This window comes from Desulfosporosinus sp. BICA1-9 (assembly GCF_000802135.1).
In genome coordinates, this window is sequence record NZ_JUEE01000233.1 from 1 (window position 1) to 44,300 (window position 44,300).

At 46.2% G+C, this 44,300-nt stretch carries 39 protein-coding genes and 1 riboswitch; of the genes, 3 read left to right on the plus strand and 36 right to left on the minus strand.

What is annotated here, in order from left to right:
- The 16 genes from JL57_RS28670 to JL57_RS28745 form a co-directional block, all read right to left on the minus strand.
- The coding region (locus JL57_RS28670; protein ID WP_034145300.1) for a transposase zinc-binding domain-containing protein at positions 1-399 on the minus strand (399 nt) is incomplete at its 3' end.
- 324 nt (positions 400-723) lie between these two features.
- Positions 724-1,881, minus strand: a complete 1,158-nt coding sequence (locus JL57_RS28675; protein WP_291300710.1) for a mandelate racemase/muconate lactonizing enzyme family protein — start codon at positions 1,879-1,881, stop codon at positions 724-726.
- Positions 1,882-1,944: 63 nt separating this feature from the next.
- Positions 1,945-2,712 carry an IclR family transcriptional regulator gene (locus JL57_RS28680; RefSeq protein WP_291300711.1) on the minus strand — a complete coding sequence of 256 codons (768 nt, stop codon included), beginning with the start codon at positions 2,710-2,712 and terminating at the stop codon, positions 1,945-1,947.
- A gap of 326 nt (positions 2,713-3,038) precedes the next feature.
- Entirely contained in the window at positions 3,039-4,502 is a 1,464-nt protein-coding gene (locus tag JL57_RS28685) for an SLC13 family permease (RefSeq protein ID WP_034145301.1), read from the minus strand.
- A 6-nt stretch (positions 4,503-4,508) separates the two neighbouring features.
- A complete protein-coding gene (locus tag JL57_RS28690; protein WP_034145328.1) occupies positions 4,509-5,585 on the minus strand; it encodes an Ldh family oxidoreductase in 1,077 nt (358 codons plus the stop codon).
- 59 nt (positions 5,586-5,644) lie between these two features.
- Positions 5,645-6,790 (minus strand): UxaA family hydrolase, encoded by a 1,146-nt coding sequence (locus JL57_RS28695; protein WP_034145329.1) that lies wholly within the window; start codon positions 6,788-6,790, stop codon positions 5,645-5,647.
- A 23-nt stretch (positions 6,791-6,813) separates the two neighbouring features.
- Positions 6,814-7,119, minus strand: coding sequence for a UxaA family hydrolase (locus JL57_RS28700; RefSeq protein ID WP_291300712.1), 306 nt, complete (start codon positions 7,117-7,119; stop codon positions 6,814-6,816).
- A 62-nt stretch (positions 7,120-7,181) separates the two neighbouring features.
- Positions 7,182-8,672, minus strand: a complete 1,491-nt coding sequence (locus JL57_RS28705; protein WP_034145302.1) for a tripartite tricarboxylate transporter permease — start codon at positions 8,670-8,672, stop codon at positions 7,182-7,184.
- Between the two features lie 37 nt (positions 8,673-8,709).
- On the minus strand, positions 8,710-9,153 hold the full coding sequence (locus JL57_RS35885) for a tripartite tricarboxylate transporter TctB family protein (protein ID WP_291300713.1): 444 nt from the start codon (positions 9,151-9,153) through the stop codon (positions 8,710-8,712).
- 71 nt (positions 9,154-9,224) lie between these two features.
- Positions 9,225-10,235: a tripartite tricarboxylate transporter substrate binding protein gene (locus JL57_RS28715; RefSeq protein ID WP_034145303.1), complete on the minus strand. Its 1,011-nt coding sequence runs from the start codon at positions 10,233-10,235 to the stop codon at positions 9,225-9,227.
- An 89-nt stretch (positions 10,236-10,324) separates the two neighbouring features.
- The gene (locus tag JL57_RS28720; protein ID WP_291300714.1) at positions 10,325-12,442 is read right to left on the minus strand and encodes an acetate--CoA ligase family protein; all 2,118 of its coding nucleotides are present in this window, start codon (positions 12,440-12,442) and stop codon (positions 10,325-10,327) included.
- Between the two features lie 103 nt (positions 12,443-12,545).
- The gene (locus JL57_RS28725) at positions 12,546-13,904 is read right to left on the minus strand and encodes an acetyl/propionyl/methylcrotonyl-CoA carboxylase subunit alpha (RefSeq protein WP_034145305.1); all 1,359 of its coding nucleotides are present in this window, start codon (positions 13,902-13,904) and stop codon (positions 12,546-12,548) included.
- Between the two features lie 38 nt (positions 13,905-13,942).
- Positions 13,943-14,164, minus strand: a complete 222-nt coding sequence (locus JL57_RS28730; protein ID WP_291300715.1) for an acetyl-CoA carboxylase biotin carboxyl carrier protein subunit — start codon at positions 14,162-14,164, stop codon at positions 13,943-13,945.
- A gap of 45 nt (positions 14,165-14,209) precedes the next feature.
- On the minus strand, positions 14,210-15,745 hold the full coding sequence (locus tag JL57_RS28735) for an acyl-CoA carboxylase subunit beta (protein ID WP_034145306.1): 1,536 nt from the start codon (positions 15,743-15,745) through the stop codon (positions 14,210-14,212).
- 516 nt (positions 15,746-16,261) lie between these two features.
- Entirely contained in the window at positions 16,262-16,579 is a 318-nt protein-coding gene (locus JL57_RS28740) for a DUF2680 domain-containing protein (protein WP_291300716.1), read from the minus strand.
- A gap of 99 nt (positions 16,580-16,678) precedes the next feature.
- The gene (locus tag JL57_RS28745; protein ID WP_034145307.1) at positions 16,679-17,035 is read right to left on the minus strand and encodes a helix-turn-helix domain-containing protein; all 357 of its coding nucleotides are present in this window, start codon (positions 17,033-17,035) and stop codon (positions 16,679-16,681) included.
- Positions 17,036-17,270: 235 nt separating this feature from the next.
- Between JL57_RS28745 and JL57_RS28750 the strand changes: the two genes are divergently transcribed.
- Positions 17,271-17,846, plus strand: coding sequence for a flavodoxin family protein (locus tag JL57_RS28750; protein ID WP_034145308.1), 576 nt, complete (start codon positions 17,271-17,273; stop codon positions 17,844-17,846).
- Between the two features lie 303 nt (positions 17,847-18,149).
- Here the strand turns inward: JL57_RS28750 and JL57_RS28755 are convergent, their stop codons facing one another.
- Complete coding sequence (locus JL57_RS28755) at positions 18,150-18,551, minus strand: pyridoxamine 5'-phosphate oxidase family protein (protein WP_034145309.1); 402 nt, start codon at positions 18,549-18,551, stop codon at positions 18,150-18,152.
- 134 nt (positions 18,552-18,685) lie between these two features.
- On the opposite strand from JL57_RS28755, the gene JL57_RS28760 reads away from it, so the two are divergent.
- Positions 18,686-19,033 (plus strand): helix-turn-helix domain-containing protein, encoded by a 348-nt coding sequence (locus JL57_RS28760; RefSeq protein ID WP_034145310.1) that lies wholly within the window; start codon positions 18,686-18,688, stop codon positions 19,031-19,033.
- Here the strand turns inward: JL57_RS28760 and JL57_RS28765 are convergent.
- Positions 19,030-19,791 carry an MgtC/SapB family protein gene (locus tag JL57_RS28765; RefSeq protein ID WP_291300717.1) on the minus strand — a complete coding sequence of 254 codons (762 nt, stop codon included), beginning with the start codon at positions 19,789-19,791 and terminating at the stop codon, positions 19,030-19,032. The genes JL57_RS28760 and JL57_RS28765 overlap by 4 nt on opposite strands.
- Before the next feature lie 304 nt (positions 19,792-20,095).
- Here JL57_RS28765 and JL57_RS28770 point away from each other — a divergent pair, with 304 nt between their 5' ends.
- On the plus strand, positions 20,096-21,832 hold the full coding sequence (locus JL57_RS28770) for an ABC transporter ATP-binding protein (protein ID WP_034145311.1): 1,737 nt from the start codon (positions 20,096-20,098) through the stop codon (positions 21,830-21,832).
- 211 nt (positions 21,833-22,043) lie between these two features.
- Here JL57_RS28770 and ribB read toward each other — a convergent pair whose 3' ends face one another.
- The 18 genes from ribB to JL57_RS28860 form a co-directional block, all read right to left on the minus strand.
- The gene (gene ribB / locus JL57_RS28775) at positions 22,044-22,697 is read right to left on the minus strand and encodes a 3,4-dihydroxy-2-butanone-4-phosphate synthase (protein WP_034145312.1); all 654 of its coding nucleotides are present in this window, start codon (positions 22,695-22,697) and stop codon (positions 22,044-22,046) included.
- Positions 22,698-22,818: 121 nt separating this feature from the next.
- A riboswitch (FMN riboswitch) is annotated at positions 22,819-22,965 on the minus strand.
- 177 nt (positions 22,966-23,142) lie between these two features.
- Positions 23,143-24,351 (minus strand): NADP-dependent isocitrate dehydrogenase, encoded by a 1,209-nt coding sequence (locus JL57_RS28780; protein WP_034145313.1) that lies wholly within the window; start codon positions 24,349-24,351, stop codon positions 23,143-23,145.
- A gap of 65 nt (positions 24,352-24,416) precedes the next feature.
- A complete protein-coding gene (locus tag JL57_RS28785; protein WP_034145314.1) occupies positions 24,417-26,345 on the minus strand; it encodes an aconitate hydratase in 1,929 nt (642 codons plus the stop codon).
- 33 nt (positions 26,346-26,378) lie between these two features.
- Positions 26,379-27,356 carry a cytochrome b/b6 domain-containing protein gene (locus JL57_RS28790; RefSeq protein ID WP_034145315.1) on the minus strand — a complete coding sequence of 326 codons (978 nt, stop codon included), beginning with the start codon at positions 27,354-27,356 and terminating at the stop codon, positions 26,379-26,381.
- Between the two features lie 13 nt (positions 27,357-27,369).
- Positions 27,370-28,995, minus strand: a complete 1,626-nt coding sequence (locus tag JL57_RS28795; protein WP_291300718.1) for an FAD-binding protein — start codon at positions 28,993-28,995, stop codon at positions 27,370-27,372.
- A gap of 11 nt (positions 28,996-29,006) precedes the next feature.
- Entirely contained in the window at positions 29,007-29,687 is a 681-nt protein-coding gene (locus JL57_RS28800) for a 4Fe-4S dicluster domain-containing protein (RefSeq protein ID WP_034145317.1), read from the minus strand.
- A 25-nt stretch (positions 29,688-29,712) separates the two neighbouring features.
- A complete protein-coding gene (locus tag JL57_RS28805; protein ID WP_034145318.1) occupies positions 29,713-30,879 on the minus strand; it encodes a 2-methylaconitate cis-trans isomerase PrpF family protein in 1,167 nt (388 codons plus the stop codon).
- A gap of 226 nt (positions 30,880-31,105) precedes the next feature.
- Positions 31,106-32,386, minus strand: coding sequence for a TRAP transporter large permease (locus JL57_RS28810; RefSeq protein ID WP_034145319.1), 1,281 nt, complete (start codon positions 32,384-32,386; stop codon positions 31,106-31,108).
- The gene (locus JL57_RS28815; protein WP_034145320.1) at positions 32,383-32,913 is read right to left on the minus strand and encodes a TRAP transporter small permease; all 531 of its coding nucleotides are present in this window, start codon (positions 32,911-32,913) and stop codon (positions 32,383-32,385) included. Before JL57_RS28815 ends, JL57_RS28810 begins: the two co-directional genes overlap by 4 nt.
- A gap of 57 nt (positions 32,914-32,970) precedes the next feature.
- Positions 32,971-34,002, minus strand: coding sequence for a DctP family TRAP transporter solute-binding subunit (locus JL57_RS28820; RefSeq protein WP_034145321.1), 1,032 nt, complete (start codon positions 34,000-34,002; stop codon positions 32,971-32,973).
- 401 nt (positions 34,003-34,403) lie between these two features.
- Entirely contained in the window at positions 34,404-34,721 is a 318-nt protein-coding gene (locus JL57_RS28825) for a DUF3870 domain-containing protein (RefSeq protein WP_034145322.1), read from the minus strand.
- 147 nt (positions 34,722-34,868) lie between these two features.
- Positions 34,869-36,188 (minus strand): DUF401 family protein, encoded by a 1,320-nt coding sequence (locus JL57_RS28830; protein ID WP_291300719.1) that lies wholly within the window; start codon positions 36,186-36,188, stop codon positions 34,869-34,871.
- 43 nt (positions 36,189-36,231) lie between these two features.
- Positions 36,232-38,163 carry an aconitate hydratase gene (locus JL57_RS28835; RefSeq protein WP_034145323.1) on the minus strand — a complete coding sequence of 644 codons (1,932 nt, stop codon included), beginning with the start codon at positions 38,161-38,163 and terminating at the stop codon, positions 36,232-36,234.
- Between the two features lie 289 nt (positions 38,164-38,452).
- Positions 38,453-39,583 carry a PrpF domain-containing protein gene (locus JL57_RS28840; RefSeq protein ID WP_034145324.1) on the minus strand — a complete coding sequence of 377 codons (1,131 nt, stop codon included), beginning with the start codon at positions 39,581-39,583 and terminating at the stop codon, positions 38,453-38,455.
- A 177-nt stretch (positions 39,584-39,760) separates the two neighbouring features.
- A complete protein-coding gene (gene prpB / locus JL57_RS28845; RefSeq protein ID WP_034145325.1) occupies positions 39,761-40,693 on the minus strand; it encodes a methylisocitrate lyase in 933 nt (310 codons plus the stop codon).
- Between the two features lie 119 nt (positions 40,694-40,812).
- Positions 40,813-42,312: a tripartite tricarboxylate transporter permease gene (locus tag JL57_RS28850; protein WP_291300720.1), complete on the minus strand. Its 1,500-nt coding sequence runs from the start codon at positions 42,310-42,312 to the stop codon at positions 40,813-40,815.
- Between the two features lie 12 nt (positions 42,313-42,324).
- Positions 42,325-42,798, minus strand: coding sequence for a tripartite tricarboxylate transporter TctB family protein (locus JL57_RS28855; RefSeq protein ID WP_291300721.1), 474 nt, complete (start codon positions 42,796-42,798; stop codon positions 42,325-42,327).
- Positions 42,799-42,876: 78 nt separating this feature from the next.
- The gene (locus JL57_RS28860; RefSeq protein ID WP_291300722.1) at positions 42,877-43,911 is read right to left on the minus strand and encodes a tripartite tricarboxylate transporter substrate binding protein; all 1,035 of its coding nucleotides are present in this window, start codon (positions 43,909-43,911) and stop codon (positions 42,877-42,879) included.
- Between the last annotated feature and the right edge of the window lie 389 nt (positions 43,912-44,300).

Here is a 44,300-nt window from a genome sequence, read left to right on the forward strand (position 1 = left end):
AAACCAGTCTTGAACAATCTTTACGGATTCATCCATGAGATCTTTTAGGAGTTCTCGATGCATTTGGAAGATGACTCTTAGTCCTTCGTCTATGGTAAATATGACATGACGATGATTGACTTGTACGACCTCTTCCACGATCATTCGGCTCCATTCCTCGGTCTCGCCACTCGAACAAGTTGTGCAAAACCGTCCTTTACAGCGATACGGCACGATCCTTACATCATGGCAACCTTCACATACCAGAAGCTTGAAACCATTTTTTGGATCCCCGCATCTGTGAAATTTCTCCACCTCTTTTATAACGATGGCTCGTAAACGTTCTTTATGCTTTTCTGAGAACGTTTCCCAATGCTTATGTTTATCGAAAAATATTTCTCTTAAAATGTTCTCTTTCATACTTCTATAATACCAAATTCGCAAGTAAAGGGGGGACCCTAAACTTATACTTTCTGATACGTTAAGAAAACTTGGCTGGCGCCAAGCCTTAGCGAAGGCGGCTGCCTTAGTTGCACTTATGCTTAGAAAGTATATAATGTAAGTTTATACTTTCTGATAGTACTGAAAAAAGGAACTTTGGGTAAGCTGGTAAACTAAGGATAAAGAAGGGAACAACAAACTTGGGCCAAGAGGTGTTTGGCCTTTAAAATTAATGAGCTCAAATAGTTCAATACGACAGTCCCTCGCGGGAATGTCGCTTGATTACGAATCCCTTTAGGATTCTTATGATAATCGGTGTTTTTGAATTACATCTTCATTAATTTCCAAACCTAAACCAGGCTTATCTTCTAATTCTATGAAACCTTCTTTAAAGGATTTAATTGGGAGCGATGTTAAGTCCCAACGCAAGGGATTTTTTTGGTCTTTAGACCAATCGCTTTGCATGTCCTCAAAGATAAAGCAATCTGGTAAAGCAGCAGCTAGGTGTAATGAAGCAGCAATACATACCGCAGATGAACTTCCAGTATGAGTTAAGTACGGTACATTAAAGGAACTACTCAAACCATGAATTTTTAAGCATTCTGTAAATCCACCCGCTCTACAGACATTGGGTTGAATTATGTCAACTTTGCCTTTTACAATCAAATCCTTGAGACCATATCTTAGGAAGTGGGCCTCTCCGGCAGCGATGGGAATATTCAGGGATTCCGACAATCTTCTGTATCCCTCATAGTCATCAGGAGAAATTGGTTCTTCATACCATCTAATATTGTATTTTTCTAATTCTTTACCAACTTGGAGCGCAGTTTTAACATCATACCCGCAGTTTGCATCAACCATTAAGGTGATATCTTTGCCAACGTGTTCGCGAACTGCAGCCACAGCCATAACGTCAGTCTCACTACCTTGACCGATTTTCATTTTCATGGCAGTAAAACCTTGATCCACAAAATTTTGTGCTGTTGCTAACATGGTTTCCATACCCCTGAAACGAATAGAGGATGCATAAGCCCAAATTTTGGGGTGACTATTGCCACCAAGGAGTTTATAGACGGGTACATTTAAAGCCTTCCCTTTAATATCCCAGAGCGCTACATCAATACCGCTAATTGCTTCAATATAAAATCCCTGGTAATGCCCCCTGTTCATCATGGCCCCAAAAAGAAGTTCCCAGATATATTCAGTATCTGTAGGGTCTTTACCAATAAGTATCGGTTTCATATAATTGACAATATCCCTGGTTGCTGTCGGAGCTAGACGGACCATACATTCACCATAGCCCGTTATTCCTTCGTCTGTTTCAATTTTCACTAAAGTAGTACGGTATTCCTGAAAAACAACTTTTTCCAATTCGCTTGCGTGGGGAATGCTGATAGGTGCTTTAATCGCGTTTTTAATAGGTACAGCTAGGCTGATTCCTTCTACATTTGTGATTTTCAAGGTAAACCTCCTTCAAATAACTATGAAATAATTAGAAACAGATTATTGAATAAACTGAATATCCTACGGTTTTGACCAGGCTACATTCCTAGATATCTCCTCAGCCGCCCTGCAAAGTATTATTCCCCACTCCCTGGCCATATCCATGGTAAAGCGACTGGCTGGCCCGTGAAGGCCAATAGAACCTATTAGCTCTCCGTCCCTTGAAAAGAGAGGGGCTGCGACAGTCATCGCTTCTTGCACACGTTCCCCAGCACTGATGGCGAAGCCTTCCTCCTTTATTTTTTTGAGCTGATCCAGGAGTTTCTCGCGGTTTGTAATGGTAGAAGGTGTGATGCTGTACAGGCCGATTTCGGAAATGGTCTGCTCAATCTCGTTCGGTGACATATGGGCCAGGATGACCTTGCCGTTTGCCCCGGCATGAAGTGGAAGCATCTTCCCCAACTCTACCGACATCCGGACCTCGCTGGAGCTTTCAAACATAAATACGTAAGTACGCATTAGCCCCACACGCATCGAAAGGGTGGCTGTTTCGCCGGACTGGTTCCTGAACGACTCTAGGAACGGGTGGGCAATGTCATCAAGGCGCAGGCGATGAAACATGGTGGCGCTCCACCCTCGGAAGGTCTTACCAAGGGTATACTGCTGCCTTTCCTTGTCGTGCAACAGAACATCCTTGTGGGTCAGCGAGACAAGTATCCTGTGAAGCGAGCTTTTAGGTATGTCCAGCATGGAGTCTAACTCAGTCAGACTCAGGGTTGACTTCAAGCCGGTGAAACAATTCACTACGTTTATGGCCTGCTCCAGGACCATTATTCTCTTGGTGACCATTTAATAAAAGCCTCCTGTCCCCATGTTTTAACCCCTGTCGGGAAAAGTGAATCCGTTTTCTCTTGCCTGGGTCTGAAAAGGATTCACACTTTTTCATAAACTTCAGATGGGCGACACTCTTCTAAATTCTATGAAATCCACTCTAGGCTCTGTAATTATTTCCTTGAACACTACGATAGAGCAAACCTCATCTTTTAAAGTTTGATAAGCTTATTTTAAATAAAGGAATGTGTCAATCCTATAATTTACCAAGTTTGATAAAGCAGACAGGCAACAATTTGTGCTTCAGCACTGGAAACATATATATAACATATCACATTATAACATCACGATAGCCAAACTGGATACCCCTTGTTGGGCCAGTATAAAATCGAGATCAAGATCATCACTGCCAGCATCACCCAAAAAACCCTGATCCCGACTCGCCCCACATCATAAAGCCTAAGGTCGGTTTTCTGAAATGCGTATACCAGGGACGGGGACTGGTTCGGAAAGATTATCAACAAGCTTCCCGCTTGAAATGCAAGCATTCCAAACCAGACAGGATTTAGCCCGATGCTTTTGGCGACGGTGAAGGCCATGGGCAAAAGTATCCCGACAAACAAGGTGGCAGCGGGCAGAGGGATGCGCAGAAATATTATAAATACCAACATCAAAACCACAATGACCTCAATATTAAGGTCGGTTGACTGGCAGAGTAGTAAAAGAGACTTGCCCATGGACCCCATAAGGCCCGACCGCAGAACCGCGTCCCCCAGCGACAGTATGGTTCCGAAAAAATAAATTGTGCTCCACTCCACCGAAAACATCAGCTCGCGCATGTCCTTAGCTCCTAGAGGGGGTATTATCATTAGTAATGCTCCCACCAACGAACTACTTACCGGCGTTATTCCCAAGGCTCCACCGAAAGCTGTGGCCCCGATGGTTCCCATTATTACCAGCAGGGCCTTCCATTCCCTTTTCGAAACGACCCCCAGTCCCTCCCACTGAACTTTCAGTGAGTCTCTGACCTGTCCGACATCACACGTTTCTGGCGGTATCACCCTCAAAACCGTTACATAGAGCGTCAGCGTGTAAAGAACAACCGCCGGGAAAAAGGCCGCCAGCCAATCAATGTAGTCCCACTGAATCCCTGCGAACTTCCCGAATAGGTCTACTGCCAAAATGGTGGACGTTGCCCCTGTCATGATCCCTGTGCTGCAATAGGTTGATAGCATTCCCGTCCCGAGCATCAGGCTCTTCATCAAGTTGCTGTCATCCTTCAGTTCCAGAGAGGATACAAGCCTTGAAAAAATGGGGTAAAACATTACCACCCGGGCAAGACCTATGGGTATCAGGAGCACAGAAAGCACCACGGCAACAAATGATGCCAGCATTACCAGTCTTATTTTGCCGTTGGCCAGCCTCAGAAGAAAAAACACAATCCTCCGCGGAAGCCCAGACTCTGCCATGCCGTAGGCTATGATGCTATAGGCAAAAAACATCAAGACCGAATTGCTGGAGAGCCCTTCCAGAGCTTCTTTGGTACTGCCGAGGCCCAGCATGGAAATGCAGACCAGTACGTAGATGGAGGTGGCGATGTTGGGAATATATCCCGCGATCCAGAGCGCAGTGGACGACAGCAGCAGAGTACCGGCAACCACCTGTTTTGCCCCCGGGTTACTTACTGCGCCCGAGGCGCTGTAAAAAAAATATACGGCTAGGGGCAGCAGTAGCAGCATATATGACAGCACAATTCCCCAGGGAAATTCAAATTTTTCTTTTCCAAATGGTGCAATTAAATTTGCCATTTTTCATCAAACCTGCATCTGATTCGGGAGCGGCCATCCTTTTGGCAGGGAAACTCCCAAACGGTCAGCCAGGTCATTCAGGGAGCGAAAGGTCCTTTCCGCCAGCGGCACCCCGCCTTGCAGGGCCGCTGAGCGCTTTTCGTGTCCCCTGTCTCCCGGGACGTAAACTGCCGAAATCCCTTCGGCGGGTGGACACTTCCTGATTTCGATCGCAATCCGGTTGACCTGCTCCTTAAACTCCTCCGCTGGCATAAAGTCACTGATGCGGACCGCGACCAGAAGATGGGAAACCTGCTGCGACCGGCCTGTTTCGTCTACAGGGGTCACCTGGCTGTCCCAAACTCCTCCGGTCAGCACGCCGGTTAGGATTCCCGCCACCAGCGTGATCCCGTACCCCTTGTGGGCGCCAAACGGAAGCAGCACTCCGCTAAGGGCCTCGAGGGGATCGGTGGTCTCCCTTCCCTCCGAGTCCAGCGCCCATCCCTCCGGTATCGTACTTCCGGCCTGGGCAGCCCTGCGGATTTTACCTGCCGAGGCGATACTGTTCGCCATGTCAAGCACTATAGGTTCGCCTCCTGTAGGTATAGCGGCAGACCAGGGATTGTTTCCCAGCATCTTTTCCCTGCCGCCCCACGGGGCAAGCCTCGGTGAAGCGTTCGAGAAGCAAAATCCGATCATGTCATGCCCTGCTATCCATTCGGCGAAATAGCCGGCCCGACCGAAATGGCTGCTGTTCCTGACCCCTATAAAGGCTGCGCCGCTCTGTCCGGCCTTTTCTACAGCCAGTTGTGCTGCACGGTATGCGGCGATCTGGCCAAAGCCGTTGTCCGCGTCCAGAACAGCCATAGTGGACGCTTCTCGTACCACGCTTATTTTTGCCCGGGGGTTGAGGCCTCCGGCAATTATCCTTTCGGCATAGGTCTTCAGCCTGAATACCCCGTGTGTGCTTACCCCCCTGAGGTCGGCGTCAACCAAGGTGCCGGCAATTATCTTCGCCTCTTCTCCGTGCAACCCCAGTGCCTTGAGCAGGACTGTCACAGCCTCCTCAAGCAGCTCGGCCGGTATACTTACGTGGTCCTCCACTCCGTCACTTCCCTTCGCCAAAACAAGTCAGCTTGACCTGCGACCTCCAGGTCCGCAGTTCAGACCGTAGGCTGAATTCTATTCAAAGCTATATCTTCATTGCCCAGGATTTCGGCACGGGTCTTCCGACCGTTACAGATCCTTACGACAAGGTCCCGAAGTGGGTCGGCACCCTCCTCAGCACTAATATTTCCGTAGAATACGTCACATACATCCAAATCAATGTTAGGGGCCATTCTCTTAGCAGTTACCGGGTTAGCGGTTATTTTAGCAGTGGGGCAGATGGGGCATCCCACTATATTCCCCTTTCCGGTGCTGAAAAGAATCACTTGGACCCCTCCGGCGGCAAGGCCAGTCATCGACTCCAGAGCCGGGGCCGGGGTGTCCATGAGGTATAGGCCAGTGCCCCGAGGCGGCTCAGCGTACTCGAGCACGCCCTGAATCGGCTTGCTCCCACCCTTAATGATGGCCCCTAGGGATTTTTCCTCGATGGTGGTCAGCCCTCCGGCAATGTTGTCAGGCACTGGGTTGGCCCCCAGAATGCTGACTCCGCGGGCTGTGGCTTGTGCTTCGACGTTGTTCACTATAGACATAATCTTCTGACGCACCTCTTCGTCCACGGCTCGTCCGGACAGTATGTGCTCGGCCCCCAGGAACTCCGAGGTTTCCGACAGCACAACCGTGCCGCCGTTATCGATCACCCAGTCGGCAACCTTCCCAAGGACAGGATTGGACCCGATCCCAGAGGTGGTGTCGGACCCCCCGCACTCTACCGCCAGAACCAGCTTGTCGAAGCCTACCAATTCCCTCTGTTGCTCGCTTGCCTGGGTCACCATGTCCAAAGCAATCTCCACCCCGGCAGCCGTGGCGTTTATGCTATTACCACATTCCTGCACCGTAACGATTTCAACCCGCTTCCCACTCAACTCCCTAATAGCCTTGGCCAGTTTTTTGGCGGAAACGGGCTCCAGACTGATTATCAGAACGCTGTGTAGATTGGGGTTGGCGCCCATCCCTGCAAGAGTCCGGAAGGTAAGCTCCTCGTCAGCCCCGTACTGTCCGCGCCCGTACCATATCGTCAGAGGCATCACATCCTTGACCTGGGTCGCAATATTCCTGACAATATTATTAACATTGTCCATGGCCGCTATCACAGCCACATGATTTCGAATCCCGACACGGCCGTCGGGCCTTTTATAACCCATAAAGTTCAAAATTTCGCCCTCCTTCAGTTGCTTGTATTTAAGTCGCCGCGTCCACGAATGCTTTCAAGGTTGTTTACATGGACAAGGTCCCCCACCTTAATATCCTTCTTTGCACATCCAATAACGGCATCATACTTTATAACTTTGATGCCCTCCCGTATTTCTGATAAGGCCACTTTATGCCCGAGAGGTATGCTCTCGGTGGCCGTAACCTTTTTGACCGCCCCGCCTTTTTCGTAGCAAACCTCTTCCCCGGCAGTGATATCCCGGATGACGGTCACAACATTATCGTTTTCATGTAGTAATACTGAGTTCTTAATAACGATCAACCCCTCGTGTTTAATTCAAAGCGCCAAATACTTGCCGATAACGTGGCAGCATTAATGCGGCACTAGCCAACGACTTTTGCCTGCTTTTTCTTGTCCTTAATCATTCCCTTAACCATGAATAATATCATGATAGCCATCAGCCCCAGAAGAATCGCCGAAACCGGCCTGGTCACAAATATACCGTAGCCGACATTGGACATGATAAGACTTCGGCGGAAGTTGATCTCGATAAAACCGCCCAGGATAAACGCCAAGATGAAACAAGGCAGCGAATAGTTTAACTTCCTCATGAAGAACCCCACTATGCCCATTGCTACCGCAAGATACACATCAAAAACCAGCATCCTGCTTGTGAACGCACCGAGTAAGGACAGAACCAGGATCGAAATAATCAGGATATAATTAGGTACCGCTAGCGCTCTGGCCCAAATGGGCGTTGTCAGCCGACCAAAGACGTACATGGCCAGCACGGATAATATGAAACCGATAAACAGTCCGTAAACCAGCTCAGGGTTCTGACCGAAGACCTGGGGACCGGGCTGTATACCATGGATGACAAAGGCACCGAGAATGATGCCGGTGGTAGGTGATCCCGGTATTCCGAGAGCCAGAAGGGGTACCAGTGCTCCGCCCACCGTAGCGTTGTTGCTGGCCTCGGGGGCTGCAATCCCTTCCGGGTTTCCCTTACCGAAGCTGTCAGGGTCCTTTGAGAAGCGTTTGGCTAGACTGTAGCTAAACCAAGAAGCGGGGCCCGCACCCAGCCCCGGGATGACGCCCACGAGGCTTCCAATTATCGACCCTATTAGCATGGGCTTGCCAACAGCCGCTACCTCCTTGAGCTTGAGACCCGAATTCAGGCCTAGGGTCTGGCCTTCGTAGCGTTTGTTAACGCCGTCAGAAATCATCTGAATCACCTCAGACACTGCAAAGAGACCTATCAATATGGGCACCATGGGTAACCCTTCTACCAATTCCATGCGGCTAAACACAAAACGGGTTTGGCCGGTAAGGGCATCCATTCCTACAGCACTGAGCAGGAGGCCCAAGAACACCGAAATCACGCTACGGTAAACGTCCTTGGTGGCGAGGGTGGCCACGGCGACCAGACCCAGCAATCCGATAAGAGCATATTCTGGTGCTCCTAGCTTAACTGCGGCGTTAGCCAAAGGTCCGGAAAAGCCGATAAGCACAGCCCCTCCAAAGAGGCCTCCGATGGTACTGGCCAAGAGGGAATACCCTATGGCCTTGGCCGGGAATCCTTTCTGAGCAAGGCTGTGGCCATCTAACACGGTTGCCACGGCAGCCGGCGTCCCAGGTATACCTAAGGTGATGGAAGAGATAGAACCGCCGTATTCAGACCCTAAGTAGAGTGAAACCAGAAGGAGTAAAGCCGGAAGTGTATCCATAGAATAGGTAAAAGGTAGCATCAGTGCCACCCCAATAGCGGCACCCAGGCCAGGCAACGCCCCTACGAACAATCCCACCAGCGTACCTATGGATATTATTATCAGGTTACTCAAAGAGAAGACATCAGCGAATGCAACTAAGACCATTCACTCACCTCCAAAATTTTTGGAAGATCCTACAATATTAAAAATTAAGATTTATCAACACGCCAAACACAATATACACGAAAAGGGTTATCCCTGAGGCAATTCCCAGGCCGGTTGAAAGCACCTTGATATCTCTAACTTTCCATCCCTGGAACCCCCAGAACAGCCCACTGGCCAGAAGAAATACCCACAACAGAAACAGATCGTGGAAAGTTCCCCATAAGATTAGAAAAAGAACCGTAATTATTAAAGATCTGGCTTCGATCAGCTTGTTGTTAAATTCCACTTTTTCCGACTTCGCTCGGAAACTCCTTAGAAGTACGATTCCGCAAAAGGCTAACATCAGGACAGAGATTACAATCGGGAAAAAAGCTGGTCCCAGATTTTCGCCCGAAGGAAACTGTAAGGCCAAGTATATAAGCATAACTCCCGTCAAGGAAAAAACCGACGTTAAAACTATTGACCCAACTTTGTAATTCAAATCCCTACCTCCTTTTTGGGGGGCGGTGTTCCGCCCCCGTTAAAATTTTTCGCAGGCTTCAGGATAAGGTACTATTTTTTGGGTGTGCTAGTTGCTTTTTCAGCGAAGGAATGTTCGGTTTTTACAGCCTCCGTAAATTCTTTCGAGGGCAGGTAGGCTTCGACCTGCTTCTCCTGATCCATATATTTGAGCCAATCAGGATCCGTCATGGCCTTATCAAAGGCCTCTTCCAGTTTCTTAACCCGAGCCTCGGGCATTCCGGGTATAGCTATGATTCCACGCCAGAGTATCATTTCTATGTCAAATCCTTTTTCTTTTAGCGCGGGCACGCCTTTTAAGCTGGGGTCTTGGTCCTTGGTGGCGATGGCTAGCAAGCGTACCTTTCCGCTCTCCAGGTAGTTACGCACATTGCTACTTGTATACCAGCCTGCATCAACGTTGCTGCCCAGGATAGCTACCGCGGCCTCGTTGCCCCCCTGGTAGGGGACGTAGTCATACTGAATGGCGGCCTTGGCTTTCAAGAGATCTGAAACCGCGCTGGCTGTAGAGAAAGCACCCACTCCAGCTACCTTCAGTTTTCCGGGGTTAGCCTTAGCATAGGTGATAAAGTCTTCTAGGGTCTTGAACGGGCTGTTACCGGGAACCGCGAGTACCTCGGGGTCTGCATTGATTCTCGCAAGATAGGAAACGTCATCAATCTTGTAAGGAATGCTTTTAGAGGCGATCGAATACATCAAGGTGGAAGAGTGGCTTCCGATTGTGTAGCCGTCAGTGGGCTGGGATTTCAAATATGAAAGAGCGATGCCGCCGCTCCCGCCCGGCTTGTTCATGTACACGAAATTCTGTCCGAGATTCTTTTCTACCGATTTTCCGAGGGTGCGGGCAAAAATGTCCGCGCCGGAACCCGGGTCGAAGGGTATCACCCATGTAATGGGCTTGTTCGGGTAGTCATCAGTCACCTTTTGGGGATCATTGCCCGTGGGCGCACTTTTGGACGAGCAGCCGGCTATTCCGGAGACGAGGAGAAGGGCCAGAAGGATAATCCCGGACTTCTTAAAATATTGTTTTGTCCCGTTTAGCATACCTAATTCCTCCTTTTTCTATTTTTTGAAAGTTCTAGATACCTTGCCATGTATTCCTGGTTGATACCCCCCCTCCATCACCCCTCTTTCTAACTGATTATTATCCTGCAGTCTACTACACTGACCCCCGACCCATCCTTCATAACCATTACCGGGTTGAGGTCCATTTCGGCGATCTCCGGAAGGTTTTGGCCCATCTCCGCAACGCGCTCGATTAGGTCCTCTAGGGCAGCGAGGTCAGCCACGGGCCTGCCACGGTATCCGGTTAGCAGTGTTGACCCTGCAAGTTCCCTCCACATCAGACCCTCTTCCCCCTTAGCAAGGGGAAGAACGCGCATGGAGGCATCTTTTAGTACTTCTACCAGTACTCCACCGATACCCAGGACTAGCACCCCGCCGAAAACGGGGTCCCTTTTAAGCCCGCAGATCATCTCTTGTACCGATCCCGAGGACATCCCCTGAATCAGTATCCCGTTGATAAAGGCGTCCGGCTTGTACTGCCTGGCGGATGCGCATATGCCTTCAAAAGCTTCTACCACCTCAGCAGCGCTCTTCAGCCCAACCCGGACACCCCCGGCTTCGGTTTTGTGGACTATGTCGGGAGAGTCAATTTTCATGACCACCGGAAAACCTATTTCTGCTGCGGCATGAGCAGCTTCCTCCGGACTCCGGGCCATCCTTAACTCAGGATGAGGGATTCCGAAAAGGTCAAGGAGGCAGAAGGCGCTCTCCTGGGACAGGTATTTTACTCCTTTTTCCTGTAACCGAGTAATAATATTTCTTGCCTCATCAACCGACTGACTAGACACCCCGGAAAATTTACTCCCAAGTACCGGAAGCGGGCGCTGGGACCACTTGTAAACCCCGGCCATGGTGCTTACGGCCTCGTACGCGGAGTGGAAGCAAGGAAGTTGGGCCTCGCGGGCGGCATCTAGAATCTCCAGTCTCAAACTTTCTACGGCCTGATCAGGCACTGCCCGGAGGCCCACGTAAACAGGCTTTTGGGTCCCGTCCACTGATAAAAGGGTGGCAGATATCCCCTCGGCCATGGTACCCGGGTTGTCGTAATTTATAAAAGGAAGTAGATTAAAATGGACTATGGCCCCGCCTACGGCCGGATCTTCGAGCAGACGGTTGATCACTGTTCCCAGTGCCTCGCCGCCCTTTTTATGAAGCGCGCTGGCGGGGGTGTCAGTAGGGTTTCCCACTGAAGACCCGGCAGGCATCTCTATTTCCATAATGGCAGCCTTTGTCCTGCCGTCAAGGGTCGCCAAAGTCAGCCCGCGCTCGGCCAGCAGGTCAGTGGCTAGGACTGTCGCCCCGCCTCCGTTTCCCACTAGAGCCAACCCTTTTCCGGATGGTCGAGGAACAAAGCCCTGAAGGGCAGTAAGCATTGCCAAGAAGTCATCAATGCCTTCCACCGCAATGGCACCAGCTTGCATAACTGCAGCCTTCCAGGTATCGTACTGGCCCGCCAGAGAATTAGTGTGCGATGCTACCGACTTGGCTCCGAGGTCAGTGCGCCCACCCTTGAGTATCACAACGGGTTTAACAGCGGCTACCCTCGTCAAAGCCTCAAGAAATTCCCTGCCCCGCCGGAGCCCCTCTAGGTAAAACCCAATGACCTCGGTTCCCGAATCCTGCCCCAGGAAGTTAAGAAAATCCACCGGGTCCAAATCCAAGCAGTTTCCCATGGAAACCAGCTTGCCAAGACTCATTCCCCGGGCCTTAGCCTGGAGGACCATCTCTATGCTCAGTCCGCCGCTCTGGGAGCAGATTGAAATATTTCCTACGGTACTGTCGGCGGATGTTATAAACGTGAGTCTTCCGGCGGAGGAATAGACGCCCATGCAGTTGGGGCCAATGATCCTGGTCTTTCCCCGGGCCAGATCAATTATTTTCCTCTCGGCCTCTCGGCCCTCGGTTCCGGCCTCACCGAACCCGCTGGTTAGTATCTGAGCCACCGGAACACCCTTCTCCGCACAGTCGGCCACCACTTCAGGCACGATGACCGCCGGGACGGCAATAATGCACAGGTCAACTTCTTCTGGTATATCAACCACCCGCTGAAAGCCCGGTACGCCACAGCAGGATTCACTCCTTGGATTGACTGCATAAAGGCCTCCGGTAAATCCGAACTCTTTAATCAGCCTTAATGTACGCGACCCCATTTTCTTGGGGCTGCTCCCGGCACCCACCACCGCCACTGATCTGGGGTTAAAAAACTTATCAAGGGAAAAGTTAACTTCGGTTTGAATGGTAAATCCCCCCTTATGCCTAATCTCGCCGCTAGGGCTGACAGCTAAAAGTCTATCTGCCCTTCTTCTTCATCGCCTTCAGAAGGTCGGCGATTAGACCAGTACTGTAATTCCCCCTGATAAACTGATCATTGTGGACCACATTCAGCAACAGCGGTATATTGTTCTTGATCCCCTCTATTTGAGTCTGTGACAACGCCCTGTTCATTGCCCCTATAGTTTCCTGTCGGTCTTCACCCCGAACAACCAACTTGGCAATCATCGGGTCATAATATTGTGAAACCACTGTACCTTCCTCCACCGCAGCGTCAATCCTGACGCCATCCATCGGCCAGGACAACCTTGAAATTGTCCCCGGGGATGGAATAAGCCTGACCGGGTCCTCGGCGTAAATCCTGCACTCCATGGCATGGCCTTGGGAGTTTATCCGTTCTTGGGACAGCGGCAGCTGCTCGCCCTGGGCGATCCTGATCTGCCACTCGACAAGGTCGAGCCCGGTTACAGCCTCTGTCACGGGGTGTTCCACCTGAAGCCTGGTATTCATTTCAAGAAAATAGAACTCCCCGTTCTGTCCGAAAATAAATTCCATGGTCCCCAGATTCCTGTACCCGATACCCTTGACACCCTGGATCGCTGAGGCCAGCAGCCGGTCGCGCAGATCCTCACTAAGAAAGGGAGATGGGCTTTCCTCCAGGACCTTCTGGTGGCGCCTCTGCACCGAGCACTCCCTTTCAAAGAGATGTACGACATTGCCGAACTGGTCGGCAGCAATCTGTACTTCTATGTGCCTTGGGCTCTCGATGAACTTTTCCAAGAGCACGGTGGGGTTGCCAAAGTAGAGGCGAGAGCGGTCACGGATGTTCTGAAAGCCCTTCTCCAGCTCTTCGGGACTACTGAGAATGGATATCCCGACCCCGCCGCCGCCCGCACTTGCCTTAAGCATTACCGGGTAGCCAATTTCTTGGGCCAACTCTAGGGCTTCCTCCAGCGTATCGACTGCTTCTTCACTACCTGGCACGACGGGAACGCCTAGTGCCATCATTTTCCGTCGGGCCTCAATCTTGCTGCCCATGTCGGATATAACCTGACTAGGGGGCCCGATAAAGATAATGCCACTTTTTTTACATTCAGCCGCAAAGTCACCGTTTTCGGAAAGTAGACCGTACCCCGGATGAATCGCGTCGGCCCCAGTTTCTCTGGCCGCGGAAATAATGGCCCCCGAATTGAGGTAGCTCTGGGCCACCGGTGCAGGTCCGATGAGAACTGACTCATCAGCCTCCCGCACGTGCAACGCCCCCTGGTCAGCCTCGGAGTATACGGCCACGGTTTTGATCCCCATTTTCCGGCAGGTGCTTATAACCCGCCTGGCTATCTCTCCCCTGTTGGCAATTAAAATTTTCTTAAATTCCATTTAAACACCCCGATTTTTATCTACTTTTTCCAAGGATATTACACTTCGAGAATGATAGCGACATCACCCTCGGAGATTGGGTCCTCTTCTTTAACTAATATTTCCTTAACTGTCCCGTCCTCGGGGGCTAGCAAAGGAACTTCCATTTTCATCGACTCCATGGTGATCATAGTGTCGTCCTCGGAAACACGGTCCCCTAGCTTTACACCAATTTTCCAGACCATCCCCGTAGTCTCCGCCTTTACCTCGATCAAAGCCATATTTCATTCCTCCAGATTATTTTGTTTGAATTGAGAAAATCCCGGTTAGTAGCTAGTCGGCCAGTTTCGCATAAGATGCTTGCCCACGCCGTTATTCATACCTTTTCTGTAAATCTCCATCAGCCTGATTAGGGTAGCCCTAGTCTGACGCGGGTCGATGACCATGTGGCCCTCGTAAAGACCGGCAAGGTCCCAAGCCGAGGTGTCCCGAGCCAGTTCGTCTTGCAGCTGCTTGAAGCGGATCGGGTCGTCCTTCTCCGTTACCTTGTAGAGGACGTTAACTCCCACCGACGGGTCCATGAACCCTAGTTCGGCCATAGGCCACAGAATAACCTCGTCAGAGTTCTGCCCGCCACCCATGTTAAGGTAGGCTTGGCCATAATCCTTCCTCATAATCACTAACATTTTTGGTACGGTGCAAAGGGTGAGGGCGTTCAACCAGTTAATGATCCTTCCTGGCGCTCCCTGTTTTTCCCCGGTCACCCCGACCAGGAACCCAGGTTGGTCAGCCAAAAACACCAGTGGGATATTATACGAGTCGCACAATACAAGAAAACTAGTGGCCTTGCGCATAGCGTCTACGTCGATGGCCCCACCTTTGAACTTGGGATTGTTGGCAATAATGCCCACACTCTTCCCGTCAAGGCGTGCGAAGCTCGTCACTATGGATTTTCCGAAACGCTGCTTGAGTTCGAAGAAGCTGTCCTGGTCCACGATGCACTTTATGATATCCCTTACATCGTACACTTGGTTCTTCTGCTCGGGAAAAATCTCCAGTATTTTTTCGGACCTATCGTTTGTCTCAAGCGGTACTGGATATTTTGGGGGAGCCTCATTGTAGTTTCCTGGCAGGTAGCTGAGGAAGTCCTTGATTACTTTCATCGCCTCCTCGTCGGTATTAACAGCGACATCAACAAAGCCGGTAATCTCGGTGTGCAACTTCCAGCCACCCAGTTCCTCAGGGTCAACTGGCTGGTTTATGGCTATAGAGGTCACCCGGCTGCTGGCCACGGCCATGGTGGCGCCTTTGCGCATTACAGTGAAGTCCGACATGCAGGTGTACCAAGTGGAAGACCCGTAGCAGTCTCCCAGGAGAGCCGAAACCATTGGAGCTTCCCGCATGCGCATGTATTCGGTGGGGTCCTGACCCATGGTGGCACGCCCCGCCGCCCCCATGCGATCCGGCATTCTGGCTCCTGAGGATTCCCCAAGAAGTATAAGCGGAATCCCCCTCTGAATGGAGATCTTTTTCATGTGCCTTATTTTCTTCATATTGATGGAGCTGCTCGACGCACCGAGCACCGTGAAGTCATTGGATACAACGGCCACCTCGCGATTGTTTATCCTCCCAAGCCCAGCGATTTTCCCGTCGGCCGGCGACTTATGGCGAACTTCGGGCCGGATTGCCTTGGCAAGAAGGCCGGACTCGATAAAACTACCGTCATCAATAAGGTAGTCAAGCCGCTCCCTTGCATTGAGCACTCCTTCAGCCTTCCGCTTAGCCAGTTTTTCCGGCCCGCCCATCCCTAGCGCCTTGGTCTTCCTCTCCTCTAGGTCCTTCATTAACTCTTCGAATCCCATTCTGCATACCCCCGTTTAGATGAATTTAAATAAAAAATGTTGCAACTCAATCCCTTGATTTTATCCACCAGCACCCAGAAATAAAGATTTTTTGCGCTGGTGGATGAAGAATTACCATAGTTAATCCATACCCCTTTTTTCAGATAACCGGTTATATAGAACTTTTGGGCAGTAATGTTTATTGAAAATTGTTAAATAGTAAGACGTCGTCTCATTAAAGTATAAGACGGCGTCTTACACTTGTCAATGCTATTAACAGAATTCTTTGTTAATTTTACAGCGATTTACTGTTACCGTTGTAAAATTGAATGGCGGCCCAATCTGAACAGCTTTTCACCTTTCCTGTCACATCAATAGAGCAATCAAGGATACTTCATTTTCGTAGTCAATCTCAGCACTGACTATACTATCACTGACATCTGGCTATGCGAATAAAATCTAAGAAGCGAGCCCTAAGTTTCCTTAGAGCTCGCTCCTTAATGTTGTTATCCGACAGTGAATCAGTGGTGAATGAGTTTACTCTGTTTTCTGAGCATTAGAGGTTTTACGACCGCAGCCTTTTTTGTGCCCAAAACCATGAAATTCGCCTTTGTCGATATCCTGTTCAATTCTTTGTTGACGCTCTTGCATGGCGTTCTTGATTTTTTCGGCTTTTGTTTGATCCAGTATGCCGGCCTCGACTTCCTTATCAATAATCTGAGTTTTGATGCTGTTCATTTCTTGTGTGAGAGCTTTAATCTCCTTCAATTTACCTTGATCAACAGCCCCGAAGGCAGGCACAGCGCTTAGAACCAACAAAGCCAAAGCCAAAATGCTTGCAGCCAGTTTTCTCATTAGCCAGTCCTCCTCATTCATTTTTTTGCCGGTAACATTCTTAGAATGTCCAATTAACGTGTGGGTTATTATTATGATTAACATTTTTCAGTTTCTTCTTTAGGTCAGTTTCTTTACCTGCTCGATTCGTTCATCTTCGTCAGCGTAATTCTGTCCCCATTTACACATGGCATCTAAAATAGGCAGGAGGCTCTTACCGACTTGAGTCAATGAATACTCGACTTTAGGCGGAATTTGTGTGTAAATGAATCGCTTGACCAATCCACTGTCTTCCAGCTCTCTGAGTTGTTGAGTTAACATTTTCGGTGTGACAGTGGGAAGTGTTTTTCTCAGTTCACTGTATCTTAAGGTTTTATCCGCCAAATGCCAAAGAATAAGTGCTTTCCACTTTCCACCGATAATGGCCAACGTTAATTCCATTGAACATTGATATTCGTTATTTTTGAACTTGATCATTTCGGCTCACTCCTTAGCATACAGGTAATAAATCAAACTTTGAGTTTCACATTCTAAATTATAATTCTGGTTCACAGAGCGGTTCTCAATATATCATTACATTACTATAACCATTTTAACTTATAGTATACAAATAGATACTATAGTACAAAGAGGTACGTACTTGTTAATTACTATTATATCGTTTATTATTATATTTACAATTACTTATGCCAAAAATAAGGAGTGTTCGAATATGAAAGTTGTAGCATTTAATGGTAGTCCGCGGGTTAATGGCAATACCGCACAAAGCCTCAAAATTGTCTTGGCGGAATTAGCAAACGAAGGAATCGAGACAGAAATCGTTCAATTGGGTGGGCGTAAAGTCTTTGGCTGCTTGGCCTGCGGCAAATGTCGTGAAAATAAAGATAACCGGTGTGTGCGCAAGGACGATGAGATGAATAGTTTCATTCAGAAAATGGAAGAAGCCGATGGCATCATTATCGGTTCACCCACCTACTTCAGTAATGTGAGCACGGAAGTAAAGGCCCTTATCGACCGTTGCGGCTATGTAAATAGGTCCAACGGAGGTGCAATGTTGAAGGGAAAAGTAGGCGCTTCGGTCGTTTCTGCTCGTAGAGCCGGATCAACGTTTACCTACGCTGCCATCAACTTTTTCTTTGGCATAGCCGAAATGACCATTTGCAGTTCAAATTATTGGAATCTGACCTTATCCCGTGATCCAGGCGATGTGCAAAATGATGCCGAAGGCGTCCTAACCTTCCAAACTCTTGGTAAAAACATGGCTAAGCTCTTAAAGCAGGTTCGCTAAGTTTAAAGTTAAGCACTGTATCGAATCCATGGGAATCTCAAGCTAATAGTGTAAAATGCCATTTGACGTGCGCCAGTAGGGCTCATTGCTTATGAAGAGGATTTCATTCAAGTGATGCAACTAGGGAGAAAACAAAAATTAGAGACAGAATTTGATGGTTGGCTTCAAGAACGCTTAGCAGAGTATAATATCGAAAACTATCTGACAAAGAATTAACGATATCACAAAGAAGAGACGTTTTTACTCGTCTCTTCTTTGTGATATCGTTAAACAGTCAATATTTGCACGTCTTCCTTATCTTTTCTAAAAGCTGATTTTTCTGGGTGGTTGACCAGAGAAATCCGAGATAATTATCTCTCCATGTTCCACATAAAAAATCTCAAAAATAGGATTATCCGCTGATTTGTAAAGCCCTTTTACCATTGGATTACTTTCCAGAATTATTTCTTTCAAACCTAAATCATAACTGAAAATAACTTCACCGGACAATCTAATTGTTACCATATCTTTTGATGTTGATGTAAATTCAATAAAAGGAATTTCTTTTATTTGTTTATATACATCTTTAGTGTTTGCTGTACAAAAATAAAACTTGCCATCTTCCGCCATCATAAATCCCCATGGCCTAACTTTTGGTTTTCCATTTGCAATTGTCGCCAATGAACCCATGCGGTTTTCTTTTAGAAATCCCAGTACTTCTTCCATTTTTAAACCTCCAAATAATTTTATGAGTTGATTAATCAACCTAGTATGATAATATTGTATAAAGCAACATCATTCAAGTACGCTAATTTTTTGTACATAGTACATAAAATCGTACTATGGAGGGAGCATTTCAATTGCAGTTAAGGCAAGAGTTGTTAGAAATTAAATGCCCAGTGGGTATCACACAAAACATAATTGCAGGAAAATGGAAGTTGGTAATAATATGGACATTGAAAGATGGAGTTAAGCGATTCAATGAATTACTGAGAGCTTTACCCGAAATACGGCAAGGTTATTTAACGCAACAACTGCGGGAGCTTGAACGAGACGGGCTAGTTCATCGGGAAGTTTATAGGGAGGTTCCTCCAAAAGTGGAATACTCCTTAACTGAAATGGGTAATAAATTTTTGAAAGTTATGGATAAGATGTTTGAATGGGGAACGGAGTATCTTGAATTTATGAAAAGTGATGGTTATATTTAATGGACTTTAACCTTTTCAACAGAATAAATTCCGTCAAGTTCATTAATGTCCTCAATAATTTTATCGGTATTTATTATATAAAAGGGAGTTCTCAATGTATATTCAAACGTTGTTTTGTTTTGTTCTTCTTGTAATAATTTCATAGAAATATTGCGAGCCATTATTTTGTGTGATTCTAAAATACGATTGATGTCCTGGATCGCACAAGTTCTATTGACAGTAACGACTCTTAAAATTTGCTTACCTCTGAAAAAATAGGTTTCAATGGAACGCTCTAATGTAATGAAAACTAGAACCGTAACAAGGAACGATGAATAGTAAAATCCTGCTCCTGCGGCCAATCCAATCGCTGAAACAACCCAAAGAGAAGCGGCCGTTGTTAATCCTTTTACGGATACTCCATCTCTTAAAATGGTTCCTGCTCCTAAAAAACCGATACCTGAAACGACTTGAGCGGCTAAGCGAGCAGGGTCTCCCGTTGAGGAAAAATCAGAAAATCCATACATCGATAAAACCATAATTAAAGCGGAACCTAAGGATACTAGAATATAAGTTCTAAAGCCTGCTGGACTATCATGTCGTTCTCGTTGAAAGCCAACTATGCCTCCAAAAACACAGGCTAAAAATAATCTTAAAGCAATCTCGTAATCAGTAATATACACTATTTTCACATCTTTCTCTGTCTTCTTGCCATCTTTTTTAATACCCTTTTTTAGCCCAAATTCGTTTCTCAATTTTGGGGAATATAGGTACTCCATTCCATCTTTCACCCAATCTTATAAAATAATGCATTATAATTAAGAAGTCAGTCTAAAATCTCTAACACGATGAACTCATTGAACTCGATGGGTCGTGATGATGACAATCAGCCCATCTGTTGTTACAATATAGATAAACTTTAAGGGATCTTCAATTCCCCCTTCCCAGCAGTACCCTGACTGTGAAGAAGAAATGATGGGTTACACGAAAGGAAGAAAGCCCGAAGTGGTCGGACTTTCTTCCTTAAATTAGTTTCTATTCATAATTAAACGAATAAGGTAGAAGGCGAGTGGTATCCTTTTCATGTCTATTCTTAAAAAATTTATCAAGTATTATAAACCCTACAAATTCCTTTTTTATGCTGATATGGTTTGTGCAGTAGTTGTTTCCATCGTGGATCTGGCCTTTCCTCAAATCCTGAATTATCTTGCTAAAAATTTATTTACCCAAGATAAAGCGATCATAATGCATGCTATAGGATTTGTGGGCTTAGCCTTGCTGTCTATGTACGTGATTAAGTATTTCTGCCAGTATTTCATCATCTCCTGGGGACACATTATGGGCGCGAGAATGGAAGCAGATATGAGGAAAGATCTGTTCAACCATTTTCAGAGGTTATCCTTTTCATATTATGATAGAAACAATACTGGGGAAATGATGTCTAAATTAGTCGTAGACTTATTTGATATATCCGAGCTTGCTCATCACGGGCCGGAAAATGTCTTCATCTCCGCTCTGAAGATCATCGGCTCCTTTAGTATCTTAATGATGATCAATGTCCAAATGACCTTGATTTTGTTAATGGTCACGATGATCATGGTGGTCTTCACCATTTATAAAAATATTAAAATGGCACCCATCTTTGCCGATAATAGGGTAAAAATTGCTGCCGTAAATTCCAGCGTTCAAGATAGTCTGTCTGGAATCAGAGTTGTGAAGTCATTTGCCAATGAACGCGTGGAACGAGAAAAGTTCCATAAAAGTAACCATGAATTTTTATTCTCTAAGGTCAAGAGTTACAGATTAATGGGCAATTTTCACGCCTGGAATTCCTTTTTCGAAGGACTGCTTTATGTTGTGATTATTGTTTCCGGAGGTGTGTTTATAGCCCAGGGCTCACTGAAAATTTCTGATTTGGCTATTTATGTTCTTTACGTTAACCTCTTCATCCACCCGATTGATGTGCTGATTAACTATACAGAATCGTTTCAAAAAGGCTTCGCTGGGTTCAAGCGATTTATTGAGGTTATGGAGACTCAGCCAGATATTTTAGACAAAGCAGGGGCCCAACCCCTTAAAGACGTTAAAGGAGAGATTGAATACAAGAATGTCTCCTTCCGCTATAACGATGATTCCAATGTTTTGGACAATGTAAGCTTAAGGATCTGTGCAGGAAAAAACATTGCCCTCGTCGGACCATCCGGTGGAGGAAAAACAACCTTATGTTCTTTGTTGCCGAGATTTTATGAGGTAGCTGCGGGTTCGATAACTATCGATGGAAAGGATATTAAGGATGTTACGTTAGAGTCTTTGCGAAACACGATCGGCATTGTTCAGCAGGATGTCTACATGTTTGACGGCTCAATCAAAGCTAATATTGCTTATGGTAAATCTGGAGCTACTGATGCCGAAATTATGGAGGCCGCCCAAAAGGCCAATATTCATGAGTATATCTTGACCCTTGACGAAGGGTATGACACCTATGTCGGGGAACGGGGGGTCAGGCTCTCCGGCGGTCAAAAACAACGACTCTCGATAGCCAGAGTGTTTTTAAAGAACCCTCCAATTTTAATCTTGGACGAGGCTACTTCGTCCCTTGATAATGACAGTGAAAAATACATCCAAAACTCCCTAGAAAAGCTCTCTAAAAACAGAACCACTATCGTGATTGCCCACAGGCTGAGTACGATCAAAAATTCAGACGAAATCGTCGTGGTCACCGATGAAGGCATCCAAGAAAAAGGCAATCACAAACAGCTGCTCGAACAGGACGGAATCTATGCTCATTACTACAATATGCAATTCGAAGGCTTAGAATAGATTGATTATCTACGATTCTCCATGACGTTGATAAACAATGTTCTGGGTAATCATTCATCATACCCTTAGAAAACACTCTTTTTTTGCTTGAAAGTCGCGAAACCCGTGAGAATTCAGGAAAGAGTTACAAAAAGATTACTCAGCTTAAAAATAAGCTGAGTAATCTTAGCTCTATGATGTATCTTGTCATGCCTTTATCCGCGCCCTTAATCTAACTTACCCTCGGTTCTCTCGCTTTGCGATAGCTAATTAAATCATCAACTGTAAGTACGGGCATCTCGTTTTTTTCGGCAAAGGCTACAATTTCTGGCAAACGCGCCATAGTACCATCGGGATTTGTAAGTTCACACAATATGCCATAAGGTTGTAGTCCAGCAAGTCGCATTAAGTCGACATTCGCTTCTGTATGCCCGGGACGCTCCAGCACACCCAAAGGCTTGGCCCTTAACGGGAAAACATGTCCTGGGCGGCGGAGATTATCTGGACGTGCATGATCAGCAATCGCGGCTTTCACGGTTGTGACGCGGTCGGCAGCTGAAACGCCTGTAGTAACACCGCTTGCAGCTTCGATCGATACCGTAAAAGGAGTTTGAAAACTACTCGTGTTGTTTTCCACCATCATAGGTAACCCTAAAGCTTGCACCTTTTCCTCTGGAAGGCACAAGCAGACAATGCCACTACCTTCTCGAATTAGCATGGCCATTTGATCATTCGTCAAGGACTCAGCAGCAAAGAAAATATCTCCTTCGTTTTCCCTTTGTTCATCATCCATAACCAAGACTCCTTGACCGCGACGCAACGCGTCAAGGGCCCTTTCCACTCTCTCAACTGAGTTTCCGAAACAGGTTAATAAAGTCTGACTCAAAGTAATACGCCTCCTACATTATAGTCGACTTACTCGAATCAGGGCATTAAGACAGACAGCAAGCAAAAACCAAATAAACTTCACCTCAAATTTACTGAAGTGAATTAGATTATGCAGACTACCTTATCCTCTTTCATCCGGACTATACCGTCGGCACTGGCCTTGCACCAGTTCTGCTGACCTCTTCAAAAAAGAAGAGCGCTCGCGGGCTCCCTAGAATAACTAGGATACCGCCGGTGGGGACTCTAACCCCGCCCTGAGAATAAGTCACTTACCTATTAGTATACTCTTGAGCTAACGTTTGTCTACATTTATTAATCTTTAAGCTATACTTTTTTACACCGATGTCCAAAATGATGCTGAAGGCAGGCAGACCTTCCAAACACTTGGTAAAAACATGGCTCAGCTCTTAAATCTCTATCTCCTTAATATGAGATTAAAGTCCTTAGACAATCTCGTCCAAAGTTTTCTTAATTTCCAAAAGAAAGCCTTCGGTGTTAACCTCTTTCTTATCGGCGAGTTCGGATATATGTGCTAAATCCTTCGGCATGACTCCGTTTTCAATAGTTTTAAGAGAGGCTTTTTCTAATTTATTAGCAAAAGCCACGAGCTCTTGGATTCCATCCATTTCTCCACGTTTTCTTAAGGCTCCGGTCCAAGCAAAGAGGGTTGCCATAGAATTTGTCGAGGTTTCTTCCCCTTGAAGATGTTTATAATAATGCCGTGTGACGGTGCCGTGTGCAGCCTCAAATTCGTAGCAACCATTGGGAGAAACCAACACGGAGGTCATCATAGCTAGGCTACCAAAGGCAGTTGCCACCATGTCAGACATCACATCACCGTCATAGTTTTTACAAGCCCAGATCATTCCACCTTCGGAGCGCATAACGCGAGCCACTGCGTCATCAATTAATGTGTAAAAGTACTCAATCTGAGCCGCTTCAAATTTTCCTCTGTACTCTTTTTCATAAATGTCTTGGAAAATATCCTTGAAAGTATGGTCATATATTTTTGAGATTGTATCCTTGGTGGAAAACCATAAATCTTGTTTCAGATCTAGTGCGTAGTTGAAGCAAGAGCTGGCGAAGCTTTGAATCGATCCATCGAGATTATGCATCCCCATGATAACGCCCTTATCTTGAAAATCGTGGATGGTTTGGTGTGATTGGGACCCGTTTTTGCTGGTGAAAACAAGTTCAGCAGTTCCAGGACCTTTAACTTGATACTCAACATTCTTATAAATATCTCCGTACGCATGACGGGCAATGGTAATCGGCTTTTGCCATGGGATTACTAAAGGTTTTATACCTTTAACTATAATAGGAGTGCGAAATACTGTCCCATCGAGAAGGGCGCGGATGGTTCCATTCGGACTTTTCCACATTTGCTTTAAGTTATATTCTTTAACCCTCTGGGCATTTGGAGTAATCGTAGCGCATTTTACAGCGACACCATATTTTTTCGTGGCCATGGCAGCTTCCATTGTAATTTTGTCTTCCGTCTCATCCCTTTTTGCTAATCCCAGATCGTAATATTCGGTTTTTAAATCAATATAAGGTTTCAATAATATATCTTTAATTGACTGCCAAATGATCCTAGTCATTTCGTCTCCGTCCATTTCAACTAATGGAACGTTCATTTGGATTTTTCTCATCATTAGTTCCTCCTCGGAATTATACCTTCTTCGATTTAATTATGAATGGTAAGTACACTAATATATTAACTCTGCTGTTTCGTCCAATTTAAGGTTCCACCCGCTAAAAGAATGCTTCTTTGTCGTTCTGACAGCTTAAGAGATACTGGGTAATCCTTACCGTTATCCATGTTCTCTACGTTTAAGGTTTCTGCGTCACTCTCTACGGCTTGCTTGAGATTATTGATTTTCAGACGTTCTCCTTGGGAAATCTCGTCATAATCTTGGGGGTTTTTAAAGACAAAAGGGACAATTCCGAAGTTCACTAGATTATCATGATGAATTCGAGCAATCGACTTGGCTAAGACCGCTTTAACTTTAAGGTACATAGGGGCTAGGGCGGCGTGTTCTCGGCTGGAACCCTGTCCATAATTGTCCCCACCGAGGATTAATCCGCCGTCTTTCTCTTGGGCACGCTTGGGGAATTCTGGGTCAATGGGTTCAAAAACATGCTCTGCCATAGCCGGAATATTGGAACGTAAGGGGAGTATTTTTGCCCCTGCAGGCATGATATGATCTGTCGTAATATTGTCACCGACTTTAATCAGTACCTCACCTTCGAGGGAATTTGGTAGTTCGGCTTGTGTTGGAAGGGCTTGGATATTGGGTCCGCGTCGAACTTCGCCTTGCTCATCCTCCGATTTAGGCACGATGATCATACTATCATCGACAGCAAATTCTTTAGGCTGTTTGACGAAAAAAGTTTCTCCTAGACTGCGTGGATCGACAAGTTTTCCTGCAATGGCGCTTGCTGCTGCAGTTTCTGGGCTAACCAAATAGACTTCAGCGTCTTTTGTACCTGAACGCCCCTTAAAGTTGCGGTTCACAGTTCTTAAAGAAATACCTTTAGATTGCGGCGACTGTCCCATTCCAATGCACGGACCACAGGCACATTCTAAGACACGGGCACCTGCTTCGATTATGTCGGTAAGGCTCCCTTCCTGGGCTAGCATTTTAAACACTTGTCTCGATCCACAGGCGAGGACAAGGTTAACGTCTGGATGAACCTTCTTGCCTTTAAGTATTTGGGCAACTTTAGTAAGATCTATATACGATGAATTTGTACAACTGCCAATCATTACTTGATCAACTTTCATCCCCGCTATTTCCTCGACAGGCATTATATTATCCGGACTGTGCGGGCAGGCAACCATGGGTTGCAATTCATTGAGTTTTATTTCCATAACTTCGTCATATTCAGCATCAAGGTCGGCCGCTAAAGGACGCCATACCTCGGCTCTTGCTTGGGCTTGAAAAAACGCCTTGGTTATTTCATCACTGGGGAAAATTGAAGATGTCGCACCGGTTTCTGCCCCCATGTTGGTAATAGTTGCTCTTTCCGGGACGCTCAAATATTGTAGTCCTTCCCCGGAGTACTCTAGGATAGACTTTATCCCTCCTTTCACAGAAAGGCGCTTCAGAACTTCTAAGACGATATCTTTAGCGGTGACCCAAGGAGCAGGTGCCCCTATTAACTGCACGTTAATGATCCGGGGCATTGTGAGATTAAACGGACCACCACCCATAGCTACGGCGATATCAAGTCCCCCGGCTCCAATCGCCAATGACCCTAACCCACCACTCGTAGGAGTATGGCTATCTGCTCCTAAGAGTATTTTACCAGGGACTGAAAAACGTTCTAATTGCAACTGGTGACAGATCCCGTTACCAGGTTTTGAGAAATAGACCCCGATATTTGAGGCCATATCTTGCAAAAATCGGTGATCATCAGGGCTTTCAAATCCCGTTTGTAACGTATTGTGGTCCACATACACGACACTGCACTCAGTCTTAACCCGAGGGATTCCAATGGCCTCGAATTGTAGAAAAGCCATGGTTCCCGTTGCATCTTGTACGAGAGTCTGATCAATTTTTAAGCCAATTTCTTCTCCGGCTGTCATGACTCCATCCACTAGGTGATCTTTAATGATTTTCGCAGCTAAACTCAGTCCCATATGCTTTCCTCCCATATTTTAGGTTTTTTGTTCTTAACTTTTTAGTACCATGGTTGTCTTTTGCAAGGAAGCTGGAGTGCCTTCTCGTTGATCCTGCCTTGTTTGCTCGTCTAAAATGAGTGAATCTCTAAAGATCTGTCTAAATTTCTTGACAGAACGTGTTAAGAGTTTACGACCAAAGTGATACACGAAGCTAATGTCTATCGTATAAGCAGCCAAGACGTGAATCCAAATGATCAGATTCAAGGTAGTTGTGCTTAGACTATCTGCCCAAATCCAACGCACCATTCCTGATACTCCTAAGACAAGCATTGTGCCTAATACAACGAGGTACCAGGTTTTTTGCCCGCTGTTATACTCTCCTTGAAATGGCCGTTTTCCTTTACTAAATAAGGCTTTGATTGTCTCTTTCCACCAAGTAAAGTCATGCGTACCAAGGGAAAGAATTCCTTTCATAGTTCGCTTAAAGTGGTACTTGTCAAAGAAATAAAAAAGAACCGGAGCGAGGAGCCACATGATTGCCCCAATTTTGTGGGCGGTACTATCGAGATTGATTAAGAAGTCTGATGAATCCCCTCGAAAGTGGTTAAGAAAGATTCCCGTTCCAGCAGTGAGAAGATAAACAACAGCTATCCAAGCATGAACGAGTTTTTCTGTAATTCGATGCTTCGCAGCCAATAATTTTAAGGGACGATCTACTTGCGGGCAAACTTTGATACAGGAGTAACATCTTAAACAACTTTCTTCTACTATTATTTCAAGATGAAGAGATGTCCGGTGAACTTGCAAGTCGATTTTATCCTCCTCTCTCAGTACAACGGGGCAGGCATCCACGCAGTTTCCGCAGGCTAAGCAAGCCTTTTGACCCACAATTAGTTCTGAGTTTTCTAATAAATTATTGGGAGACACCCCACCTGATAGAAGCCGGAACATCGCTACAGGTGATGAAGGAGTATCCAATATTTTGGTGATCATCTCCCGATTTTGAGGTAAAGGATTTAATCTAGGCATGTTTTCACCCCTCTTAGTTATAACGTCGCTGCTTCACTTCGTCCCGAATGTAGTCGGGGAGTAGTAAAGGTGACTGCATATTATTAGCGATCCCAACAAAATCGAGTTGATGATGGTATTCCCTTACATGTTGAAGGGTTAAGGTCCCGACTTTGGCCGTTTGGAGATAATCCACTGCGTTCTTGCCACTTCGGCGGCCAAAGACAAAAATATCTAATAAGGAATTTCCTCCTAGACGATTACGCCCTTGGACTCCCCCCGAACATTCTCCAGCTGCGTATAGTCCTGGCACACTGGTTCTGCCTTGTGGATCGATTTCGACGCCACCGTTTTGGTAGTGTTGGGTTGGGAAAACTAAAATGGGCTCCTTTCGAACATCGATCCCGTATTGATGGAAACGATGGATGATTCCGGCAAACATGCGATCGAGTTTTCCTACATCTCCGCGAATATTGATCAAAGGAGTGTCCAGCCATACTCCTTCTCCTTTAGCAGGGGGCTTTACGCCATTTCCACGATCTAGAACTTCCCTTAAGATGGCAGAAGAGACAGTATCTCTTGTTTCTAACTCATTGATAAAACGATCACCATTTTTATTGACCAAATGTGCTCCGTTTCCGCGGCAGGCCTCGGTGATTAATTGACCGAGCATTTGATCTGGCCACATTGCTCCAGTCGGGTGAAATTGAATGGTATCCATGTGGAGAAGATTTGCTCCAGCACGGTAAGCCATGACCAGTCCGTCGGCGGTTGCACCATAGTGATTAGTCGTCGGGAAGCCATTGGGGTGGAGACGTCCGATCCCTCCTGTAGCAAGAATGACAGCCTTAGCACGGACGATGATATAGGTCTCTGTCTCTAAGTTAAACAACACTGCCCCGGCACACTGCCCTTTTTCATCAAGAAGGATCTCAACCGCAGGGCTAAACTCAAGTATTGGTATTTCTTTGTTGTATAATTCATCTCTCACAACACGTAGGAATTCCATACCACTTAAATCTTTACAAGAATGAACTCGTTTACGCTGATGTCCTCCAGCGAAAGATACGACGAGGTCCCCATTGGCATGTGTATCGAACATACAACCCAAATCTTTCAGCCATTCAACTGTAAAGGGGGCGTCATGAACTAAAACTTCAACCAGATCACGTTTGTTTTGGAAACGTCCACCACCGATGGTATCCATAAAGTGTCGTTCCAGTGTGTCATTGGCCTGTGTTGCAGCGGCTATCCCACCTTCAGCCATGATGGTATTGGAATCTCCAAGACGCAACTTGGTAACGAGCAGTACTTTGGCATTATTCTCATGGGCTACAAGTGCTGCACTAATTCCTCCTCCGCCGCCGCCAATCACGAGCACATCAACATCAAAATCGATTTGAGTTAAGTCAACTCGATCTGGATCAATACGGCTTTTAGCCTCTAATAAGTCAACTAAATTATTGGTTAACTTTTCCCCTTGATTTGCTCCAACGCGCACTTCTTTGATGCTATCTACCCTATAATCTGGATGGCAGGCCTTCAACAGTTGTTCTCTTTCAGCAAAGCTAAGACGGGGAATTTCCTGAGTTAAACGCAACGTACGAGTACGTTCTAATTTCTTGATGGATTCTTGTATACTTGCTGGATAGCCTGACATAATTACCCCTCCTAGATTTTTTCAAAGTCTCGTTCATCGTACATTTTTCGTAACTTTGCCTCATCTAATTTCGCAAAATCACTCAATGAGGTATCAAATTTTCCTTCCCTGATTTCTTGGTTGCGGTTTAGTAATTGTTGGGGTTTTGGGCGAACGACCTTCGAATAATACCTGCGCACAAAAAGCGCGATGTTGTGGGGGACTAACTCTCCTGTACATCTTGAGGCACATAACCCACACATGATGCAATCAAAAGACAATTCAGCGGCCTTTTCCCAATCCCCTCTAAGGGCCGCAGCCACATAATCAATCGGGCGAAGATTGTTAGGACAGGCTTTGGCGCAAGCACCGCATCCTACACATTTTGTAATTTCCGGAAAAATGTCCAACAGAGCTTGAACAGGATTTTCCACTTTTTCCAGGTCATAAATCTTTTTGGGATTTGGAAAGAACGGAATTTGCATGAGATGCATAGTAGGAGTAATCGTTGTTTGACAGGCCAAACCGACCATTAATTTATGTTGACCGGGTAAACGATAGACCGTGGAACAGGCCCCGCAAAATCCACCCCGGCAACCACACCCCCGGACATATTTATAACCAACCCATTCCATAGCCGTCATAATGGTAAGTCCTTCAGGAACTTGATAGTGTTTTCCCATAACGTAAATAGGCACCAACTGTTCATCCATTGTTTCTGCCTCCTATTTAAATAGCTCAATGATATGGCCAGTAAATTTCCCTAGGAATATAGATATACCCTTCCATAATTCGGCGAGCCGTTCGGTTGACAGCTGCCTTTTCTAACTCTGGTGAACCATCCTCCGTTTTTCTGAATGTGATCTCGAAATCCAACGTTCCTGAGGGATGACCCAGTCGAACGGTACTTCTTTGACTTGCTTCTGTACTGAGAATTTGGCTTACTACAGTTCCTTCCAGTTTGGCTGCGGTCGCAGTACAGATACCCCCGGTGACGGCGAACGCTTTATGCATCTTTTGCATGGACATCGTACGAGCGACAAGATCTATGGATTCCTTGCCAACGTGTCGACCATCACTGGTCTTGTAATCCGTTGGAGGGGAGAAGAATACGATCTTCGGAACCGCAGGGCTTTTATCTGTAGCTTCTTGCTTCGGTGCTAAACCTAACATTTCTGCTGCAATACTGCGAATTTCTTCAATTCTTTGGAGCAAACTAGGATTTGAGTTCACTGCATCAGGTAGTTCTGTTCCCGTCAGTCCAAGATCTGAAGCTTTAAAAAAGACCGCTGGATTCGCTGCATCGACTAAGGAGACGGTGAGCTGAGTTCCGTCTGCTAATGTGATTTCATCCTTGAGATTCCCAGTGGGTAGAAGTTTTCCAGTCACTGCTCCGCCCGAGTCCAGGAAGTTCAAGATGATTTTAGCACCTGTGCCTGGAACTCCATTTATGGCATATTCTCCTTTATTGAGGGCTTTTCCATCACGTACCGGGACTTCAGCCACTATGATCTTTTTGGTATTGGTATTATAAATACGAACATAGGTTATAGGTTCAACCGCTTTGACCAGTCCTTCGTCCACGGCAAAAGGTCCAACCCCAGAAGAAATGTTGCCGCAATTCCCAACATAGTCAATCAAAGGCTTTGTGATACTTACTTGGCCAAAGGTGTAATCAACGTCGGCATCCTCCCGCTCCGAAGGACCAATGATGGCAACCTTACTCGTAAGAGAATCTGCACCACCTAAGCCGTTGATTTGACGAGCATCAGGACTACCATAAATCGATAAAATGACTTGGTCTCTTATGTGTGGCTCCTTAGGTAAGTCATTTTCCAAGAGATAGACACCCCTGCTGGTTCCTCCACGGTAAATGACTCCGCGAACCTTCTCACTTTCCCACAACTTAGAATCCCTCCTCTTAAACTGAATTATCTGAAAATAAGATAAAGCAGCCACTGTATTCGTCAATACAACTGGCTGCTTTATCTACTGGCACTCATCCAGTCTTCCCAGATGGGTGTAGATAAACAGTTGTGCTCAGGACTATCTGCTCTAGACAGAGGGGATGATAGTCCTTTAATAAATATTTTAATGAAACTAGATTAAGGTATTATAGTTAAACAAAATTTTATTGGTCCATTTTATTGGGTAGGTAGAGAGATATTTCAGGGAACATAACCAATACAAAGAGTACTGCAATCATAACCAGGAGAAATGGTATAACCCCTCGTACTGCCTCTTCTAGTTTAGATTTACCAACTGCCGAGACGACAAACAAGTTCAGCCCGACTGGGGGGGTAATCATGGCAAGCTCCATGTTGACAACCATAACGACCGCAAAATGGATCATGCTAATACCCAGGTGATTAATAATAGGGATAAGAACTGGTAAGGTAATCAGAACAATAGAGACTGCTTCCAAGAAGGTACCCATTACAAAGAACATTGTCTGCACTACGATCCAGAATACCACGATTCCTAAACTGTTTTCCGCTACCCACTGGGCAATTTTCATCGGAATTTGCTCACTGGTCAAGTACATGGCAAAGGTCATGGCTGCCGGAATAATGAGAAAGATCATTGAGCTGATTCCGATTGCCTCTCTCATAATCGAACGGAACTTTTTCAACGACATTTCCCTATAGATGAAAATTGTAACAAAGAAAGCATAAAAGATCGAGATGATCGCGGCTTCTGTAGGAGTAGCTATTCCACCATAGATACTTCCTAAGATGATCCCTGGGAGTAGAAAGCCAGGAATTGCTTTTTTGGAAGCAGTCCAGCGTTCACTCCAGCTGGCTTTTTCCTCGGTGGGAAAGCCTTTAACTCTGGCGAAGATAATCGCCGTTACCATAAGGCTTCCTCCTAAAAATATTCCAGGCAATACACCAGCCATAAAGAGTTTCCCGATGGATTCCCCTGTCGTAACGCCGATAAGTACAAAGGTGATGCTGGGGGGAATGAGGATCCCCAGGGTCCCTGAGGCTGCTACGAGTCCCATCGCATATTTCTTATCGAAGCCGGAGTTAATCATTGCGGGAATGAGAATCCCACCGACTGCTGCAGCCGTAGCAGGGCTTGATCCTGAGATCGCAGCAAAAATCATACAGGCTAGCACGGTAACAATAGATAGCCCTCCTCGCACATGACCCACCCAAGTGCGCAAGGCATCGATCAAGTATTTGGAAATTCCACCATACGACATCACTGAACCCGCAAGCACGAACCCGGGGATAGCCATGAGGGGGGAATTCTCCAGGGAGGAAAACATCTTATGCGCGATCATATACATTGTGAAATCCGTAGTCGTTCCAAGGATTAAGACGCTCGAAATTGCTAGGGCAAGCGCGACGGGTACTTCTAGTAGAAATAAACCAATGAAGATGCTAAAGAGAGCTACTGTAGTCATGAATGCCCGCTCCCCCCCGTCTCAATTTCTTCAAGCCTGTTTTTGATCCATTCCGACTCCTTATCTTTTAGGAGAGAGCGAAGCTCTACAATATAGCGTAGTCCGAGCATTAACGCAGCAACCGGTACGAAAAAGTAAGCAATCCACAAGGGGAGCTGGATATTGATTGACACTTGGTGGGAAACAAGGTACTTTATTTCCAACAATAATCCTAAGTAGGCTAAGAAAAGACAAAAGAGAAAACTTAAGGTTCGAGAGAAAATACTTACCCATCGTTGAACCCTAACAGGAAACTTGTCATAAAGTATAGTCACTCTGATGTGGCGACGGTCACGTTGCGCAATACTCCAGCCAAGGATAGCTCCCCAAACCAAAACGTACGTTGAAACCTCATCAACCCAGAAAACGGGAGATTTGAAGATATAACGCATAATTACGCCGTAGAAAATGAGTGTTACACCCGTTAAGAAAAACGTTCCTGAAAAAATATCCTCGAATAACTCATACTTGGCCGGAAGACCTTTCATTCTATACCTCCTCAGCGACAACTCTTGCCCAAGGTAAACCGTGAAACTTCTTAAACTTTACACTTTATTCGCTTTCTTAGCTGCCTCAAACATATCTTTTCCCATAATCGGTTCGAATTTATCCCAAATGGGTTTTACGGCTTGCATGTATAGTTCTCTGTCTTGAGGGGTAGTCTCATAAACATTAATCGTCTTCTTAAGCTTTTCCAGTCCTGCTTTATCTTGTTTCTCGGAAAGTTCACGTTCATAATCCGAGGCTTCTTTTATGGCTTGACTTACAAGTTGTTGTAAATCGGCGGGAAGCCCCTCATAGAACGATTTGTTCATGAGTACAATATAGGAGAGACTGTTAAGGTTGACCACGGTCAGATTCTTGAGAACTTCGGCATATTTCTCATTTTCTATGTTATCAAACGTAGCTATGGTTCCGTCGACTACCTTTTGCTGTAAAGCGGTGTAGGTCTCACCGAAAGGAATAACCGACGATCCAGCCTTAAGCGCTAGGCATGTATCGACTAGCACGCCGCCACTCGGGATACGGAATTTCAAGCCTTCAAAGTCTACCGGCACTTTCAGTTCTTTTTTACTGTTCATAAACTGACGCATACCGTTTGGCCAAGATGTTAGGCCTAAGATTCCTTTAGATTCTAAACCCTTCAATAAACTCTTACCCGTTTCTCCATCCCAAAAACGAGATTCAGCAGCGTTATCATTAAAGAGAAACGGAACATCTCCGATTTGGAACCGCTTATCGAAACTGACCAGTTTACCAGCTGAAGGGGCAATAAATTGAACGTTATTGGCTTGTAGAGCCTCCATTTCATCTTTATCGCCAAATAACTGGCTAGATGGGTAAACTTTTATTTCTAACCGTCCTTGAGAACGTTCATTCACTAGCTGAGCAAATTTTATAACGGCCTGTCCTTTAGGGGTCTGTTCAGCCACTACGTGAGTGAATTTAGCTGAAATTTTCTCTACAGCCTTTTCCTGTTCACCACTTTTTGCCGGTGTCGTTCCACAACCTGAAAGGGATAATCCGAGTGTTAGAACGAGTAATGAATACAATACCTTTTTAATACCTTTTCTCATCTTTCATCCTCCTTTTATCTAAATAATACGTTACCTGTAGAAATAAGAAATCTATCAAGTATCGATCCTCCACCTCCTCTTGGTTAGAATAATATAAAAGAACCGGGGCACGTTTAAAAACGTGCAACCGGTTCTTTCTTCTACGCTTAACGCCCGATCTCTCGGGCGAATGTAGTTGATACAGTTGCTAACAGCATATAGCTTGTAAAGAGTAAGCTATATGCTGGTCTGACATGATTGTATATTATGCATATTATTATGTCAATTGAAAATTTTCAGATTATTAATAATTACACCCAGTTTCAAAAGTTAAAATAAAGTATTAATCTCGATCAAATTTGATATTAATCCCATTAGACCAAAAAACAGTCTCTATTTTATTTTTTGTGATAAGAAAAGTCTTATTTTAATAATGTTAAATAAATACGATGTAGATCTTTTAGAGCCGCTATTATGGCATTCTGAGCGGCACCGTGATAAGTACTTTTAATTTCGGCAAATACATCCTCAAGCCCGTCTTTTAAAGAACTACCTACCAAGATTGTGGCCAAAAAATCTTGAGCCTGCTGAGTAACCAGTGTACAAGATACTCTGATGATCACCCCATACTTTTTGTCTATCTCAGTAACGATAGCAAAAGTTCCAAATAGGCTTTGAGCAGCCATTCCCTGTGGCAAATTAGAGTGTCCAACAATCATTATTGTTTTTTGTTTCGTCATAGTCTACCTCCTTTGCCTATTATCTTCATACGGATTAGCTAAAAAGAGTTATTTTCATGAAACAAATTGATCTACTTATGTTTTCGACGCTCCGGCAGAAAAACCTTTTACCTAGATTAGAGGAATACCCTAATTTAACTGTTCAATTCAGTTTAGAATAAACACCAAGACAGTGATAATCCCGGTCATTAAAGCAACTGGCTTAAGTGAGTTAATGATACTGGCTTTAAAGTAGTCTAAGGAAACCACTAAACAAAGATGGGCAGGCGACAACATTGAGCCTACCACTCCCATCACATATCCAATGGTAACCAGATTTACATCCCCCGGTGCGATCACATTAACTATCGGAAACGTAATTGCCACGAAACTCGTCATTTGTCCTGTGAGTACTCCCACCGTAAAGGTAAGGATAGTGATTAACAGCGCAGGCGAAACCCCGGATTTTCTAAGCAGGTCCACAATTTCATTGACGCTCCCGGTCTCGGACAGCATTTGCTGAAAAAAGAAGATAGCCAAAAGCCCCAATAATAACTTCGCGTGAAAGGACTCCTTAAACATCTCACCGATTTGGGCAGTCCGTAAGCGAAAAACAACCACCATAACCCCCACGACCAAGGCCATTGATACCGCTGCGCTGAGATGAAATCCGGTTACTAGAATTATGTTTAACACGATAGGAGCAATCGCATAAAAGATAGCCTTCACGGCTTGATAAGCATTCTTTGTCGTTTCCACTTGATCGATTTGGCCTTTGGTCAGTATGTTTTCTCTGTTATAGTTCCGGCCAGTCAGCAAAACCAGCCAGCCCAGGAGAGCGCCAACACATGTGTAGACAGCCAAATGTGCGATTAACACATTTAAACTAATCGCGGTAATCTCACTAGCCAGCAATAAGGCCGGCACGATCGGATTAGAAAACTCCCAAATATGGCGAAACCAATAATTGATAGCCGTCTTCGTCTCCGCACTGAGTTGATACGAGCGGCTGGCGTTATCCACCAGCGGAGCGGAAAACAAGGCCCCGCCCACAGAGGGGAGTAAACCTAGCAGCGCCGGCATAAAAGCCAGTAATAAGCGATCACTGCCAAACAGTTGGCGGGTGGCGGTCATAAACCCGTCCAGACTGCCGCTAGTCCGCAATTCATATTCCAAACACATCACAAAGTACATGGCGATAATAACTTCCCAGGAACCTTGCCTCCGGAGGGTGCCAATAATCGCCTCATACCCAATCGTCAGATCTCTGGTTGACATGATGAACAAGATGGCTGAGGCCGCAAGCATAACATAGCCAATTGAAATCTTGTGCTTCAAGAGATAAACCATTGATATAAGCACTAAGGTCATCTTGACTGTTACATACATCTTTAATACCTCGCCCAAAAATCGAAGTCCGCGGTCCGTGGTCCGAAGTCCGTAATAATTTCGCATTACAGGCGTCGGTAAGTCTTCGCAGGTATTCATCTATAGATTCTTCCTCGTGACGAATGTTACCCTCGTTCGAGGGTTACCGAAGAGCCTGCTCCCGCGTGAAGTTGAGCATCCCACCGGCTTTTAAGATGGCTTTCTGACGGGTAGTTAGTTCAGCTTTAACCTGGAATTCGAACTGTTGGGTGATGTTCTTTACAAGTAAGACCTCACCAGCCTCAAGCGCTGCGGTGACACCAAGGATTTCCAAAATATCACTCCTGTTTATCCGCTCGTAGTCAGCCGGATCGACAAATGTCAGAGGCAAAATCCCGAAATTAATCAGATTGGCACGGTGAATGCGGGCAAACGAACGTACTAATACCGCCTTAATCCCCAGGTACATCGGCACGAGGGCGGCATGTTCGCGACTCGAACCCTGGCCATAATTCTCGCCGCCGACGATAAAACCGCCACCGGCAGCCTTCGCCCGTTCTGGGAAAGTAACGTCGACCGGCTCGAAACAATGCCTGGACATAGCCGGGATATTGGATCGTAGGGGCAGTACCTTTGATCCGGCAGGCATAATGTGATCCGTGGTGATGTTGGCTCCCACTTTGAGCAGAACCTGGCCGGACAATTTCTCTGCCAGGGCAACTGCCACAGGTACTGGCTTAATATTGGGTCCCAGTACCACATCCATATGTTCCGGAGACTGTGCAGGTACGATTACCATGTTATCATCGGCTGCAAACGTCTGAGGAAGCTCAATTACCGGAAAGTCTCCTAGCTTCCGGGGATCGGACAAGACTCCATAAATTGCTGTGGCGGCCGCCGTTTCTGGGCTAACTAAGTAAACCTGCGCATCCTTAGTACCGCTACGCCCTTCGAAGTTGCGATTACTGGTACGAACCGACACTGCTCCGGAATGGGGGGCTTGCCCCACGCCAACGCAAGGGCCACAAGCACATTCCAGTATCCTGGCCCCTGCGCCAACCAGGTCAGCCAAAGCACCGTTTTCAGAAACTAGTTTTAGAACTTGGCGTGACCCAGGGGCAATTACCAAGCTCACGCCAGGATGAAGGGCCTTTCCTTTTAAGATGGCCGCTACCCGCATCATATCTAGGTAAGATGAGTTTGTACAACTGCCGATCATGACCTGGCTAACCGACAGATCCGTGATCTCCTTTACTTTTACCACATTGTCCGGCATATGGGGTTGTGCTACGAGTGGTTCCAACCCGGCCAGATCAATCTCGATCACTTCCTCATATTCGGCATCCGGGGCTGCCTCTAATGGCCTCCAAACTTCTTCCCGTCCCTGCGCCCTTAAGAATTGGCGAGTGATCTCATCACTGGGGAACACCGACGTGGTGGCTCCAGTTTCCGCCCCCATATTGGTGATGGTGGCCCGTTCTGGCACTGACAGGGTGGCCACACCTTCTCCCGTGTATTCCAAGACTTTGCCCACACCGCCCTTGACTGAAATCCGCCGTAACACTTCCAGAATGACGTCTTTTGCCGCTACCCAAGGGGATAATTTCCCCGACAATCGCACGTTAACCACTTTCGGCATGGTCAGATACAGCGGACCGCCACCCATGGCTACAGCCACATCCAGCCCACCCACCCCGATCGACAGCATGCCTAACCCACCGCCGGTCGTGGTATGACTGTCCGATCCAATCAGTGTCTTCCCTGGAATGCCGAATCGCTCTAAATGAACTTGGTGGCAAATCCCGTTGCCGGCCCGGGAGAAATACGCGCCATATTTGGCCGCCATCCCCTGCAGAAAACGGTGGTCATCAGCGTTCTCAAAGCCGTTTTGCAACGTGTTGTGGTCAATATAACTGACAGACAATTCCGTGTTAATAAGCGGGATATCCATCGCGGCAAACTGAAGATAAGCCATCGTACCGGTGGCATCCTGAGTAAGGGTCTGATCGATCTTAATCGCGATCTCTTCACCGGGAACCATGGTCCCCTCGACGAGATGTGCTTTGATTATCTTTTCGGTTAAGTTTTGACTCACTTTTTTGTCCCCCCCGTTTCGATGTTCGTGGTTCGAAGCTCGATGTTCGAACTTGATGTGCGTTATTTGAAGTCCGATTTTGACGATCAATGTGTAAGACGTTTGTGAAACTCGTTCAGCTAAAGCTGTACCTCGGTAATCCGATGAAGAAAGCCTCCGGTGACGTTAGTATCCGGTGAGATTCGTGCCAGATGACGATAGTATTCAGTGGATACACCGTACGGAAAACACACTCTGACTTATAGAAGAGTAGGTGCCTAGGTAGTGAATCAAGATGTTATACGCCGACTCAGCGTGGTATATACAGCTCCCCCTTGATGATCCTTCTCGCCGTCCGATCCAATCCCACACTGGCCACGTCTTCTCCTGATTCTGTCAGTGATACCCTTACCTCGGCGATCCCCTCAGGATGCCCTATTCGGATAATCTGTTCGTGCCAGCCGTCTCTTTTTCTTGCAAAACGATTAGGTATCGTGCCAGGGAGGAGAGACGCTGCTGCCATGCAATATAAACCGCTGCCTGCAAAAGTACGATGGAATTTTCCCATGGAAACCATTTTTGCTACAATGTCTACTTCTTCTTTCTGTATAATTCTTCCTGCCGGGGTCACATAAGTCTGCGGTGCCATGATCAGCGCAAACTTCGGCACTGAACCGGCCACTTCGTCCTCTGTGTCCGCCATCCCGGCTTGCATAGCGGCTTGCCTGCGTATGAGCTCAATTTTCTCCAGCAAAAGGTTATTCCGCGATAGTTCACTATTTTCCTCTGCAGCAGTTACCCCTAGATCACTGGCATCTAGGAAAACAAAAGGATTCACGACATCAACAAACGATATATTATAGGTACCGAATTTCGTTTTCACTGGACCATTAATCCCTAAGGGAAGAGTTTTTCCCGTCTTTCCTCCCCCTGGGGTCAGAATGTCGATAATTATCTTGGCCCCTGGAGTTGTCACGCCGGGCATCAAATAATCGCCGCTTACTTTGGCTTTCCCGTCAACGAGAGGGATTTGCATTCTGAGGATCTTCCCGATGTTCGTATTGAAAATAGTGATATCGACGAAGTCGTCGGTAAAATCGACCGGAACTAAACCTTCGTCAACCGCAAAGGAACCAACGGCCACCATCAGGTTTCCGCAAGTTCCAGTGTCATCAACAATTTCTGCGCCAATCCCGATTTGGTAAAACGTATATTCAACATCAATTCCCTTCATAGAGGAAGGCGAAATCACGCAAACTTTACTGGTATGAGAGGTTCCGCTGCCCAAACCGTTGATTTGCGAGGGATTATAAGAATCGATCCCAGCCATGAAAATTCTGTTGCGTCGTTCAATGTCGTCCGGTAAATCGCTCTTGCGAAAAAATAACCCCCTACTCGTTCCACCACGGTATACTGAGCAAATAATTGAAAACTGCGACAACCTGGTCAACCTCCTTATCCAAATCCCACTCTTAAACCAAAGACATCGCGCAAATCTCTGATCTACCCACCAAGCAAGTCGTTACCAGTGAAGATTTCTTACTCACAATAAAACAGCATCTCGACTAGATGTTTAATAGTCGATGAATTCAAGAAGGATGGCCCGGATAAAACATTTTTATCGAGAACCATCCTTGTCTTCACGTAGTCTTCCTCCGAGCAGAACAGTCTTGGCAATACTTGAGTCAAGTTCTTCGTACTCATAATAACTGATTAGGTCGTACAGTTCTTGGCGGGTCTGCATTTCGCCTAACATTCCCTGTTGTGTCCCCGTAGTTTGAATTAACGAATAAACTCGCTCAATGGCTTTAGCCGCAATCCTCAATGACGTCACTGGAAAAATAACGATTTTGTATCCCCAATCCTGGAACTGCTGAGCAGAGTAATAAGGTGTTTGACCGAATTCAGTCATATTAGCAAGCAACGGAAAATTCGTCGCTTCCGCGAACGCACGAAATTCTTCTTCAGATTGCAGGGCCTCCGGGAAAACAACGTCTGCACCGGCATCTACATAAGCTTTGGCTCGATCGATCGCCGCGTTCATCCCTTCGTTGGCCTTGGCGTCCGTTCGAGCAACTATCACAATTTCTTTGCTGGCCTTGCGTGCAGCGATGATTTTTTGCACCATTTCTTGTCTGGAGACAAGTTTCTTACCATTTAGGTGACCGCACTTTTTTGGGAAATCTTGATCCTCCATTTGGATAGCAGCCGCACCGGCGTCTACCATTTCCTGCACCGTCCGGGTCACGTTAATAATGCTGCCAAAACCGGTATCAATGTCGACGAGAATCGGCAAGCCGGAAGCACGCGAAATTTCTCTAGTCCGGACTGCCAGCTCACTGAGCGTCGTCACGCCCAGGTCAGGGAATCCCAGACTTGCTGAAAAAGCGGCCCCCGACAAATATAGCGCTTGAAATCCTGTCTTTTTAGCAAGTAAAGCTGCCATGGCATCGTGGGCTCCGGGTATTTTGATTATGTTATCACTTGATACCAATAGCTGGCGGAAAACCGAGATTGTATTTCCGTTGTTATTCTTAATCAGCCAACTCATACATTTAAAGACTCCTTATTCAAACGTTCAGTAATTTCATCATTATTGGTCATTGTTATAAAGGATTTATTTTCACCAGTCTGCATCTTAACCAATTGATATTTTCCCATTTTGGATACTTAAGCTTTAATTCTTTTTTTAGCTCTCGAATCTTTGACTAAAGTATAGACTAGGGACAAAGCCGCGAGGAGTAACAGAGCGATTGAGATGGGCTTAGTAAAGAAAAGTACTGGCGTTCCGTTTCCAATGGTCAGCGCTTGGCGGAAGGACTGTTCGAGCATCCCGCCCAAGATAAGTGCCAAAACCATGGGTGGGATCGGAATATCCAGCTTCGACATATAATACCCACCAATACCGAAGAGGATTAATAGGAAGAAATCACTGGAACTATAGTTCATCAAATAGGTACCCATGAAGGCTAGGCCCATAATCATCGGCAAGAGAATTCTTTGCGGGATTTTCAACAATTGGACAAGCGGTCTCACAAGCGGCAAGTTAATCGCTAGAAGCAACAAGTTGCCAATCATCATGGATGCGATAACACCCCAGGGAATTTCTGGGTGTTGGGTGAACAGTGTAGGACCGGGCTGAATTCCCAGCATCATGAGCGCACCAAGCATCACTGCTGTGGTCCCTGATCCGGGGATCCCCATAGTTAGCAGCGGAATCATAGCTCCAACTGAAGAAGCGTTATTGGCAGCCTCTGGAGCAGCCAAACCTTCTATGGCACCCTTGCCAAAATCCTCAGGATGCTTGTTAATTTGTTTCTCCGTCGAATAGGCTAACAACGTCGCAATCGTGCCACCCATACCTGGCAAAACCCCAACAATAAAGCCAAGCGGCGTACTACGGAGAATCGGTCCGAGGCATTTCTTCCAGTCCGCGCGTGTCATAGACACTTTACCGATATCGGAAGTACTGACACCATATTTGGCATTAAGCGAAGCATAATTTTTAAAGACTTCCGTTACGGCATAGAGTCCGATCATAGCCACTAAAAAGTCGATACCATCCTGTAGACTGATAAACCCCATAGTAAATCTCATAACACCGGTCTGAGAGTCGATGCCAATCGTACTGATGATAAAACCCAAACACAGAGCAATGAATCCTTTGAGAAGATTACCCTTGGAGAGTGTCACCGTGGCCGTTAGCGAGAACACGAGGAGAGCAAACAATTCTGCAGGCCCAAATTTTAAAGCAAAATTTGCTACTGGTAACGCAAGGAAGACTATAAATATCACACTAATCATTCCACCAATAAAGGAAGCCCAAGCGCTAATGGCTAACGCTTTGCCGGCCTGGCCGTTGCGCGCCATAGGATACCCGTCCCAACAGGTAACAATCGCCGAAGCATCCCCCGGTGTATTAATTAGGATTGATGCCCGAGAACCGCCAAACATCGCCCCATAATATACACCCGCCATGGTTATCAGGGCTGTTGTCGGATTCATTCCATAGGTCACGGGAATGAGAACGGCTACACCGGTTGCCGGTCCTAAGCCTGGCAGCATGCCAATGACTGTACCCAAAATTCCACCAATAAGTACCCAAAAAATATTGGTGAGGGTAAATGCCTCGTGCATGCCGAGGGCTAGGTAATTCAGAGAATCTAGCATTTTTCACTCCCCCTAGAAACTGAAGATTCCGCGTGGCAAACTTAAATGGAGCAAGGTGGCAAATCCAATATACGTAACAAGGGAAAACCCAATGGATACCATAATATTTTGCTTCCAACGGGCGAATGTATTGACCAAAAACATCAATCCGAGCATAAATACAGCGGTAGATATCAAATAACCTAATGGATCCAGCAGAAATCCGTAAATAATTCCAGCAATCGACGTGACCACTATACGTATAAGCACCTTTTTTCCTTCGGGCGTGAGTTGGAAAGACAAGATACTTCTAAGTTCTTTGGGAGTCCTGATCTCTTTCACGAGCAACAATATGCCTAATAAAATAAGTAGACTGGCTACGATTAAGGGGAACACTTTGGGACCTGTTGGATCGCCCATCGTTTGTTGACGCAGATTAAGAGTTGCAATAAGGTAAATACCACCGAGGGCCACTGCGAAGAGGCCTGTCATCACGTTTTTGCTCAACTTATAAGTCACCTCCGCATTCCAGATAAATGAAAGGCAGGTGGCAGCCCTTTGCCACCTGCCCTCTCTTTAAATCCGCTATTTAATCAGACCAACAGACTTTAAGAGATCTGACTGTTCTTTAGTTGATTTCTCGAGATACGCTTTATAGTCAGCTGAATTCTTATAGTATACATCCATGTTCACCTTTTTCATGGCATCTTTCCAGGACTGTTGCTCGGACATCTTGCTCAGAACATTATCCCAGTAAGCGATTTGCTCAGGAGTCATGTCACCAGGTCCCACAACACCACGCCAGTGGGGGAAAACCATATCAACCCCCTGTTCTTTCCAAGTTGGGATTTTTGCATAATCCCCTTCCAAACGCTTGTCGGAAGAAATCCCTAAAATGTTAAGGTTTCCAGCTTTATACTGCTCCATTGCTTCACCAAAACTAATCGTCATGGCCTGAACATGTCCACCGAGAAGGGCAGGAATTTCCTCGCCACCCGCGCCAGGGTAAACAACAAACTTAATCTTGCTCATATCCGTCATTCCATAAGCTTTAGCGAGCATGAGGAACTGTATATGATCATCATTACCCAAAGCAGGTCCAACGGCAATGCTGATTTTGGAGGGATCAGCTTTGAGCGCCTCAAAGAATTCCTTACCTGTTTTGTACGGAGAATTTTTAGGTACTGCGACAGCTTCCCATTCTGCTTGAAGCATAGCCAATGGAGTGAAATCCTTATACGATAACGTACTTGCACCCAATAGATTGTTTTGAATAATCTGGGGAGAATTGGCTGCAAAATAGTTCCCGGATCCTTTATGGGTGTTTAAGTAAGTCCAACCTGTAGCACCACCGCCACCGGTTTTATTGGTAATAATGATCGGTTTAACAACCAGTTTGTCACCAGTGAGGGTTCTTTCCATAGTACGGGCTAACATGTCATATCCCCCACCAGGACCGGCTGGGGCGATGATTTCTATCGTGGAGTCGGGGGTCCACGTTTTCGGTTCACTTGCAGCACTACTAGTGCTACTGCTTGCGGCAGGCGTTGTTGCCCCGCATCCAGTTAGAAGCATGCCGCCCACCAGAGCCAGAGCAATCCATGACGTTCTTCTTCTCACTTAAACATCCTCCTTGTAAGATAGATATAGGGTCGATGGTTCAAAACCAACCCGAACGTTCCTTGATAACTTACTCCTTATTGTTCAGATGAATTAGTTGACACGTTGGACCTCAATCAGTAAATATCGTGCTATAATCACTTTTGGCAGAGAGATAGATGTGCGTTCCTCCTGGATCCCTCTTTTTGAGGCTTATCCGTAAAATAGCGTGTCACTCCACAAGAATGATTCGATGTTTAGCTGGTTGGGTCACTATTCTAGTGTTACCCGTTTCAAATGCAAGGTTGTTTGACATTCTTCTTAAGTGGATGCTCTGATTCATTCTGTTTGAAAGGTTGTGTTCCCTTGTCTCAGTTTCTTAACGATTTCGTAGTCGGAATCGATGTTTC

Excerpts from the sequence above, each read along its gene's own strand:
- JL57_RS28680 (WP_291300711.1), bottom strand. The coding sequence starts at position 2,712 with ATGGTCACCAAGAGAATAATGGTCCTGGAGCAGGCCATAAACGTAGTG.
- JL57_RS28685 (WP_034145301.1), bottom strand. The coding sequence starts at position 4,502 with ATGGCAAATTTAATTGCACCATTTGGAAAAGAAAAATTTGAATTTCCC.
- JL57_RS28695 (WP_034145329.1), bottom strand. The coding sequence starts at position 6,790 with ATGGGTTATAAAAGGCCCGACGGCCGTGTCGGGATTCGAAATCATGTG.
- JL57_RS28705 (WP_034145302.1), bottom strand. The coding sequence starts at position 8,672 with ATGGTCTTAGTTGCATTCGCTGATGTCTTCTCTTTGAGTAACCTGATA.
- JL57_RS28715 (WP_034145303.1), bottom strand. The coding sequence starts at position 10,235 with ATGCTAAACGGGACAAAACAATATTTTAAGAAGTCCGGGATTATCCTT.
- JL57_RS28725 (WP_034145305.1), bottom strand. The coding sequence starts at position 13,904 with ATGGAATTTAAGAAAATTTTAATTGCCAACAGGGGAGAGATAGCCAGG.
- JL57_RS28730 (WP_291300715.1), bottom strand. The coding sequence starts at position 14,164 with ATGGCTTTGATCGAGGTAAAGGCGGAGACTACGGGGATGGTCTGGAAA.
- JL57_RS28735 (WP_034145306.1), bottom strand. The coding sequence starts at position 15,745 with ATGGGATTCGAAGAGTTAATGAAGGACCTAGAGGAGAGGAAGACCAAG.
- JL57_RS28740 (WP_291300716.1), bottom strand. The coding sequence starts at position 16,579 with ATGAGAAAACTGGCTGCAAGCATTTTGGCTTTGGCTTTGTTGGTTCTA.
- JL57_RS28745 (WP_034145307.1), bottom strand. The coding sequence starts at position 17,035 with ATGATCAAGTTCAAAAATAACGAATATCAATGTTCAATGGAATTAACG.
- JL57_RS28750 (WP_034145308.1), top strand. The coding sequence starts at position 17,271 with ATGAAAGTTGTAGCATTTAATGGTAGTCCGCGGGTTAATGGCAATACC.
- JL57_RS28755 (WP_034145309.1), bottom strand. The coding sequence starts at position 18,551 with ATGGAAGAAGTACTGGGATTTCTAAAAGAAAACCGCATGGGTTCATTG.
- JL57_RS28765 (WP_291300717.1), bottom strand. The coding sequence starts at position 19,791 with ATGGAGTACCTATATTCCCCAAAATTGAGAAACGAATTTGGGCTAAAA.
- JL57_RS28770 (WP_034145311.1), top strand. The coding sequence starts at position 20,096 with ATGTCTATTCTTAAAAAATTTATCAAGTATTATAAACCCTACAAATTC.
- JL57_RS28780 (WP_034145313.1), bottom strand. The coding sequence starts at position 24,351 with ATGAGAAAAATCCAAATGAACGTTCCATTAGTTGAAATGGACGGAGAC.
- JL57_RS28785 (WP_034145314.1), bottom strand. The coding sequence starts at position 26,345 with ATGGGACTGAGTTTAGCTGCGAAAATCATTAAAGATCACCTAGTGGAT.
- JL57_RS28790 (WP_034145315.1), bottom strand. The coding sequence starts at position 27,356 with ATGCCTAGATTAAATCCTTTACCTCAAAATCGGGAGATGATCACCAAA.
- JL57_RS28795 (WP_291300718.1), bottom strand. The coding sequence starts at position 28,995 with ATGTCAGGCTATCCAGCAAGTATACAAGAATCCATCAAGAAATTAGAA.
- JL57_RS28800 (WP_034145317.1), bottom strand. The coding sequence starts at position 29,687 with ATGGATGAACAGTTGGTGCCTATTTACGTTATGGGAAAACACTATCAA.
- JL57_RS28810 (WP_034145319.1), bottom strand. The coding sequence starts at position 32,386 with ATGACTACAGTAGCTCTCTTTAGCATCTTCATTGGTTTATTTCTACTA.
- JL57_RS28815 (WP_034145320.1), bottom strand. The coding sequence starts at position 32,913 with ATGAAAGGTCTTCCGGCCAAGTATGAGTTATTCGAGGATATTTTTTCA.
- JL57_RS28820 (WP_034145321.1), bottom strand. The coding sequence starts at position 34,002 with ATGAGAAAAGGTATTAAAAAGGTATTGTATTCATTACTCGTTCTAACA.
- JL57_RS28825 (WP_034145322.1), bottom strand. The coding sequence starts at position 34,721 with ATGACGAAACAAAAAACAATAATGATTGTTGGACACTCTAATTTGCCA.
- JL57_RS28830 (WP_291300719.1), bottom strand. The coding sequence starts at position 36,188 with ATGAATACCTGCGAAGACTTACCGACGCCTGTAATGCGAAATTATTAC.
- prpB (WP_034145325.1), bottom strand. The coding sequence starts at position 40,693 with ATGAGTTGGCTGATTAAGAATAACAACGGAAATACAATCTCGGTTTTC.
- JL57_RS28850 (WP_291300720.1), bottom strand. The coding sequence starts at position 42,312 with ATGCTAGATTCTCTGAATTACCTAGCCCTCGGCATGCACGAGGCATTT.